50 protein-coding genes and 1 tRNA gene (1 of these 51 only partly in view) are annotated in these 56,763 nt (G+C 63.3%); 16 read left to right on the forward strand and 35 right to left on the reverse strand.

The features are described from left to right. Nucleotides 1-127 precede the first annotated feature (127 nt). The 4 genes from Q4I12_RS03680 to truB form a co-directional block, all read right to left on the reverse strand. Complete coding sequence (locus Q4I12_RS03680; protein ID WP_168935828.1) at nucleotides 128-1,117, reverse strand: hypothetical protein; 990 nt, start codon at nucleotides 1,115-1,117, stop codon at nucleotides 128-130. A 15-nt stretch (nucleotides 1,118-1,132) separates the two neighbouring features. Continuing rightward, nucleotides 1,133-3,385, reverse strand: coding sequence for a polyribonucleotide nucleotidyltransferase (gene pnp, locus Q4I12_RS03685; protein WP_204626447.1), 2,253 nt, complete (start codon nucleotides 3,383-3,385; stop codon nucleotides 1,133-1,135). A 171-nt stretch (nucleotides 3,386-3,556) separates the two neighbouring features. Continuing rightward, complete coding sequence (gene rpsO / locus Q4I12_RS03690) at nucleotides 3,557-3,826, reverse strand: 30S ribosomal protein S15 (protein WP_040369636.1); 270 nt, start codon at nucleotides 3,824-3,826, stop codon at nucleotides 3,557-3,559. Nucleotides 3,827-3,851: 25 nt separating this feature from the next. Continuing rightward, nucleotides 3,852-4,778 (reverse strand): tRNA pseudouridine(55) synthase TruB, encoded by a 927-nt coding sequence (truB, locus tag Q4I12_RS03695; protein ID WP_006006655.1) that lies wholly within the window; start codon nucleotides 4,776-4,778, stop codon nucleotides 3,852-3,854. A gap of 224 nt (nucleotides 4,779-5,002) precedes the next feature. Between truB and Q4I12_RS03700 the strand changes: the two genes are divergently transcribed. Beyond that, nucleotides 5,003-5,887, forward strand: coding sequence for a LysR family transcriptional regulator (locus Q4I12_RS03700; RefSeq protein ID WP_302260610.1), 885 nt, complete (start codon nucleotides 5,003-5,005; stop codon nucleotides 5,885-5,887). A 48-nt stretch (nucleotides 5,888-5,935) separates the two neighbouring features. Here the strand turns inward: Q4I12_RS03700 and Q4I12_RS03705 are convergent, their stop codons facing one another. The 8 genes from Q4I12_RS03705 to rpmE all read right to left on the reverse strand — a co-directional run bounded on the left by Q4I12_RS03705 (nucleotide 5,936) and on the right by rpmE (nucleotide 16,485). After that, nucleotides 5,936-7,459, reverse strand: a complete 1,524-nt coding sequence (locus tag Q4I12_RS03705) for an outer membrane homotrimeric porin (RefSeq protein WP_302260613.1) — start codon at nucleotides 7,457-7,459, stop codon at nucleotides 5,936-5,938. A gap of 118 nt (nucleotides 7,460-7,577) precedes the next feature. Then, nucleotides 7,578-8,876, reverse strand: coding sequence for an SLC13 family permease (locus Q4I12_RS03710; protein ID WP_302260615.1), 1,299 nt, complete (start codon nucleotides 8,874-8,876; stop codon nucleotides 7,578-7,580). 469 nt (nucleotides 8,877-9,345) lie between these two features. Then, nucleotides 9,346-11,031 (reverse strand): FAD-dependent oxidoreductase, encoded by a 1,686-nt coding sequence (locus tag Q4I12_RS03715; RefSeq protein WP_302260617.1) that lies wholly within the window; start codon nucleotides 11,029-11,031, stop codon nucleotides 9,346-9,348. Between the two features lie 47 nt (nucleotides 11,032-11,078). Continuing rightward, nucleotides 11,079-12,719, reverse strand: a complete 1,641-nt coding sequence (locus Q4I12_RS03720; protein WP_302260620.1) for an FAD-binding protein — start codon at nucleotides 12,717-12,719, stop codon at nucleotides 11,079-11,081. 155 nt (nucleotides 12,720-12,874) lie between these two features. Continuing rightward, nucleotides 12,875-13,569 (reverse strand): IS1 family transposase gene (locus Q4I12_RS03725; protein WP_302259955.1). Its coding sequence is split into 2 segments (ribosomal slippage): nucleotides 12,875-13,251 and nucleotides 13,251-13,569, totalling 696 coding nucleotides; the frame shifts between segments, so codons are not numbered across the junction. Between the two features lie 480 nt (nucleotides 13,570-14,049). After that, on the reverse strand, nucleotides 14,050-15,120 hold the full coding sequence (prfA, locus tag Q4I12_RS03730) for a peptide chain release factor 1 (protein WP_302260622.1): 1,071 nt from the start codon (nucleotides 15,118-15,120) through the stop codon (nucleotides 14,050-14,052). A 36-nt stretch (nucleotides 15,121-15,156) separates the two neighbouring features. Further along, nucleotides 15,157-16,143: a DUF1385 domain-containing protein gene (locus tag Q4I12_RS03735; RefSeq protein WP_302260624.1), complete on the reverse strand. Its 987-nt coding sequence runs from the start codon at nucleotides 16,141-16,143 to the stop codon at nucleotides 15,157-15,159. A 129-nt stretch (nucleotides 16,144-16,272) separates the two neighbouring features. After that, the gene (rpmE, locus tag Q4I12_RS03740) at nucleotides 16,273-16,485 is read right to left on the reverse strand and encodes a 50S ribosomal protein L31 (protein ID WP_040369638.1); all 213 of its coding nucleotides are present in this window, start codon (nucleotides 16,483-16,485) and stop codon (nucleotides 16,273-16,275) included. Between the two features lie 459 nt (nucleotides 16,486-16,944). Between rpmE and Q4I12_RS03745 the strand changes: the two genes are divergently transcribed. Further along, nucleotides 16,945-17,715 carry a TlyA family RNA methyltransferase gene (locus Q4I12_RS03745; protein WP_168935833.1) on the forward strand — a complete coding sequence of 257 codons (771 nt, stop codon included), beginning with the start codon at nucleotides 16,945-16,947 and terminating at the stop codon, nucleotides 17,713-17,715. Between the two features lie 271 nt (nucleotides 17,716-17,986). On the opposite strand, the gene sppA is transcribed toward Q4I12_RS03745, so the two are convergent. Next, entirely contained in the window at nucleotides 17,987-19,075 is a 1,089-nt protein-coding gene (sppA, locus tag Q4I12_RS03750) for a signal peptide peptidase SppA (RefSeq protein WP_204675116.1), read from the reverse strand. Between the two features lie 169 nt (nucleotides 19,076-19,244). Between sppA and Q4I12_RS03755 the strand changes: the two genes are divergently transcribed. From Q4I12_RS03755 to Q4I12_RS03765, 3 genes are read left to right on the forward strand one after another with little or no spacing between them, the layout of a single operon-like run. After that, on the forward strand, nucleotides 19,245-19,667 hold the full coding sequence (locus Q4I12_RS03755; protein ID WP_297159036.1) for a secondary thiamine-phosphate synthase enzyme YjbQ: 423 nt from the start codon (nucleotides 19,245-19,247) through the stop codon (nucleotides 19,665-19,667). Next, complete coding sequence (locus tag Q4I12_RS03760) at nucleotides 19,664-21,382, forward strand: cation:proton antiporter (RefSeq protein ID WP_204626442.1); 1,719 nt, start codon at nucleotides 19,664-19,666, stop codon at nucleotides 21,380-21,382. The genes Q4I12_RS03755 and Q4I12_RS03760 overlap by 4 nt, the downstream gene beginning before the upstream one ends. 44 nt (nucleotides 21,383-21,426) lie before the next feature. After that, the gene (locus Q4I12_RS03765; protein WP_302260632.1) at nucleotides 21,427-22,650 is read left to right on the forward strand and encodes a DNA polymerase IV; all 1,224 of its coding nucleotides are present in this window, start codon (nucleotides 21,427-21,429) and stop codon (nucleotides 22,648-22,650) included. A gap of 576 nt (nucleotides 22,651-23,226) precedes the next feature. Here the strand turns inward: Q4I12_RS03765 and Q4I12_RS03770 are convergent. From Q4I12_RS03770 to Q4I12_RS03780, 3 genes are all read right to left on the reverse strand, one after another. Further along, entirely contained in the window at nucleotides 23,227-24,171 is a 945-nt protein-coding gene (locus tag Q4I12_RS03770; protein WP_302260633.1) for a HesA/MoeB/ThiF family protein, read from the reverse strand. Nucleotides 24,172-24,184: 13 nt separating this feature from the next. Further along, the gene (locus tag Q4I12_RS03775; RefSeq protein WP_006006681.1) at nucleotides 24,185-24,424 is read right to left on the reverse strand and encodes a MoaD/ThiS family protein; all 240 of its coding nucleotides are present in this window, start codon (nucleotides 24,422-24,424) and stop codon (nucleotides 24,185-24,187) included. Nucleotides 24,425-24,510: 86 nt separating this feature from the next. Further along, a complete protein-coding gene (locus Q4I12_RS03780; RefSeq protein ID WP_168935837.1) occupies nucleotides 24,511-26,253 on the reverse strand; it encodes an aldehyde ferredoxin oxidoreductase C-terminal domain-containing protein in 1,743 nt (580 codons plus the stop codon). 433 nt (nucleotides 26,254-26,686) lie between these two features. Between Q4I12_RS03780 and Q4I12_RS03785 the strand changes: the two genes are divergently transcribed. Next, nucleotides 26,687-27,292, forward strand: a complete 606-nt coding sequence (locus Q4I12_RS03785; protein ID WP_302260634.1) for a recombinase family protein — start codon at nucleotides 26,687-26,689, stop codon at nucleotides 27,290-27,292. 1,194 nt (nucleotides 27,293-28,486) lie between these two features. Here the strand turns inward: Q4I12_RS03785 and Q4I12_RS03790 are convergent. Then, on the reverse strand, nucleotides 28,487-28,885 hold the full coding sequence (locus Q4I12_RS03790; protein ID WP_302260635.1) for a hypothetical protein: 399 nt from the start codon (nucleotides 28,883-28,885) through the stop codon (nucleotides 28,487-28,489). A 16-nt stretch (nucleotides 28,886-28,901) separates the two neighbouring features. Between Q4I12_RS03790 and Q4I12_RS03795 the strand changes: the two genes are divergently transcribed. Beyond that, nucleotides 28,902-30,257 carry an autotransporter outer membrane beta-barrel domain-containing protein gene (locus tag Q4I12_RS03795; protein ID WP_302260636.1) on the forward strand — a complete coding sequence of 452 codons (1,356 nt, stop codon included), beginning with the start codon at nucleotides 28,902-28,904 and terminating at the stop codon, nucleotides 30,255-30,257. Nucleotides 30,258-30,422: 165 nt separating this feature from the next. Here the strand turns inward: Q4I12_RS03795 and Q4I12_RS03800 are convergent, their stop codons facing one another. The 4 genes from Q4I12_RS03800 to Q4I12_RS03815 form a co-directional block, all read right to left on the reverse strand. Beyond that, nucleotides 30,423-31,073 carry an ATP-binding cassette domain-containing protein gene (locus Q4I12_RS03800; RefSeq protein WP_289616792.1) on the reverse strand — a complete coding sequence of 217 codons (651 nt, stop codon included), beginning with the start codon at nucleotides 31,071-31,073 and terminating at the stop codon, nucleotides 30,423-30,425. Further along, the gene (locus tag Q4I12_RS03805; protein WP_204626542.1) at nucleotides 31,070-31,765 is read right to left on the reverse strand and encodes an ABC transporter permease; all 696 of its coding nucleotides are present in this window, start codon (nucleotides 31,763-31,765) and stop codon (nucleotides 31,070-31,072) included. Before Q4I12_RS03805 ends, Q4I12_RS03800 begins: the two co-directional genes overlap by 4 nt. Nucleotides 31,766-31,863: 98 nt before the next feature. Continuing rightward, nucleotides 31,864-32,685 carry an ABC transporter substrate-binding protein gene (locus Q4I12_RS03810; protein ID WP_302260637.1) on the reverse strand — a complete coding sequence of 274 codons (822 nt, stop codon included), beginning with the start codon at nucleotides 32,683-32,685 and terminating at the stop codon, nucleotides 31,864-31,866. A gap of 66 nt (nucleotides 32,686-32,751) precedes the next feature. Further along, a complete protein-coding gene (locus Q4I12_RS03815; RefSeq protein WP_302260638.1) occupies nucleotides 32,752-33,738 on the reverse strand; it encodes a TOBE domain-containing protein in 987 nt (328 codons plus the stop codon). A 329-nt stretch (nucleotides 33,739-34,067) separates the two neighbouring features. Here Q4I12_RS03815 and Q4I12_RS03820 point away from each other — a divergent pair, with 329 nt between their 5' ends. The 4 genes from Q4I12_RS03820 (at nucleotide 34,068) to Q4I12_RS03835 (ending at nucleotide 39,912) form a co-directional block, all read left to right on the forward strand. Further along, a complete protein-coding gene (locus Q4I12_RS03820; protein ID WP_302260639.1) occupies nucleotides 34,068-35,048 on the forward strand; it encodes an ABC transporter permease in 981 nt (326 codons plus the stop codon). Beyond that, entirely contained in the window at nucleotides 35,048-35,998 is a 951-nt protein-coding gene (locus tag Q4I12_RS03825; protein WP_302260640.1) for an ABC transporter permease, read from the forward strand. Before Q4I12_RS03820 ends, Q4I12_RS03825 begins: the two co-directional genes overlap by 1 nt. 117 nt (nucleotides 35,999-36,115) lie before the next feature. Beyond that, on the forward strand, nucleotides 36,116-37,657 hold the full coding sequence (locus Q4I12_RS03830) for an ABC transporter substrate-binding protein (RefSeq protein WP_302260641.1): 1,542 nt from the start codon (nucleotides 36,116-36,118) through the stop codon (nucleotides 37,655-37,657). Between the two features lie 209 nt (nucleotides 37,658-37,866). Next, nucleotides 37,867-39,912, forward strand: a complete 2,046-nt coding sequence (locus Q4I12_RS03835; protein WP_302260643.1) for a dipeptide ABC transporter ATP-binding protein — start codon at nucleotides 37,867-37,869, stop codon at nucleotides 39,910-39,912. 356 nt (nucleotides 39,913-40,268) lie between these two features. Here the strand turns inward: Q4I12_RS03835 and Q4I12_RS13935 are convergent, their stop codons facing one another. From Q4I12_RS13935 to Q4I12_RS03880, 10 genes are all read right to left on the reverse strand, one after another. Then, nucleotides 40,269-40,811, reverse strand: coding sequence for an IS5 family transposase (locus Q4I12_RS13935; protein WP_367891464.1), 543 nt, complete (start codon nucleotides 40,809-40,811; stop codon nucleotides 40,269-40,271). Further along, nucleotides 40,720-41,082 carry a transposase gene (locus Q4I12_RS03840; RefSeq protein WP_302259935.1) on the reverse strand — a complete coding sequence of 121 codons (363 nt, stop codon included), beginning with the start codon at nucleotides 41,080-41,082 and terminating at the stop codon, nucleotides 40,720-40,722. The genes Q4I12_RS13935 and Q4I12_RS03840 overlap by 92 nt, the downstream gene beginning before the upstream one ends. A 384-nt stretch (nucleotides 41,083-41,466) precedes the next feature. After that, complete coding sequence (locus tag Q4I12_RS03845; protein WP_168935086.1) at nucleotides 41,467-42,021, reverse strand: tetratricopeptide repeat protein; 555 nt, start codon at nucleotides 42,019-42,021, stop codon at nucleotides 41,467-41,469. Beyond that, the gene (locus Q4I12_RS03850; protein WP_006006716.1) at nucleotides 42,014-42,151 is read right to left on the reverse strand and encodes a CcmD family protein; all 138 of its coding nucleotides are present in this window, start codon (nucleotides 42,149-42,151) and stop codon (nucleotides 42,014-42,016) included. Before Q4I12_RS03850 ends, Q4I12_RS03845 begins: the two co-directional genes overlap by 8 nt. Before the next feature lie 161 nt (nucleotides 42,152-42,312). Further along, entirely contained in the window at nucleotides 42,313-42,999 is a 687-nt protein-coding gene (gene ccsA, locus Q4I12_RS03855; protein WP_302260644.1) for a cytochrome c biogenesis protein CcsA, read from the reverse strand. Then, nucleotides 42,996-43,673: a heme exporter protein CcmB gene (locus Q4I12_RS03860; RefSeq protein WP_006006720.1), complete on the reverse strand. Its 678-nt coding sequence runs from the start codon at nucleotides 43,671-43,673 to the stop codon at nucleotides 42,996-42,998. The genes ccsA and Q4I12_RS03860 overlap by 4 nt, the downstream gene beginning before the upstream one ends. Then, on the reverse strand, nucleotides 43,670-44,395 hold the full coding sequence (gene ccmA, locus Q4I12_RS03865; protein WP_302260645.1) for a heme ABC exporter ATP-binding protein CcmA: 726 nt from the start codon (nucleotides 44,393-44,395) through the stop codon (nucleotides 43,670-43,672). Before ccmA ends, Q4I12_RS03860 begins: the two co-directional genes overlap by 4 nt. 10 nt (nucleotides 44,396-44,405) lie before the next feature. Further along, the gene (locus tag Q4I12_RS03870; protein WP_204626549.1) at nucleotides 44,406-46,340 is read right to left on the reverse strand and encodes a heme lyase CcmF/NrfE family subunit; all 1,935 of its coding nucleotides are present in this window, start codon (nucleotides 46,338-46,340) and stop codon (nucleotides 44,406-44,408) included. A gap of 110 nt (nucleotides 46,341-46,450) precedes the next feature. Further along, a complete protein-coding gene (locus tag Q4I12_RS03875; RefSeq protein WP_168935077.1) occupies nucleotides 46,451-46,864 on the reverse strand; it encodes a cytochrome c maturation protein CcmE in 414 nt (137 codons plus the stop codon). Between the two features lie 161 nt (nucleotides 46,865-47,025). Continuing rightward, nucleotides 47,026-47,958, reverse strand: a complete 933-nt coding sequence (locus tag Q4I12_RS03880) for a LysR family transcriptional regulator (RefSeq protein WP_204626550.1) — start codon at nucleotides 47,956-47,958, stop codon at nucleotides 47,026-47,028. A gap of 179 nt (nucleotides 47,959-48,137) precedes the next feature. Between Q4I12_RS03880 and Q4I12_RS03885 the strand changes: the two genes are divergently transcribed. From Q4I12_RS03885 to Q4I12_RS03895, 3 genes are read left to right on the forward strand one after another with little or no spacing between them, the layout of a single operon-like run. Continuing rightward, the gene (locus tag Q4I12_RS03885) at nucleotides 48,138-48,662 is read left to right on the forward strand and encodes an MFS transporter (RefSeq protein ID WP_302260650.1); all 525 of its coding nucleotides are present in this window, start codon (nucleotides 48,138-48,140) and stop codon (nucleotides 48,660-48,662) included. After that, complete coding sequence (locus Q4I12_RS03890) at nucleotides 48,587-49,408, forward strand: MFS transporter (protein ID WP_302260651.1); 822 nt, start codon at nucleotides 48,587-48,589, stop codon at nucleotides 49,406-49,408. Before Q4I12_RS03885 ends, Q4I12_RS03890 begins: the two co-directional genes overlap by 76 nt. 37 nt (nucleotides 49,409-49,445) lie before the next feature. Next, nucleotides 49,446-50,636: a mandelate racemase/muconate lactonizing enzyme family protein gene (locus Q4I12_RS03895; protein WP_204626552.1), complete on the forward strand. Its 1,191-nt coding sequence runs from the start codon at nucleotides 49,446-49,448 to the stop codon at nucleotides 50,634-50,636. Between the two features lie 147 nt (nucleotides 50,637-50,783). Here Q4I12_RS03895 and Q4I12_RS03900 read toward each other — a convergent pair. Then, nucleotides 50,784-50,859: transfer RNA gene (locus tag Q4I12_RS03900), tRNA-Ala, on the reverse strand. A 162-nt stretch (nucleotides 50,860-51,021) separates the two neighbouring features. Here Q4I12_RS03900 and Q4I12_RS03905 point away from each other — a divergent pair. Beyond that, on the forward strand, nucleotides 51,022-51,735 hold the full coding sequence (locus Q4I12_RS03905; RefSeq protein WP_302260652.1) for a DsbA family protein: 714 nt from the start codon (nucleotides 51,022-51,024) through the stop codon (nucleotides 51,733-51,735). A gap of 305 nt (nucleotides 51,736-52,040) precedes the next feature. Here the strand turns inward: Q4I12_RS03905 and purE are convergent, their stop codons facing one another. The 3 genes from purE to Q4I12_RS03920 form a co-directional block, all read right to left on the reverse strand. Beyond that, on the reverse strand, nucleotides 52,041-52,541 hold the full coding sequence (purE, locus tag Q4I12_RS03910; protein ID WP_006006731.1) for a 5-(carboxyamino)imidazole ribonucleotide mutase: 501 nt from the start codon (nucleotides 52,539-52,541) through the stop codon (nucleotides 52,041-52,043). Between the two features lie 36 nt (nucleotides 52,542-52,577). Next, nucleotides 52,578-53,879 carry a phosphoribosylamine--glycine ligase gene (gene purD / locus Q4I12_RS03915; RefSeq protein WP_204626600.1) on the reverse strand — a complete coding sequence of 434 codons (1,302 nt, stop codon included), beginning with the start codon at nucleotides 53,877-53,879 and terminating at the stop codon, nucleotides 52,578-52,580. A 114-nt stretch (nucleotides 53,880-53,993) separates the two neighbouring features. Further along, nucleotides 53,994-55,622 (reverse strand): FG-GAP repeat domain-containing protein, encoded by a 1,629-nt coding sequence (locus tag Q4I12_RS03920; RefSeq protein WP_168935071.1) that lies wholly within the window; start codon nucleotides 55,620-55,622, stop codon nucleotides 53,994-53,996. Nucleotides 55,623-55,866: 244 nt separating this feature from the next. Between Q4I12_RS03920 and Q4I12_RS03925 the strand changes: the two genes are divergently transcribed. Further along, nucleotides 55,867-56,763, forward strand: partial view of an NOL1/NOP2/SUN domain family protein gene (locus Q4I12_RS03925; RefSeq protein WP_204675325.1) — the 5' portion only. It continues 447 nt past the right edge of the window; only the first 897 of its 1,344 coding nucleotides appear in the window; it begins with the start codon at nucleotides 55,867-55,869; its stop codon lies off the right edge, out of view.

The following is a 56,763-nucleotide window of genomic DNA, read 5'->3' on the forward strand; positions in this document are numbered from 1 at the left end:
ACCCCAGGACCACTGGAATATATGGATTTTTCTGACCATATCACAGTTTCCAGGAACCTCACGAAGCATATAAAAAAGGCGCCCTGCCTTGCAGCAGGGCGCCTTCATCAGTTCCTGGGGTGCAGGATTATTGCGCAGGGCTTTCATCCATGTCGATGACACGGCCCTGCAGCCAGACATAGGCATCCACTTCATCGCCTTCCTGGGGATCGTAATCCCGCAGGACCATCTTGCTGGCGTAGATGGGCAGCACCATGTCCGGACGCTGGTCGAAGGGGAAGCGCACGTACAGGACCTTGATGTCCATTTTTTCCAGCTTCACGTCGTCCACGCGCTCCACCTTGGTGCGCACCTGGTATTCGGCAAAGCGGCGGCCGGGCATGATGAGCTGACGGCCGGTCATGGAGATCTTCAGGGGCGGCACGTCCAGGCGGGTCTTGCCGGGGTTCTCGGCCAGCCACTGGGCGGCCCAGGCTTCGTACTGGGGGCCCTGGGTGATGTTCACGTCATCCAGCAGGGCCTTGCGCAGGGCGATGGCCAGACCGGACAGCAGGAAGGTCTGGGTGACGCCGGGGGTCAGGTCATCCTTGTCGCGCAGATACAGGGGATCATAGAACCACATGGGGTTCTTGCCCTCGATCATGCTCACGGCCACGTTGGCACCGCCCCCCTGGCTCCAGGGATGGATGTCTTCCACGGTCAGGTCATTGGGCAGGCCTTCCAGGAAAGGCACGGCGGACAGGGGCTTGAACTTTTCCCCTTCGTCAGCCTGCATGAGCACGGCAGCACGCGACGGCTGGTCCTTGGGCCAGGCCATGAGCACGTAATCCTTGCCGCTGCGCTTCCACTGCCAGGCGGGGCGGGTGCCGCCATCGTGCAGCACCGTGCCCACCACCTGCGGCATGACGGCCATGGGGTTCTGGCCCAGCAGCACGGCCCAGGCATCGCCCAGGGCCTCGTCATGCTGGCGGTTCTCGCCGCGCAGCATGGCCTTCAGCTCTTCTTCCGAGGGCTGACGGGCAGCGTCGGCGCCTTCCATCTGTTCCGCCTGTTCGGCAGCGGGAGCAGCGTCCTGCACTTTTTCTTCGACCTGTTCGGCCTTGCTCTTCTTGGTCATGGCTCGTGCCTCCGATTAACGACGGTCGCCCCTGCCGCCACGGTCGCCACGGTCGCCGCGTTCACGACGGCCGCCACGATCGCCACGGTCACCACGATTGCCGCGGTCACCGCGATCGCGCTGGGGACGGGCGGTCTCTTCGGGGTTCCAGGGATGGCCCTGTTCTTCCAGCAGCACAGCCTTGCGGCTGGCGCGGATGCGGTCACCGTTGATCTCGATGACCTTGACCACCATGTCTTCGCCCAGACGGGCCACATCGCCGGGCTGTTCCACGCGGTTCACGTCCAGCTGGGAGACATGCACCAGGGCTTCCACGTTGGGCAGCACTTCGACGATGGCACCGATCTCCATGATCTTCTTGACCTTGGCGGTGTAGTTCTTGCCCAGTTCGGGACGCTGGTCATAGTAGGTGACCATCTCGCGGGCCTTTTCCAGGGCGTCGGCCGTGGGGGCGAAGATGGACACGCGGCCGGAATCTTCGATGTCCACGGAGGCGCCGGTGGCGGTGGTGATGGCCTTGATGTTCTTGCCGCCGGGGCCGATGATCAGACGGATGATGTCAGGATTGACGAAGATCTCGGCATGCTGGGGAGCGTAGCGCGACAGTTCCTTGCGCGGCTCGGGCAGGGCCTTGGCCATCTCGGCCAGGATGTGCAGGCGGCCTTCGTGGGCCTGCTGCATGGCCTGGCGCATGATGTCGGTGGTCAGGCCGGTGATCTTGATGTCCATCTGCACGCCGGTGACGCCTTCGGCGGTACCGGCGATCTTGAAGTCCATATCGCCCAGGGCGTCTTCATCGCCCAGGATGTCGGTGAGCACGATGAACTTGTCGCCTTCCTTGATCAGGCCCATGGCCACACCGGCCACAGGGGCGCTGATGGGGATACCGGCATCCATGAGGGAGAGGCAGCCGCCGCACACGGCAGCCATGGAAGAGGAGCCGTTGGATTCCACGGTCTCGGAGACCACGCGCACGGTGAAGGGGAAGTCGGCGTCGGCCGGCATGACGGGACGCAGGGACTTCTCGGCCAGGGCGCCGTGGCCGATCTCGCGACGGGAGACGCGCACGGGCTTCACTTCGCCCACGCTGAAGGGCGGGAAGTTGTAATGCAGCATGAAGCGCTTGGTCACGTCGCCGCTCAGGCTGTCCATGCGCTGTTCATCGGTGGAGGAGCCCAGGGTGGTCACCACCAGGGACTTGGTCTCGCCGCGGCGGAAGATGGCCGAACCGTGGGCGCGGGGCAGCACGCTGGTCTGAATCTGGATGGGGCGCACGGTCTTGGTATCGCGGCCGTCGATGCGCACGCCTTCGTTGACGATGCGGGCACGCACGATCTTCTTTTCCAGGTCGCCGATGATCTCGCCCACTTCCTTCAGGGCTTCGCTCTCGGCCCAGGCGGGGTCATTGAGCAGGGCTTCCATGACCTTGTCCTTGACGGCCTTGCGGGCGTCCTTGCGGGCCAGCTTTTCGGGCACGCGCAGGGCTTCTTCGATGCCGGCCTCGCGGGCCAGTTCCTGCACGCGGGCCACCAGTACCGGATCGTCCTGATGGGGGGTGAAGGGCATCTTTTCCTTGCCGGCCAGTTCGCGCAGCTTGAGCTGGGCGTCGATGAGCGGCTGGATCTCCTTGCGGCCCCATTCCAGCGCGTCGATGATGACGTCTTCGGGCACGAAGGTGGCTTCGCCTTCCACCATGGTCAGGGCATCGCGGGAAGCGGCAAACACGATGTTCAGGTCGCTGCGCTCCTGCTCTTCAAAGGTGGGGTTGAGCACGAACTGGCCGTCGATGCGACCGATGCGGCCACCGGCCACAGGGCCTTCGAACGGCAGGGGCGAGAGCATGACGGCGGCGGAAGCGCCGGTCAGGGCCAGCACGTCGGACTCGTTCTCCTGGTCGGCGGAGATGACGCTGGCCAGCACCTGCACGTCTTCGTTCAGGCCCTTGGGGAACAGGGGACGGATGGGACGGTCGATGAGGCGGGAGACCAGGGTCTCACGCTCGGAGGGACGGCCGATCTCGCGGCGGAAGAAGCTGCCGGGGATACGGCCGGCGGCGTACATCTTTTCGGAATATTCCACGGTGAGGGGGAAGAAGCCCTTGTCGAACTCCAGAGCCTGGGAGCAGACGGTCACCAGCACCACCGTGCCGCCGCACTGCACCCAGACGGCGCCGTGGGCCTGGTTGGCCAGACGGCCGGTCTCGAAAATGATTTCCTTGCCGCCCACGGTAGCCGTGACGCGGGTAGGATTGAAGATATCCTGGTTCATGTGGACCTCGTATGAAGGGGATTCCGGCAAAAGCGGGCAACAGCGCCCCGCTGTGCGGCCCTGGGCCACGGGTGCTGCCCGGTCTTCCCGGACCCCCCTTCCTGCTAAATGTTGTCGTGAGGCGAGATTGCAAAAAGGGGGGGCTTGGCCCCCCCTCTCAAACCATCGTAATTACTTGCGCAGGCCGAGCTTGGCGATCAGCGCACGGTAACGCTGAATGTCCTTCTTCTTCAGGTAGTTCAGCAGCTTGCGGCGCTGGCCAACCAGCTTCAGCAGACCGGTGCGGGAGTGGAAGTCCTTCTTGTGCACCTTGAAGTGACCGGTCAGGCCTTCGATGCGGGCGGTCAGCAGGGCCACCTGCACTTCCGGGGAGCCGGTGTCGCCTTCGTGTTTGGCGTGAGCGTCGATAACCACTTTCTTCTGTTCAGCGTCCATAGCCACAGCAGTTCTCCTTTACGGATGTAAGTTAATTCCAGAGGCCCCTCAGCACGGTCCAGCAGGGACCCTGGGGCGTTTCGGAACGGCGGGCCAGAGCCAGGGGCATGCCCTGACGCTGCAAAAGCGCCTTGTCGCCCACATCGTCGCGGCAGGGGATGGCCATGCCGTTACGGATGCGGGCCTCGGCGGCTTCGTCCAGCTCCAGCACCGGCCAGTGGGGCAGCGCCTCGGCAAGGGGGCGCAGGTGCTTCACCAGCAGGCCCGGATCGGCCGACAGTTCGTCCAGTCCGCAGGCCACTTCGAGACCGAAGGGGTGACTGTACTCCCGGGTCAGTTCCGTGAGCACGGCTCCGCATCCCAGTCGCATCCCCAAGCTGTGGGCCAGGGAGCGTATATAGGTGCCGGAACTGCATGCGACCCGAAAGCGTACAAACGGCAGCTCGACCTCGAGCACGTCCGCTTGCGAAATTTCCATGCTTTTGACCTTTTTGGGCACTTCCTTGCCCTTGCGCGCCAGCTTGTAGAGGGACTGGCCCTCGTGCTTGGCCGCGGAATAGGCGGGCACTTCCTGCTCGTGCAGGGTCAGCCAGTGGGCCACCTCGGCGCGCACATCGGCTTCGGTCACCTGCTGCCACGGGGATTCCGTCAGCACCTCGCCCTGGATGTCCCAGGTATCGGTGGTGAGGCCCAGGCGCAACTGGCCGCTGTAGACCTTGCCGCCGTCGGCCAGAAGATGCGAGGCGATCTTGGTGCCCTGTCCCAGCAGCACCAGCAGCACGCCGGAAGCCATGGGGTCCAGGGTGCCCGCGTGGCCGATCTTGCGCTGGCCCAGGCGCTTGAGCGCCGAGAGGCAGCGGGCCGACGTGGGGCCGGAAGGCTTGTTGAGCACCAGGACGCCGTCCAGCTGGGGCAGCGGTGCCGGTTTGCGTGCGGCGGTGGAAGTCTGTTCGGTCATACGCAAAAAATAATGATAGCAAGCCTGCGGCATGAAGTCAAAAGCGCAGGCATATGGCGGCAGGCAATAGCCTGTTGCGGGCCAAAGGTCAAGCGATTTCCCCAGATTCTTGCCGGCCAGACAGACGTTCCCGTGCCGTTTGCATCGTTCCCATTGCCTGTCTATAGTCACCGGGAGCAAGAGCATCCATCTGCCCGTGGCGGCAGTACGGCAAGGAGACCTACATGGACCTGAAGCGTCTGGAATATTTCTGTGCCATCATCGAAAAAGGGCAGATAAGCAAGGCGGCCCAGTCTCTCCACATCTCACAGCCGCCCCTCAGCATGCGTCTTAAAGAGCTGGAAGACGAGCTGGGCGTGACCCTCATCCACCGGCAAGGCAAAGCCTGGCAGGTGACGCCGGAAGGCAGGATGCTCTACCGCAAGGCCCAGTTCATCCTTTCCTACATGGAAGGGGTAAAAAACGATATAGCCAGCATCGCAGGCGAGCTCCACGGCCGGATCAAACTGGGAGTCTGCCCACCCTGCCGCCAGATGGCCGCCCATGTCATCTCCGACCTCGGCAAAAGCCATCCCCGCCTGCAATTCCGCGTCTGGATCATGGACAACCAGTCCCTGGAACGCCATCTGCAGGAAAGCCATCTGGATTTTGCTCTCGTCCTCCTTCCGGTCAAGGGAAGGAACTATGCTATCCGCAGCCTGCAGGCAAAACCCTACTATGCGGTTTTCGGCAAGGGCATGCCCCGGCCCCGAGCCGGGATCATAGGTGTTGAAGACCTGGCCGGGCTGCCGCTGATCGTACAGCACCGCCGGGACAGTGCAGGCATTAACGCCGTTCTCATGAAGGCCTTCCAGAGGCAGAACAGACAGGCCCATGTCGTATTGGAGACTCAGGATTCCAGCTTCCTGCAGGCTCTTCTGCAGGAAGGCTTCCCTGCCGTGGCCATCCTTAATGAATACGAACTCGAGCGGCTCCCGCCCAATGAGTTCCCTGCAGCCAGGCTAGATGTGGCAGACCTTACTCTGGCCCCTGCCCTGATCAGCCTTGAGAATGCTTATACAAGCCTTCTGGCCCAAAAGGTCATGGACTGTTTTGCGGCCCGTTTCTGACCGCCTGCGGCCGGTCGCTCCGACAGCAGACGGCAGAAACGGTCAAACTCAGAAGCTATAGCCAAAATAGAGCGTGGCGTGCCAGGCGTCCTGACGGCTCATGGAAGGCCCCAGCCAGTCACGTCCGTCCTTCTGCCAGGTATCCTTGTCGAACCCGTTGACGATATAGCCCAGCTCCAGGCCCGCCGTCAGGTTCTCGTACACTTTCCAGTAGCTGTCGAGATTGAATTCCAGCAGGTGGTCAGCCGTGGTCAGGTACATGCCTGCCTTGTTGGGATTGCTGTCGAATCCGTAGTTCCAGGCATCACGGGCTTGTGCATACTTGACCATTCCGGTGCTGTTGGTGCCGTTCCAGTAGGCCACTCGCAGGATATGCTTGAGGTCGGGCAAAAACGATATGTCTTTCAGGCGTACGCCGATGCCCCAGGTGCCGGCATAGTTGCTGCCCAGATCGTTGTACCCTGTAGGATAGGGATTGGCCGCGCCCATGAAGCTGGTGAACTTGCTCCAGGGATCGATGGACGGCATGCGTTCGGAACCGTTCTTCAGGCTGCCGTCATCCCCCGAAGCATACCAGCCGAAAATGCCGGGAGTGCCCCAGTCCAGCCGGTATTCTGCCAAAGCCATGGCCAGCCATCCCTCGCGCCGGGTACTGGCCCTGTCCATGCGTTGCCCGCCGCGCACGGGTATGTCATAGCGGCCCATGGCCTCCACATAGCCATAGTTGATGTCCAGCTCGAAATTCCAAGGTGCAAAGGCGCTGATCCCCACAGGCAGACCGGCCCAGAACATGCTGCCCCACGCCTTGTCCGTATCCCCCACCAGATGAGCTCCCCCAAAAGGATCGCTGCTTAGCGTATAGTGGGGCATGCCGTCCTTCCATATCTTCACGGCACGGCCGTCGGCGGTACTGGGGAACGTATTTTTGCCCCGCAGGCCGAACATGACCCACGGCGACATATCCCACCCATCCTGCCTCACCGGCAGAATCAGGGCGAACAAGTCCATGTTGTCCAGATAGGAGCTCGTACCGTCACCGTTGGCGGCAGTGGCATTGTCATTAAAGGGACGGACCCACAGACCGGTCAGGGACACAGCATCATTGAAACACCAGGAGGCTGTCACGGCGGCAGCGTCCATATTGTCCATGACCATACCACCACCAGCTTTTTTGGGCAGATTGATGTTCTGGATACCCATGCGAACCCGTAACGGCATGCCCGGTACGGCCCAGTCCGTATAGGCCTGGCGCACCTTGACCACTGTCTGGTCTGCGCCCAGGGCAGCACCACTGCTGTCGTTGCCCCACATGAGCTGGCCTATCTCAAAAAAAACCGTTCCTGAAAGAGCCGGTGAAGCCACCGCATCCATCTGCAGACGCAGACGCTGCCGTGCATGGAAGGTATCTTCACTGTCAGCCTTGCGGTCACCGACAGTATCTACCAGATTGTTGTCACCTGCGCTAAAGGCAAACTGCCACTGTCCCTTCACCTTGAAGTCCACGGCCTGGGCCGTAAAGGGATGACAGAGCGCCAGGGTCAGCAGGCACAGCAAAGACAGTATCCTGTTCATGGCGGTCCCTCATGAGGCCCCCTGCATCTGCAGGGGACCTGTCGTGTAAAAGTCATCGGGAAGCTTTTTCCACCGGAGGGCAGCATTGTTGCGTGATATCCTCCGGCACGGGGCCTGATTATCCGATCCAGTTCCGCAACAGTCCCGTATACAGACAGAATTCCAGCCATACGAGCCCAGCCACAGGCAGAAACAGCAATTTCTTAAACAGGACATCAGCCTCGCGCTGGTCCTCAAGCCCTGCAAGGGCCATCGCGCCACAGGTAGAGAAGGGGGAAGAGCCAGTGTAGAACCCACCTACCGAGATCAGCGAGAACAGGATGATGGGCGCGACCCCCGTACTGGAGGCAAGGGGAGCGACCAGCAGGGCCAGCGTGGGAATAACCACACCAAGCGTGGCAACAAAGAAGCTCATGGTGCAGGCCGCCGCCAGCAGGATATAGGGGGCCGCGGCACTGGTCACATTGACCTGCACCCACGAGGAAAGACTGCTGACAAGGCCGCCAGAAACAGCCGTACCGATCAGCGTGCCCATGGCACAGATCATGATTATGATAGAAAATGGCACCTTGCCTATGGCATCTTTTTCCTTGGCCACCCTGCAAATGCTGCACAGTATGATGCCTATGGTGCAGATGACGGTGATGTCGCAAAAGGAGGCGACTTTTTTGACTGCCGCGACATCAGGCATGGTAACCTTGAGCATGGCGGGGATAACAGTGCAGAGAAAGACCAGGCCAACTATCCACAGTGTCTTTTTCTGGACTTCAGTAAAAGGCTCAGGCTTGTCGATCTCCACTTTCTTTGTTCTGTGGCCACCTGTAACAAAGTAAGCGATGACAAAAAATATGGACATGGTTACCAGGGAATTCATGAGCACGTTCATGCACATGGCCATGCCTTCATTATGGAAACCGCTATTCTCAGCTACCTGCTGGATGATTATGCCGCCGACACTGAAGGGAAACTGGGAGCCGATGGTCGAGCCACAGAAGATAAGTACCGTAGCCAGCACCCTGGAAATCTTCGATTTTATACAGATCGTCATCACCAGGGGAGACAGGAATGCAAATGTTGCAGGTGCCCCTGCGCCAGTACCGGCAAACATCATGCAGATGAAAAACAGAACAATGGGCAACAATGCCGGTCTGTTTCGACTACTGTAAATGATTTTCTCCGCCAGCTTAACGAGAGTCCCGTTCGATATGGCGAAGCCATAAAATGCCGTGACGATGAACAGCATCAAAAATAGATATATCGGCCATAGTCCAGCAACTTTTTTTACCGACATATCATAGATGAATACACCGTTCACGAATGCAAACGTCAAAGCAAAGTAGCCGATATTCGTTTTGAACAGGAACCCAAGGACAAGGGCCAGTACAAGGGATATCAAAAACAGCATTTCTGCGCTCATCGCTCTACTCCAGATTGAACAGGCACTTTTATTTTTGCAGTATCATGCCGCTGTTTCCCTATGACGGAATCGATCACGGGAAGCACGGCTAATGCACTCTTTCCTGGAACAGCTTTCAATCCATCCGGTGCAAGAGTGACGGTCTGGAATGTATTCTTGAGCAGGGGCGTAAACGGGAAGTCTCCCCTTCAAGGGGATCCTCAGATATGTTTCTGCCTGGCCATGTGGAAAAAACCAGAAGGACATGCAGATGGCTGTGTCCGAGACTTCACCGTCAACAGGGATATGCAGGCAGGGCGATCAGAACCAGCCACAGCCGGGACGATCTTTCACCATCGTTTTTTAATGCGGCAAATCCGGACACGGCTGCCCATCGCAGTATCCGTGGTCTTGCTCCATGCTTCTCCGACCCGCGATCCCTGCATTTTCTGTCCCCGTACCGTGCTCAGGGTACGGGGACAGGCAATTGCTACAGCATCATGGTCAACGGGAAGCGATAGGCCACGGAACCGGTGCTGCAGGCGATGCGGCAGCAACCGCAATGCCAACACTGTTCGGGATAGGCCACAGCAGGCCCATCCTCCGTCATGGTCAGGATATGGCCGGGGCAGCTCTCCACACACGAACCGCAGGAGATGCAGTGCCCGCAATGGAGGCAACGTCCGGCTTCGCTACGGGCTGCCTTGTCCGGCAGGCCGCCTTCCAGCTCGGCAAAGGCCAGACGGGGCCGGGCTTCACTGGCCGGGACCACAGCCCGGGGCGCATGCGGGTGGTAATCCACATGCATGATCTCTTCCAGCTCCACCACATGGGCAGCATCTAGGGCCGGACGCACAGCCAGAGCCATGCTGCCGTCATCCTCGAACCAGGCATCGATATTGCTATCGGCAGGAAGGCCGGTAAGATAGGCATGCAGGCCCAGCGCCACGTTCCGGCCGCTGCCGATGGCCGACGAGACGAGACCAGGCCCGGTGGCCACGTCACCAGCGGCAAACAGCCCGCGGATGCTCGTCATGCCCGCAGCATCGACAGCCACGCAGCCACGGGGCGTCAGGGTGACGTCCAGACCGGCCAGAGCCGTCAGGTCAGCCTGCAGACCACTGGCGCAAATGACCAAATGGGCGGTAAATGTCGCTTCTGCCCCGGCAGCAACTTCCGTATGGAGCTCACCGGCGGCATCGAAGGAAAATGACGATATGGGTCTGGCCGTGACCTGGAGCATGCCGTCGGCCAAACAGGTGACCGCAGTGCTCTGCATGCTGTTGGCAATGCTGATGCCTTCATCGCGGGCCTGGAGCACTTCCGCTTCAGGGGCATGCATGGCTCCTTCGGCCTCCAGGCAAACCATGCGTACACTGGCAGCCCCCAGGCGACGGGCCGTGAAGGCACAGTCGAAAGCAACCCCGCCGCCACCCAGGATGACCACATCCTGACCTTCCAGGCTGCGGCGCTCCAGCGTGGAGCGCTTCATCCAGCTTACAGCAGGCTGCAGATGTTCCTTGCCCGGGATATCCAGCAAGCGTTCCTTCCACAGGCCTACGGCCAGCACACAGGCATCATGGCTGTCCAGCAGATCCTGCAGGGAGATGTCGCGCCCCACCTGCACATTGGTATGCACGCGCACGCCAAGATCCGCCACGGCCCCGGTCTCGCGGTCCACTACATCCTTAGGCAGACGGAAATCCGGGATGGAGTGTCGCATCAGACCGCCCATGACGGCCGAGCCTTCGTAGACGCTGACCTCATGGCCCAACAGGCGGGCAAAACAAGCCGCGGTCAGACCGGCAGGTCCGGCACCAATGACGGCCACCCGCTTGCCCGAATCGGGCAGAGGACGCAGTCTGGGGGCATGACCATTATCCGCTGCGTAACGCTCCAGACTGTGGATGGCCACGGCCTCATCGTAGCCGCAGCGGTTGCACTTGCCTTCGCAGGGATGCGGGCAGACCCGACCGGTGATGCCGGGAAAAGGATTCTTGGCATGCAGGGACAGCAGGGCCTCATCCACGCGGCCTTCGGCCAGAAGGCTGTGCATGCGCTGGATGTTGTTGCCAGCAGGGCAGGTGATCTCACAGGGGGACGTACGATTCTGCCGGATGCTGCCGCGCATGTTGACGACGGCTTTTTTCCATTCCTTGCTATAAATGGGAGGCATGACTTTTCCTTGTTGTTGGCTGTGAATGCAACTCCGTCCGTGGCCTGCTACTGCAGCCAGAACACCTCAGGCCCTGCCGTGCCCTTGCGGACGGCAAGGATCTTTTCGTAGGCGGGATCCTTTTCAGGGTAGTCGCTACGACGGTAGATACTGCGCCCGCTCTCTTTCCGTTCCCGGGTACAGAGCGTGGACAGACGACAGCTTTCCAACAAATGCAGTGCCTCGTGGGCCATCATGAGCTCATGCATGTTGCCCGCACGGACCTTGTCCGCATAGCCGGACAGGAAGGCCAGGCGCTCCAAAGCTACGTCAATCCCCTTCTCGTTGCGCACGAATCCCATGTAGTACGACATGACCTGGCGTACCGAAGATTCGAACATGGCCTGGGGCACAGCATCTTCCAGCGGTGTCAGGGGCGTGAAGATCCGTTCGCATTCATGCTCAATCTCGTCCTCCAGCCCCTTCAGCCCTGGAGCCGTGCCTAAGTTTGCGGCGGCCGATTCGCCAGCCAGATAACCGCTGCACATGGAACCGGAGAACGTATAGAACACACAGCCGTTGTAGAGACCGGGCAGACTGCTCATGAACGCATCGTCCGTGGCCAGCATGCCGCTGAACTCGATCTCGCCGATCTCCACTTCCATGGGCGCCTTGGCAAAATCCACACCACGCTGCTCGCAATAATCCAGGAACGTCGCCTTGTCGCCGGGCATGAGCACATACTGCAGGTGGTGCAGAGTCTCGGCGTCGATATGGCGCATCTCCATAACGAATGGCGGGCCATTCCCCTCGATCTGTTCCTGATACGTGCCGCCGATCTGGAACTGGCGAGGACAGTTTTCCATCTGGGGGTGATACTTGGGCATGAAGCGCTCGCCCAGGGCGTTGAGTTCGTGAGCGCCGGCGCCGTTGATGCCGTTCATGCCCGCACAGCCGAAGCCCTTGGGTACCAGGGTGGCCTGCTGCTTGAGATCCATGTTGATGATGGTGGCACCGGCCTCGTAGGCCAGCACGTACTGGCTGCCAGTGTTGAAGGGACTGTGCCAGGTATTGTAGGGATTGCCTGTAGAGTTGGCGGTAGCGCGGTTGCAGCTGTTGCCCAGCGCCATGATCACCGCTGCCGCCGAGATGACGTAACAGGTACCATCCAGCACATTGTACCCAACGGCCCCGGCTGCCCGGCCATCACGGACCAGCAGGCGGGTGATCATCACATGGTCCAGTACATCCGTCCCAAGGGAACGAAGGTGCCCGGCCACAAGACGCTTAATACGCTGGCCTTCTGCAATGTTGATGTGCCAGGCCGGTTCACCGCGACCGGCCGTACGCAGATAGCCGCCATCAGCACGATGCAGCAGCTTTACGCCCAGCCCTTCGAGAAAGTTCACCATCAGAGGCATGGTCCTGCCCCAGCCCCGCAACATGCTCTCGCTGAAACCGCTGCACGGTTTGAGATAGAAACGGACCAGGTCATCCACAGTGTCATCCGGGTCGTTTGTCCCCAACACTGCCAGAAAATGGTCGTTGCCGCCGCCCAGACAGCCGGAGCTTTCCAACTTGCCCTTGTCCACCATCAGTGTGCGGATGCCCGCCCGACGGGCGGCCAGAGCCGCTCCGCAGCCGGCTGCACCGGTACCAAGGACGAGCAGGTCGGTTTCCAGGGTCACGATCTTGCGTTCGCTATCCATCCACTTCTCCTATGGCGGTTGCCCGCAAAGAATATCTTTCTCCGGAGGGGTCGCCCCGCTTCCGGTCACTTCGTATTTTTTTTCACTAGTAGTTTTTATCCATTCTATAAAATACTTTAAAAATCTATTTTGCATATCAAAAAAGGAGAGTATTGCTAAAAGAATGATAAAATATCTTCTCTTTGCCCGTTCACATGAAATCTGGCAAAGAGAGATATTGTGAGATCAACCATTCGCAAGGACCTTGAAACCACCTGAGATTTACGTTTGAAACGGGCAAACCAGTGTCTTTGGCGGGCATTATTTCGTTCAATTCGCACGGTTCCCCGTTTTCCTTGAATGAGGTCGTCCTCGGGTATTTCCCGTGGATATACTTTCCAGTTGTCGGTACAGAAGAACCAGACAGACCAACGGCGAAGCCTTGCCATCAATCTTGCAAGAGTGCTTTGGTCACGATTGCCACATTCCCAGTCAATGAGTTGACCGGTATCGCGACAATAAGCTTTCCAGAGCCATAGTTTGTTTTTTTTGAATGCAAATAGTGCCACATCTCATCAAGTTCTATGATGACAGCTTCCCCAGGAGAAGGCTTTTCATAAGTTTTTTCAGCGAAATCCCGGACCCAACGCATGACGGTCGATGTTGCAACTCCATAAATACGTGCTATGGCATTAAACGAAAGGCCCAAAGTATAAAGCAGGATGGCCATTGCCTTTTCCGTTGCCGGTCGTCCTCTGGGAGTGTCACGGGTAAATTGAAAACCGCAGTCTTTGCAGCGAAATCTCTGACGCTCCAAGTGTCTTCCATTCTTCACAATCCGCTCTGACGCACATTTTGGACAGTATTGCATAAAGAACTCCTTAACTGGAGTATACCATTATAACATTCTTTATGCAATACTCTCCAAAAAAGAATATATTAGCTGGCAAAAAAGCACGGTCCGGCACAGGGGCGACCGGCCGGAAACTAGCGACAATGCATGCTTTAGGGTGGAGCATACATCCGCCATACGGAGAAAGGTCCAATGTGTCCGCGGGATGACCAAAAGGCTCGTGCAGGAAAAGACAGAGAGGATGTGGCGACGGGAAAGTTCCCGCTGCCGTCAGGTACAAAAAAGACGGGCCGGGGATTCTCCCGACCCGTCTTGCGGTGCTGTAAAAAAACTATGGGCTTCGGCCTCGGTATCTGCCGCTAGACCGGACATTCGCAGCAGCCATCCGGCATCCCGATACGCCGGGACAGCCCCGGCACGCTGTCTGCCTAAAAAAAAACGGCCCGCCGGAAAGCATCCGACGGGCCGTCCTCTCTTTTCGGAAAATCGTCTGCGGGCCTAGGCTTCGGCCTCGGCCTTGAGGGCCTCGGTCTGGGCGGCGGTGGCCAGAGCCTCGAACAGGGGCTCGACTTCGCCTTCCATGATGCGGTCCAGAGAGTACAGGGTCAGGTTGATGCGGTGGTCGGTGCAGCGGCCCTGGGGGAAGTTGTAGGTACGGATGCGCTCGGAGCGGTCACCGGAGCCCACCTGGGCCTTGCGGTCGGCGGAAAGCTCGTTGTTCTGGCGCTCGCGCTCGGCGGCCAGGATACGGGAGGCCAGCACCTTCATGGCGCGGGCCTTGTTCTTGTGCTGCGAACGTTCGTCCTGGCAGGTCACCACGGTACCGGTGGGGATGTGGGTGATGCGCACGGCGGACTCGGTCTTGTTGACGTGCTGGCCGCCGGCACCGGAGGCGCGGTAGATGTCGATGCGCAGGTCTTCGGGGCGGATCTCCACGTCCACTTCCTCGGCTTCGGGCATCACGGCCACGGTGGCGGCGGAAGTATGGATGCGGCCCTGGGTCTCGGTGGCGGGCACGCGCTGCACGCGGTGGGTACCGGCCTCGAACTTGAGGTGGCTGTACACGCGGTCACCGGAGATGAGGCAGATGATTTCCTTGTAGCCGCCGCTGTCGGAAGGGGATTCGCTCATGATCTCCACCTTCCAGCCCTTGATCTCGGCATAGCGGGTGTACATGCGGAAAAGGTCGGCGGCGAACAGGGCCGCTTCTTCACCGCCGGTACCGGCGCGGATTTCAAGGATGGTGTTCTTTTCGTCCAGCGGGTCCTTGGGCAGCAGCAGCACCTTGATCTTGTGCTCCAGCTCGGGCAGCTCGGCTTCGGCGGCGGCGATCTCTTCCTGCGCCATGGCCTTGATGTCCAGATCGCTGTCGTGCAGGAGCTGCTTGTTCTCTTCCAGTTCCTGCGTGAGGCTGCGATGACGGCGGAACAGCTCCACCACGTCGCGCAGGTCCGCATGCGCCTTGGTCAGCTTGCGGTACTGATCCTGGTCGTTGTAGACGTCAGGCTGGGCAAGCGCCTGTTCAAGCTCCATATACTTTTTTTCAAGACCTTCCAGCTTGGCAAACATGCGAACTCCAGAAAATGTATGGCCCCGCCGGGGCGACTAGGCGTCGCGCCGGTAGGGAGCCGTGATGATATTGTCGCCCGCCTGGGCGCCCAGGGCTTCGCGCAGGGCCACCACCGCCACGTCGAGCTGGCGCTCGTCGGGCTCGGCCGTGGTCATGCGCTGCAGGGTCAGGCCGGGGGCCCGCAGCAGCGTGGCCATGAAGCCGTCGGGCATGCGGGCAGCGTAACGGATAAGCTCATAGGCCAGCGCGCTGATGGGCACCATGAGCAGCAGTTTGAACACGATGGTCAATGCCTGCTTGGCCACCGCCCCTTCCGGGCAGTAGATGAACAGCAGCAGGGGCACCAGCACCGCATGCAGGATGATGGAGATGCTGATGACGAACAGCAGGAACGTGGTGCCGCAGCGGGGATGCAGTCGGCTCATGCGGGCCGCCGTGGCGGCGTCCACATCGCCCCCGGCTTCGAAGGCATGGATGACCTTGTGCTCCGCGCCATGGTACTGGAACACGCGCCGGATATCGGGCACGAAGGAGATGGCCCAGATATAGCCCATGAAGATCAGGCACTTGAACAGGCCGTCCCACAGATGGAAGGTGAGCCCTTCCACCCCGCCGCCCAGCTCCAGCCACTGCATGAGCAGCGACAGCAGGTGCGGCACGACCACGAACAGGCCCACGGCCATGGCCAGGGAAAGCAGCAGGGTCAGCACCAGATGCCAGCCCTTGAGCTCTTCCTCGGTGCCTTCGGCCTGATGTTCCGCGGAACGGTTGAGCGCCTTGATGCCGTTGACCAGGGTCTCGATGAGCACGGGAAAGCCGCGCACGAAAGGCTTTTTCAGCCAGGGATGCCGTGTCAGCGAGAACCAGGGCATGCGCCGGGCCACGATCTCGCCGTTGGGACGGCGCAGGGCCAGCGCGTAGGCGTCACCATTGCGCATCATGACGCCTTCCAGAACGGCCTGTCCGCCCACGGTGGGGCAGCCGGCCGTCAGCATCAGGGAAACAAGACGGGACAGGCGCATAGACTCCCTCAAAAAAACGCCAAGCCTCCGGCGGGAGCGTGAAACCAAAGATTCCAACGCCTCCGCCAGAGGTGGGATAACGTTCGCGTCCAGCAGACGCGGGGCAGCACACCGCTTGCGCGGCAGCGCCTACTTCTTTTCAAATTTGGCGTACTTCTTGCGGAAGCGGTCGATACGGCCGGCCGTATCCAGGAAGCGCTGCTTGCCGGTGAAGAAGGGATGGCAGGCGGAGCACACTTCGACGTGCACTTCTTCGCCCTTCGTGGAGAGCACCTGTTCCTGATTACCGCAAGCGCAGGTAATGGTGGCGTTGAACACCTTGGGATGGATATCTTTCTTCATGATCCTTACCTCGTATGGCAACGGCATATGCCGTCAATAGTCGTCTTCTGCGCGGCTTTTGCGCATCAGGGCCCAAATCAATAGCCCATAAACGCAGCTTTGGCAAGTCCCCTGCCCCGGCGGAAGGACGTTTTCCCGGAGTTTTTTCCCGCTCCGGGCAAGGCCGGGCCGCCCGTCACGGCAGGGGCCCGAAGATAAGGACGTTTGCTGCGGACAGCGGACAGCAGGCGAAGGCCGTGCCCCGGCAGGCGCATCCGGGAGGGCATCCGGGGCAAGATGGCCGGCCATCCGGACGAAGATACGGGGCAGGGACCTCCACCGCCGATCCCGTCACACGGGGCCCACGCCGGTAATCTCCACCGAAAAACGGATACGCCCCGCCCATGTCGGCGGGCCCCGGTCTGCCCCCTCCGCCCGGGGCCGGTTGCCAGCGCCGGGCCGACAGGCTACAGTGCGGCCATGTGTGCAAAAATCGCCCGCCAGCGCGCGGATCAACTGGTCTTCATGCAGGGCCTGGCCGAAAGCCGTGAACAGGCCCGCCGTCTCATCATGGCCGGCAAGGTGGCGCTCTCCTCCGAAGGACTGCCCCCCGGCGCCCCGCCCCAAAAGGTGGACAAGCCCGGGCATCCCTATCCCGAGGGCACGGTCTTCGAGCTGCTGGGGCAGGAGCGCTTCGTCAGTCGCGGCGCCTACAAGCTGCTGACCATCCTGGACAATTTCAAGCTCGACGTGAGCGGCATGGTCTGTCTTGATGCCGGTGCCTCCACCGGCGGTTTCACGGACTGTCTGCTCCAGCACGGCGCCACGCGCGTCTACGCCGTGGACGTGGGCAAGAACCAGCTGCACGAGAAGCTGCGTGCCGACGAGCGCGTCATCAATCTGGAAGGCGTCAACCTGCGCGCCGCCGCGCCCGAGCTCATCCCCGAGCCCGTGGACCTGGTGGTGGCCGACGTGTCCTTCATCTCCCTGACGCTCATCCTGCCGCCCTGCATGACCTGGCTCAAGCCCGGCGGTCTGGCCGCCGTGCTCATCAAGCCGCAGTTCGAACTGGGCCCCGGCGAGACCGTCAAGGGCGTCGTGCGCGACGAGGCCGCCCGCCAGCGCGCCGTGGACAAGATCGTCCGCTTCTGCACCGAGAACCTGCACCTGGAGAGCCGGGGCGTGCTGCCCGCCGCCATCAAGGGCCCCAAGGGCAACCAGGAATATATGGCCCTCTTCGCCCGGCCCTGACCGGAGCCGTGAGGGGGGGTGAGGGGAGGGGGAACCCCTCTCGCGCTAGCAGAGGGGTTCCCCCTCCCCTCAAGCTCCCCTCCTCTTCCCCAGCGCGTTTTATTGGAGAATGGGGAAAGCAGGGGCCGCCCTCCGGCATCAGCAAGGCTCCATGACGACCGCTACAAACGATAAAAAGCCCTGCCTTCGTTGAAGACAGGGCTTTTTATATTTACCGGGCTACCGGCGGCAGGCATCAATCCTGTAAGACCGTCCCACCGGCATGGCTTTCCTAAAAGCTGTACAGGAAGGCCGGAGTCTCGCGCCCCAGCAGGGCATCGGCATCAAGGCCGAACCAGGTCTTGAGGCTCTTTTCCCACCATTCGTCTTCGCTGGGGGGCGTCAGCAGGGGCTGGTCCACGGGCACCTTGCAGACATCGGCCAGCCAGCGGTGCGCGGCCTGCTGGCCGCCCAGCTCGTCCACAAGGCCCAGCTCCACGGCTTCGCGGCCGGTGAAGATCTTGCCCGTGGCCAGACGCGCGGCGCGGGCGCGATCCATATGACGGCCCTGGGCCACGATGTCCACGAACTGCTCGTGCATGTCCTTGAGCACGCCCTGGAAATAGGCCTTTTCTTCCGCGGTAAGCGGCTCCAGCATGGAACCGGCGTCCTTGTAGGGGGCGGTGGTCAGGGTCTGGCGGCCAAGGCCCAGCTTGTCCAGCAGGCCCCGGATCTGGGGGATGTCCATGCGCACGCCGATGGAGCCGGTCACGGTGGAGGCATTGGCGAAGACGCGCTTGCCCGCCATGCTGACCATCAGGCCGCCGGAGGCCGCCGTGCTGCCCATGCTGACGGCGATGGGCTTGTCCTTGCCCAGACGGGCCAGGGCCTCATACAGTTCCTGCGAGGCGGCGGCACCGCCGCCGGGGGAATCCACGCGCACCAGCACGCCCTTGACGCCGGGCATGCGGCCCAGTTTGTCGATCCAGCGCAGCTGGGCGTCGATGTCCATGATGGGGCCGGTCACGCGCACCAGGGCGATGCGCTCGCTGCCCAGACCGGTGGCCTGGGAGACCATGAAGGCCGCGATGCCGCCCAGCAGCAGGATCAGCAGGCCCCAGAAGATCACGGGATGACGTTTGCGGAAAGGCACCCGGAAAAGGTGCAGCCAGGCCTTTTGCGGCACATGCGAAAGCGGGCAGGACGTGGAGCAGGAGAAGGAAGGAGCCGCCGGGGCGCCCTTGCCGTTGCGGACGCTTTTGCCGGCCGGGGCCTCGCCGTTCATGCTCAGGGGATGTTCCGTGAAGTCGTCGGCTCCGGGAGCATCCAGACGCAGCTCGGGCGCAGCCTGCCGGGTACGTTCGGGATCATTGATTTGCATGGGAGTGTTCGGGTAAAAGATGCCGGGATGGCCGCCAAAGTGCGGCCCCTGCCCCAGCGGGACAGGCTCCAAGGACACGCCGCCCGCGACGCACCGGAACGTGCCGTGCGGCAGGCGGGGAATGCGTCCCGACCCTAAGCCCATCCAACAGGAAAAACAAGGAGCCATCATGGAGACATTGTCCGTGGCCACGCGCAGCCGCTGCGAAATGCGCGACATCACCGCCCAGGTCCGGGAACTGGTGGCCCGCGGCCGCCAGCAGGGCCGCCGCAACGGTGCCCTGCTGCTTTTCTCGCCGCACACCACCTGCGGCCTGACCATCAACGAAGGGGCGGACCCCGACGTCCGCCGCGACATGGTGCGCTTTTTCAGCGCCATGGTGCCGCAGGACGCTGATTTCGACCATGCCGAAGGCAACAGCGACGCCCACATCAAGACCACCCTGCACGGCCCCAGCCTGATGCTCATCGTGGAGGACGGCCAGCTGCAGCTGGGCCGCTGGCAGTCCATCTATCTGTGCGAAGGCGACGGCCCACGGCAGCGCACGCTCTGGGCCCAGTGGCTCCCCGGTGAGGACAGCACGCGCCCATGAGCATGCCGCACGACATTTCCCTGATCCTGACCCTCACCGGAGGTCTGGGGGCAGCCCTCGTCCTGGGCTTCGTGACCCAGAAGCTCCGTTTGTCGCCCCTGGTAGGCTACCTGCTGGCGGGCATCCTGGTGGGGCCGCATTCGCCGGGCTTCGTGGCCGATGCGGGGCTGGCCTCGCAACTGGCCGAGATCGGCATCATCCTGCTCATGTTCGGCGTGGGCCTGCATTTCCATCTCAAGGACCTGCTGGCCGTACGCGGCATCGCTCTGGGCGGGGCCGCAGTGCAGATCACGCTCACGACACTGTCCTGCATGTTCCTGCTCCAGTTCTGGGGCTTTTCCCTCTGGGCGGGCGCGGTCTTCGGCATGTCGGTCTCCGTGGCCAGCACGGTGGTGCTCACCCGCGTCCTGGCCGACAACCATGTGCTGCATACCCCTACCGGCCATGTGGCCCTGGGCTGGCTGGTGGTGGAGGATCTGTTCACCATCCTGCTGCTGGTGCTCCTGCCCGTTGTCCTGGGCGCCGGAGAAGGCAATATCTGGTGGATACTGGGCAAAACCCTGCTCAAGCTGGGCGCGCTCACGGTCTTCACCCTCGTGGCCGGGCAGCGCCTGATCCCCGCCCTGCTGGGCTATGTGGCGCGTACGGGCACCCGCGACCTGTTCACGCTGGCGGTCATCGTACTGGCATTGGGCATCGCCGTGGGGTCGGCCCTGTTCTTCGACGCTTCCATGGCCTTCGGGGCCTTCCTGGCGGGCATGGTGGTGGGCCAGTCCGATTTCAGCGCCCGCGCCACCGCCGAGGCCCTGCCCCTGCGTGATGCTTTCGCGGTGCTGTTCTTCGTATCCGTGGGCATGCTCTTCGACCCCGCCGCCCTGCTGGAACAATGGCCCCTTTTCCTGCTGGCCCTGGGCGTCATCGTGCTGCTCAAGCCCCTGCTGGCCTTCCTGGTCTGCCTCGCGGCCCGCAAGCCGCTGCGTCTGGCCGTTTCCGTTGGCCTTTCGCTGGGGCAGATAGGCGAGTTCACCTTCATCCTCATAGCCATGGGGGTCAGCTTCGGCCTGTTCGACAGCAGCATCAGCAACGCCGTCATCCCGGCGGCCCTGCTCTCCATCACGCTCAATCCGCTGCTCTTCCGGCGCGTGGGGGCCCTGGCCCGCCTGCTGGCACGCCTGGGCCTGGGCGCCCGTCTGCCCCGCATGGAGCACGGGCAGACCGATGCCGACGGGCTGCCGCGTGTGGTGGTCGTGGGCTTTGGCCCCGTGGGCCGCAGCCTGTGCCGTATCGTCCGGGCGCACGGCATGCTGCCGGTGGTGGTGGAAGCCAATATCGACACGGTCCGTCGCCTGCGCGGGCTGGGGCGTCCGGCCGTCCACGGCGACGCCACCCAGGCCGAAGTGCTGCGCGAAGCCGGTCTGGCACAGGCGCAGGCCCTGCTGCTTTCGGCCCCGGCCATCCCGGCCAGGGAAGTGGTGCCCATCGCCCGTGCCATCAACCCGGATCTGCGCATCTTCGTCAACACGCCCTTTGCCAGCGAGGCCGACAGCCTGCGCAGCATGGGCGTAGAGGGCGCCTTCAGCGGCGAACGCGAGGTGGCCCTGAGCATGTCCCGTTTCCTGCTGGACGATCTGGGTGTGGGGCGTACCGGCCTGGAGGCGGAACTGGAACGTGTACGCGAAGTCTTCGCCGAGAGCCCCTCGACGCAAAAAAGCTGATCGACGCCGGGCCGTCTTGACCGCGGCCCGGCAAAGGATGCCTCATGCGGTCTTTGTCCGATCCTTTTCCCCGCATCATCCTGCATCTGGACATGGATGCCTTCTTTGCCTCCGTGGAGCAGATGGATCACCCGGAGTGGCGCGGCAAGCCTGTCATCATCGGCGGCGAGACGCGCGGGGTGGTCTCCACCGCGTCCTATGAGGCGCGGCGCTTCGGCGTGCATTCGGCCATGCCCATGACCACGGCCCGGCGGCTGTGCCCGCAGGCCATCTTCGTGCGCGGCAACCGCCGGCGTTATGTGGAGATATCCGGCCGCATCATGGCCGCCCTGCAGGACTTTTCCCCGCTGGTGGAACCGGCCAGCATCGACGAGGCCTATCTGGACGCCACCGGGCTGGAGCGTCTGTTCGGCCCGGTGGAGCAGCTCATCCCGGCCATCAAGGCCCGGGTACGCGAGGTCACCGGCGGCCTGACCTGTTCCGTGGGCGCGGCGCCGGTCAAGTTCCTGGCCAAGATCTGTTCGGACATCAACAAGCCCGACGGCATCTACATCCTGCGCCCGGACGACATGGACAGCTTTCTGGGCGGGCTGGATGTGCGCCGTCTGCCCGGCGTGGGCAGGCGCATGGTGGCCGAACTGGAGGCCCTGGGCATCCGCCGCGTGGAGCAGCTGCGCCGCTACGGCCCGGAGCTTCTGGAACAGCGTTTCGGCAAATGGGGACGGGAGCTGCACGCCCGGGCCCGGGGCATCGATCCCCGGCCGGTGGTGCCCGAACACGAGGCCAAGAGCGAGAGCGCCGAGACCACCTTTGCCCGCGATACCCGCGACCGGGAATTCCTCAAGACCATGCTCCTCGGCCATGCCGAGCGCGTGGGGGCCTCGCTGCGCCGTCACGGCCTGCGCGGCCGTACCGTGACCCTCAAGGTCAAATTCGCGGATTTCCGTCAGATCACCCGATCCCGCACCCTGCCCGAAGCCACGGACAGCACCGAGACCATCTACGAGACCGGTACCGCCCTGCTGGAGGCCGAAGCCCTGCCCCAGCCGGTGCGGCTCATCGGCCTGGGCGTGTCCGGTTTCGGCAACGCCCCCACCCAGGAGCTGCTGCCCGGCGTGTTCCGCGGCGTACAGGGCCGCGACCCCGAGCAGGAGGCCCGGCGCCGCCGTCTGGACGCCGCCCTGGACAACCTGCGGGGCAAATTCGGCAAACAGGCCGTCCAGCGCGGCCGCCTGTTCCGCCCACGCGATGATGGCGAGGATGATTAGGATGATGTTTTGAGGCGAGGGGTTCCCCCTCCCCTTCCCCAGCGCGCTTTACCAGACAGGCCGCCCCTGACGAGACGGCCTGTCATGCGTCGTTCTCTGGGGCATTCCTATAAGACGCAGAGTGCCTGCAGGATCTCACAGCGGCCCAGAATCCAGTAACTGTTGCTCCACGCATATGGACTGTCTGGCCCCTGTGCACTGCGATCCTTGCCGCCTACAGGCTGTCGTCCCGTGTATTGAGCGCGCCGCTTGGGCGGCGTGCGCCGAAGGCGCTGTGCTGCCCCGCCTACGGCGCGCCGTCACAGCACTGGGGACCAAGGCGGGGCACGGGGGTGCAGGGGGCCTGGGGGCGCCGAGCCCCCGGCCCCTTGCCGCCCGCCGCGCAGGCGACCCGCCCCTTCCCCCACAAAAACAAAAAAGGCCGGAAGAAGGAGAATTCTTCCGGCCGGGCCGCCCCCAAGGCAGCCCCGCACTGCCTGCCCGCCTGTGCGTCGGGCGCAGGTAGTCGGCTGTGGAGAAATATGGTGTGCGCTGTCAGACCATCTCCGCAAAAAGATGCCCGGCAGGGCGCAATGGCTAAAATTCAAAGCGTTCCAGTTCCGGCACGGAAAGATCGGCATGGAACAGGGCCGAATCCCCGGCATCGGGCCGCAGCAGCAGGCGCAGGCACAGGGAGACCATCAGGCAGGCCACCCCGGCCGGGGCCGTGGCGATGACGCCTTCGTGGCGGGCACTGCCCGCTTCCTCGCCGGTCAGCCCGGAAGCGTAGAGTTCCCGCAGATGCAGGCGCCCGGAACGGGCCGCACGTGCGAAACCCTCGGCCCGCAGCACGGAGCCGTGCACGAACGGCACCCCCGCCGCGGCGGAACGTTCTTCCAATAGCATTTTCAGCGCAAGGTCGTCCAGACAATCCAGGGCCACATCCACATCTTGCAGCATGTCCGGCAAATTTTTTTCATCCGCTTCCACATGCCGCACATCCAGGGCCAGATAGCCTGCCATGTCGCGCAAACCGCGCGCCGTGGCCACGGCCTTGGGCTGGCCCAGCGTGCTTTCCGTGCAGAAATACTGACGATTGAGGTTGCTCTCCTCAAAGATGTCGCTGTCGCACAGGCGCAGGCCCCCCACACCCAGCCGCGCCAGCAGGGAGGCCACATGCCCGCCCAGACCGCCGCAGCCCAGCACGAAGACACGAGTTTGCAACAGACGAACCATTGCATCAGCGGAAAAAACACCGTAGTTTCTACGGAAGCGTTCCGGCCAGATGCCGTCTTGCAGGAGCGCGACCATCACCTCCCGTTCGGGAAGGACGGCCCCTGCGGCCAGCTGCCGGATGGCAGTGCCGCCGACGAAGGGCGTACCGTCCGCAGCCCGGCGCAGCACATGCGGCCCGGCCCATGAGGCCAGCGAGCCGTCGTGCAGGAACGCGCCGAGGCGCTCCCGTATCCCGGACGCAGTCCAGGGCGGGAACGCCGCGGAACATGCCCCTTCCCCAGGGGATGGCGATGTGATGGGTGTCATGATCAACGGGCGTCTAACCTCCTCCGACAGCAGGAAAAAAGGCCACACGAGCACCGTCGCATATCTTGCTCTGGACCTCTTTTTGACGCCCGTTGATCATGACGATTTTTATCTCTTCCAGCGGCAGTCCCACCATCCTTGCCACATCGGCAGCCGTGGCGTCTTCGGGCGCATCAAGCGTTATCCCCGCTTCTGGGTCATATCCCGGTACATAGTCCCGCAGGGTCGTGCTCAGTTTGACGAGTATGCTCATGCTGCCTCCGATGATGGCGTCCGCCGGTCAAGAAAAAGTGTGACGATCCGGGCCCGCCCCAAAGGCGGGCCCGGTCTCAGTCTATGCTACTTCTTGATCCAGTTGAAGACCGTCTTCAGCTCTTCGTGCGAGATGTCGAAGGTCGTGTTGTGCGGGGCCACGGGCTCGTCCACGAAGAAATCGGGCAGGTGGTCGGCGGATTCGGTGATGCCGGCACGACGGTTGAAGTCGATTTCGGTGGAGAGGATGCGCTGGCCCAGGGTGACCACGTCGTCACCGGTCAGCTGCCAGCCGTACTTGGCGTTGAGCATGTCCACGATGGCGGCCAGGGCATCCGGGATGTCCAGGATGGCGAAGGCGGTGAACAGGCACAGGCCCACGGAGTCCACGGAGGCCGTGGCGATCTGCAGGTTGCGGGACAGTTCGATCTGGCCTTCGGGCTTCAACGGATCGACCTTGCCGCCGCAGCTCAGGATGTTGGCGGTCACGGCGTAACCGGCGGTGTGGTCGGCGCCCATGGGGGTGGTGGCGTAGGTCACGCCCACGCCCTTGACGGCGCGAGGATCGTACGCGGGCAGGCTCTGGCCCTTGACGCAGGGCACGCGGCGCACGCCGAACACGCGGCCGGTGGTGGCGGTACCGCAGCCGATGATGCGGCCCAGGGGGGTACCGTCGCTGATGCCCTGCATGGCGGCCTTCACGGCCTCGGCATCACCGTAGGGGATGCCGCCGCCGGCCATGGCAACGCCCACGGCCACGCCCACGTCGATGGTGTCCACACCGATGTCGTCGCACATGTAGTCGAAGCGGCTCACGGCGTCGATGTCGCTGATGCCGCTGTGGGGACCGAAGGACCACAGGGTCTCGTATTCAGGCCACTTGCTCTGGAACTTGCCCTGCTTGTCGGGGAACAGGCCGGAGCAGCGGATGATGCAGCCGCTCATGCAGCCGTGGGCCACGGCACCTTCGCCGCCGCGTTCCTTGGTCAGGCGGTTCATGGTCTCGCCGGACACGCCTTCGTGCTTGTCGAACTGGCCCACGGTGAAGTTGGCGGTGGGCAGACCGCCGGCTTCGTGCAGGATGTTCACCAGCACGCCGGTGCCGTATTCGGCCAGGCCCTTGCCGGTGATGGGATGCTCGGTCAGAGCCTTGGCGAAGCGCTTGGAAGCTTCGCGGAAGGCCTTTTCATCCGCCAGAGGATGGTTCTTGCCGCCCTCGGGGTTGATGATGATGGCCTTGAGGCCCTTGGAACCCATGACGGCGCCCACGCCGCCGCGGCCGGCGTGACGCATGGGACGCAGCTCGCGGTCGGTGAAAGCGATACTGGCGGCGGTCAGCTTGAACTCACCGGCGCGGCCGATGGTCACATAGCTGCACTTGTCGCCGTAGGTCTCCACCAGTTTGGCGACGGCGTCGAAGTTGTTGAGGCCGGCCACGGTGGAGGGCACCAGCTTGGCGGAGTCCTTGCTCAGTTCCAGCTGCCACCATTCGCCTTCGGTGGCCATGTCTTCAACGATGATGGCCATGATGCCCAGCTTGGCCAGATGGCCGCCGGGCTGACCGCCGGAGTTGGATTCCTTGATGCCTTCGGTGAGGGGGCTCTTGCAGCCCACGGAAATACGGTTGCCGTTGGGGCTGTTGGTGGCGCCCAGCAGGCCGGGAGCGAACACCAGCTTGTTGTGGGGGCCCAGCGGCGTACAGATGGGGTTGACTTCGCGCGCCACGATGGTGGAGGTCAGGGCACGACCGCCCAGACCGGCGTATTCTTCGGGGATATCTTCAAACACACAGGTCTTGGCGGCCATGTTGACCCGCAGGAAACGGAACATGAGACTCTCCTTTGATTGATGCAAAACAAGGCAGTTCAGCAGTACATCCATCCAGTTTGACCCACCTTAGTCCCGCAAAAAAAATTTGGTCAAGAAAACGGAAAAACAGACACGCTTCCGGCCCTGCCCCTCCCCAAAACGGACACGCTTCCGGCCACAGGCCACATTTTCCCGGCGACCCAGCCGGGATTTTTCATATGACATGACAAAAAACACGCTTTTTCCATCTGTCGGCAAAAAAGATGGAAAAAGCGTGTTTTTTGCATCCGGTTCCGGCGCCCCTCCCCATCTCCGGCAACACGCCCGCATGGCTGCCTCCCCCGCGGCGGATGGCGTATCCCCTCCGCAGTGTCCCGGAAAAAGGACAGGCCCCGGCCGGGCGGGGCACCACCGGCTGGCTGCCCGGCCGGCCAGCCATACCAAGGAGCATGCCATGAACAGCGTGTACGGTTACGCCCGTGTATCCAGCACCGACCAGAACGCAGAGCGCCAGCATCTGTCCCTGCAACGGCAGGGCATCCCCAGGCACAGGATCTTCACCGACCGGATGTCGGGCAAGGACTTCCGCCGTCCCCGGTACGAAGACCTGCTGGCACGGCTCCGGCCCGGCGACCAGCTCTGCGTCACGAGCATCGATCGTCTGGGCCGCAATTATGAGGAAATACAGCGGCAATGGCGGCTGCTCACGCAGGAACGGCATGTGGACATCCTTGTACTGGACATGCCGCTGCTGGATACCCGGAGGGACAGGGACCTGCTGGGGACCTTCATTGCCGACCTCGTGCTGCAGGTGCTCTCGTTCGTGGCCCAGAACGAGCGGGAAAACATCCGGCGACGCCAGGCCGAAGGCATCGCCGCTGCACGGCTGCGGGGCATTCGCCTGGGACGGGAACCAAGGCCCCTGCCTCCCAATTTTTCCGAAATGTACGAACTGTGGAAGACAGGAAAAATCTCCGCTGTCAAAGCCGCGGAACAGTGCGGCATGGCACGGTCAACATTCCGTTACCGTGCAGAATCCATAAAAAAGTCTGAAGATTGAACATGGCAAAAAGGTGTACTTTTTCGCCAGTCATATGATTCCACAAATATTACTGTAGAAATAACCACCTGTAAATAGCAAGTGCATTCCACACAACAGTACATGCCGCATGGCGAAAAAGTACGCTTTTTCGTCACTGCCAACGCCAGCGCGGGATGTCCGGCCTGGCAGCAAAATGTAGGAGGAGCATGTGAAACTGTCGCGCAATGCCTTGCGGAACCTGGCTAACCGTTATCGCGCCGTACTGAAAAAATGCCGTCTTGTTAATACGTTCGGTTCACTGGCTGTGGCCGCCATGCTGGTGATGGGCGTGGGGGAAAACGTTTTGGCTTATGGCCCCGGCGAAGCAAGCGATAAGAATATCACATATAATAGTACGTCAGGCCCCTTGCCTGATATTGTTTATGGTGGAGAGGCAACAGGGGATTGGGGGAACGGGGCTGTTGATGCAAGCAGAAATAGCCTGATCATAGAGGGACGCAATGATGACGTTAATGGCATATATGGCGGAAAGGCTGACACTAGATATCCAGATAGCGCAAAAAGATCTCAAGCATTAAATAATAATGTAAGTATAAAACAAAGTACTATTACAGTAAAGGGGAATAAAATTGGCTTCGATCAGGGGGAGATTGATATTTCCGTGATAGGCGGATATGCAGGAAAAGAAGCGAATAATAATAGCGTAAACATAGACAGCGGCACGTTTTCTGGTGTCGTCATCGGTGGCATGGCAACCGGAAAGAATGGTAAAGCCGTAGGCAATAGTGTTAATCTTTCTGGAGGTATACTTACAGGGGGAGCCTTTAATGACGAACAAATAGCCGTTGTCGGTGGCTATGCGAATGCCGGTAGCTTACAAAATAACACTGTACAGATATCAGGTACTGCTAAAGTAACCGGAAATGTCTATGCCATTTACTGTCAAAGCTCCCCCGACAAGACAGCTACGACGATATCAGGGGAAGTGATCATCACAGGACAGGAAGAGCATTCCTCACCAGATCTTTCCCAATCTTCTCTTTACGGATATAATAAAACTCATCCACTTTATGGCATGAAAGATAGAATAGATCTTGTCGCGAAGATAGAAAATTTTGACGGAACCATAAAAAATATAGGCCAGTTTACAACAGTGACCGTCACAGGTTCGACATTGAAGGTAGAAAATGTCGATTGTGCTGTCGAGACTAGTTACGGGTCTTTTGAGCGATCCGTATTCACTGGAAATAATTCAAATATCACAATAACTGGTTCTATTAAAAACTTTAACGAATTTAAAATAGATAACACTAAAGATAATACTGTTGAAATACACAGTATAAAAGGTTTTTCAAAATCCATCGCCAACATCCAGAGCGGTACGGTCATCCTCCATAACGGCATCAGCACACCATACCAAGGGAAGTTTACCATCAATGATGCTGAAGGCTCCGCTTCATTCACCACACAAATCACGGGTAACCTTTCGAATGAACAGGAGGGAAGCATTTCCGCCAGCTTCAACACGAAAGAATCCTTCCTGACAGGTACGGCGGACAAAGGCACGGGAACGACCACGCTTGCCTTCGCCAACGGCGCCCGCTGGAACATGACGGGGAACTCCACCTTGTCCGGGCTTAACCTGAATGGCAGTGGCACGGTGGATGGCGAGGGCACGGTCGATCTCACATCCGGCCGGACAGGTTCGGCAACGAATGCCCGTACCCTGACCCTGGATACGCTGGACGGCGACGGCGGCACCTTTGTCGTCGATACGAATATCAACAACGATACCGACCGGATCGTCATCAACGGTGAAGCCAGCGGCGACCACAAGCTGGACGTGAAGGCCAGCGGCGGCGAACCATCACAGGCAGCCATGAATAACTTCATCGTCCGGCAGAATGGCGGTACCGCCTCCTTCTCGCTGGCCAACGAAGGCGGCAAGGTGGATGCGGGCCTCTACCTGTACGAGCTTGCCAGCAGGGATCTGGGCAGCTCGGGGAACCCCGACGGCAGGGAATGGTACCTGCAACGTTCCGCCGGCGGTGAAAAATCCCCCACCGGCGAGACCGTGCTGGGCCTGTCGGGCATGGCCTCGGCCTACGCCATGTACATGGGCCAGCTCTCCGACCTGCGCGAGCGCCTGGGCGAGATCCGTCACGGCACCGGCACGGACGGCCTGTGGGTGCGCGGCTTCACGCAGGAGAACACACTCTCCGGTCTGGCGGGCATCGACTTCAGCCAGAACTTTTACGGCACGTCCTTCGGCTATGACCGCCTTGTGGAGCAAAACGAAAACAACAAGTGGCTGTTCGGCGTGCGCGGCCAGCTCACCAAGGCCGACCAGCGCATCGATGGCCTGCATGACGGTTCCGGCGACAGCCGCTCTTACGGTCTGGCAGCCTATGCCACCTGGCAGCATGGCGACGGCTGGTATTCGGACACCGTCCTGAGCTGGGACTGGTATGACCAGGACCTCAAGACCCGCATGCTGGACGGCACGCGCGTGCACGGCTCCTACAACACCTACGGCGGCGGCATCAGTCAGGAATTTGGCCGCATGTTCCGCTTTGACGACGGCTTTTTCGTGGAGCCGCAGCTGCAGCTTTCCTGGTACTGGATGAAGGGCACGGACTTCACGACCAGCAACGGCATGAAGGTGGAAGAACAGGATGATGCCTACGCCCTTACCGGCCGCGCCGGGCTGGTGCTGGGCAAAAAGTGGGACCTCGACGAAGGCCGCTACTTCCAGCCGTACATCAAGGGCGGCGTGAACCATGAGTTCGCGGGGGACCAGAAAGTCCTGGTCAACGGCATCGAGTTCTCGGACGACCTGCGCGGCACGCGCGGCTACTACGGCGCGGGCTTCGACCTGCAATTCGCAAGCAACGCCCGCCTCTATGCGGAGTTCGAACGCGAGGACGGGCAAAAGGCTTCCACGCCCTGGAGCGTGAGCGCCGGGTTGCGCGTGGAATTCTAGCCCCGGCCGCGAGGCCGCTCGGCGTCTCTTTCAGGCGCGCCGTACAACCGCTCTTTTCATGAGGAGGTTGTACGGTGCGCCGTAACCGGCATTCCTGCCTTTGATCGGGCGTCCGTTGAGCTTCGATAGCCTGCCGCCCGCCTTCCCCGCCCAGAAACCCGCCCTCTAGCCGTCCAGGCTCCAGCCCTGGCCCAGTTTGAGCTGTTCCCCGCCCAGGGCCTGCATGAGCGCGGGATCGTGGGTGGAACAGACGATGGCCGCGCCTTCGGCCCGGCACCGGGCCACGGCGGCGGCGATGGCGCGGGCGCTGCGTACGTCCACGTTGGAGGTGGGCTCGTCCAGCAGCAGGGCGCGCGGACGCAGCACCAGGCGCGAGGCCAGGGCCACGCGCTGGCGTTCCCCGCCGGAAAGGGCATTTGGCCCGCGGCGGCGCATGGCATCGGGATCATCGAAGCCCACCTGCCGCATGGCGGCCTGATAGGCGTCCTCCAGACCGTCCCGGCGGCCGCGCAGCTTCAGGCCCAGCACCACGTTCTCGAACACGGTGGTCTTGAGCAGATAGGGCTCCTGGAGCAGCAGGCTCACCTCGCGGCGCGGGTCCTCGCCGCCATGATAGATGATGCGGCCCTCGTCGGGCTCTTCCAGAAAGGCCAGCAGGCGCAGCAGGGTGGACTTGCCGCTGCCGTTGTAGCCCACCAGGGTCAGCACCTGGCCGCTGTGGATGCGCAGCTCGTCCACGCCCAGGGCGGGCAGGTCCAGCGCGGTCACGCGGCCGTAACGGCGCACCAGGCCGCGGACTTCGTACAAAAGGCTCATATGCGCCCCCGGTGCTTGATGAAGGTCATGAGCACGTTGATGGCAAAGGCCATGAACAGCAGCACCAGGCCCAGCGCGATGCCCTGGGCGAACTCGCCCTTGCTGGTCTCCAGGGCGATGGCCGTGGTCATGGTGCGGGTATGATAGCGCACGTTGCCGCCCAGCATCATGGCGATGCCCACCTCGGTGATGACGCGGCCGAAGGCGGTCAGGCAGACCATGGCGATGGCGAAGCGCACTTCGCACAGGCTCAGCCAGGCCAGCTGCAGGGGCCGGGCGCCCAGGGTCAGGAGGGTCTGGCGGCAGCGGGGGTCAAGGCCCTCCACGGCCTGGGCCACCCACGAGACCACGATGGGCAGGGCCAGCAGGGTCTGGCCGATGGCCATGCCCGGCAGGGTGAAGAGCAGGCCCCATTCGCCCAGCGGGCCGCGATAGGTGATGAAGGCATAGACCAGCAGGCCGATGAGCACGGTGGGGAAGGCCAGCAGGGTGTCGGAGATGAGGCGCAAGACCTTTTTGCCGGGAAAATCACAATAGCCCAGGGCAAAGCCCATGGGCAGGCCCATGAGCAGCGATGCCGCCATGGCGTAGGACGTGGACACCAGCGTGGCCGTGATGGCCGAGAAGGTGGCGTCGTCCATATTGGCCAGCAGGGCGAAGGCCGCCCAGAAGCCGTTGACCAGATAGTCCATAGATCACCAGGAATGCGACGGAGGGAATCCGTGGAGGGAGGTCGAAAAACAAAACGGGGACGGCCCGGAGACCGTCCCCGCCAACGGACGGAAAAACGCTACTTGCCGGCGTTGGGGAAGAAGAGCTGCTTGCCTTCCAGCTTGAACTCGGCGATGCGCTTCTGGGTGGAGGGGGCCACCCACCAGTCTTCAAACTTCTTGCCCAGGTCGGCCTTGGTCTTGGGGCACTGCTTGGGGTTCACGGTGATGACGCTGTACTGGTTGAACAGGGCCTTGTCACCTTCCACCACGATGGCCAGGGGGTTCTTGGCGCCCTGCCGGGCGTTGAACTTGATCCAGGTGCCGCGGTCGGTCAGGGTGTAGGCGCTCTTTTCAGCGGCCATGTTCAGGGTGGCCATCATGCCCTGGCCGGCGGAGATGTAGAAGGCTTCCTTGTCGGGATTGAGGCCGGACTGCTTCCACAGCTTGAGTTCGGCCTTGTGGGTGCCGGACTGGTCGCCGCGGCTCACGAAAGAGGCCTTCTTGTCGGCGATGGTCTTGAGGGCGGCGGCGGTGTCCTTGCCCTTGACGCCCGCGGGGTCGGCCTTGGGGCCCACCACCACGAAGTCGTTGTACATCACCTGACGGCGGTCGATACCGTGACCGGCCTTGACGAATTCCTTTTCAGCGGCGGGGGCGTGCACCAGCAGCACGTCGGCGTCACAGTTCTTGGCGATCTCCAGGGCCTTGCCGGTGCCCACGGCCACCCATTTCAGCTCGATGCCGGTCTCTTTCTGGAAGGTGGGGGCCAGGAATTCCAGCAGGCCGGTATCCTGGGTGCTGGTGGTGGTGGCCATCATCAGCGTGTCGGCAGCCTGGGCCGGAGCGGCCAGGAAGGCGGCGGCCAGCACGGGCAGGAACAGTTTTTTCAGGTTTTTCATGATACGACTCCTTGATTGGTTGATGATGCGCCGCCGGTTCGGAACGGCGGCCCCTTGCGGGAAATATCAGTCCAGACACAGGCGCGCGGCCCGTGACGGGAAATGGGCGTAGACTTTCTGGCCCTCGTGGATGCCCACCCGGAGCAGGCCCGGCGTCTCCACCGTGGCGCACAGACGCGAGCCGTCGCCCAGTTCCAGCGAGACGAAGGACTCCACCTGGTCCTGGTGGATGCTCTGCACCGTGCAGGGCAGGCAGTTGCCCATGCTGAGCGTGGCACGGCTGCGCGAGAGCACGATCTGTTCCGGGTCCACCAGCACGGTGACCACCTGGTTGGCGTGGATCTCCATATGCACGAACTGGCGCGTGCTGCACTGCACGCCAAGGCGCATGTCGCCGAAGGTGCGCACGCTCACCGAGGCCATGCGCATGCCCACGGAGATGTCCTCCACGATGCCCAGAAAGGAATTGCAGAGCGGGTCCGTGCCGGACGAGGGCCCCAGGGTCTTGTTCTGGACCATGCGCCGCGCGGCGCCGTCGGAGAAGTTGAGGAAGGCCGCGATCTGCGAAGGCTTTTGCTGGCCCAGGAATTTCTGCACCAGGTTGACCGGCACATGCAGGTCCAGAAGCTCCAGCCCGCGGGCGTAGCGGATGGCGCGCGGCCCCACCATGGCCCTGTCCAGCCCCAGCGGCCGGGCCACGGCATAAAAGCTCTTGCGGATGAAGCCCTGGTCGAAGTGCAAAAAGTCCCTGCCCATGCTCTCGGCCTCGGGCAGGCTCAGGATGCGGCGCACATGGCGCATGGCGCTCAGGGGCAGCAGTACGTCCCGGCTGTTGGGACCCGGAACATGCACCATACCGGTCACGGTGTCCACATCCTTGCGGGCGTCCAGCTCCAGCGCCTCGCCAAGGCGCAGGCCGCCGTAGCGCAGCAGCAGGAACAACAGATGCAGCCGGGCACGCGCCACCTTGCGCTGGGGCGTGGCGGCCTCGGCTTCCCACTGCTCCCAGCAGCGGGAAAGGGCTTCCAGTTTTTCTCGGGTCAGATGGGACACTGCGGCGGCTCTCTTTAGGGGCTGAACGTCTCGCGAAGACTGCGCAAGGCATACGACATTTCCCGGCTCTTGTCACGTTTTCGGCAGAATCAGGAATGATTTTTCCATGTTTTGGTGACCATCCCCTCAGGCGGCGGGCAGCGGCAACAGACAGCCGGACGCGCACGCGCCGCTCCTGTCCGCATGATGGCGCAAAAGCACGCCATGTCCGCTTTTTTCCGGCCCCTGCCTTGACACGGCAGCTTTTATGGCCCTAAATAGCCGTGACACGGATTTGCAATTTGTAACACCAAAACCGGATACGACCGTCAGGCCGACCGGAGGATGTCATGCCGACCCTCATAGCCTCCCTGCTGCGCAAGGCAGCGCTGCTGGTGCTGATGCTGCTGGCGCTCTCGCTGGCGGTCTTCTACATCTCGCGCCTGACGCCCGGCGATCCCCTGCAATCCTATTACGGCGATGCCGTGCAATCCATGAGCAGCGCCGAGCTGGACGCCGCCCGCCGGCGCCTGGGCCTGGACGGCCCCATCTGGGAACAGTACCAACGCTGGGCCGGCAACGTGCTGGACGGCGACTTCGGCATGTCGCTCAAATACAAGCGCCCGGTGGTGGACGTGGTCCTGCCCCTGCTGGGCAACACCCTGTTGCTGGGCGGGCTGGCCTACGCGCTGGTCTTCGTGCTGGCCATCGCCCTGGCCCTGCTCTGCGCCCGCTTCGAGCACAGCGCCCTGGACCGCCTCATCTGCCGGGTGGGCACCACGGCCTATTATGTCCCGGCCTTCTGGCTGGGCGTGCTGCTGGTGCTGGTCTTCAGCGTCAATCTGGAATGGCTGCCCAGCAGCGGCGCCTACAGCTACGGCAAGGCCGGCGACATCGCCGACCGCGCCCGTCATCTGGTGCTGCCGCTGGCCGTCATGGTGGCCAGCCACCTGTGGTATTACGCCTACATGATCCGCAACAAGCTGCTGGACGAAGTACGGCGCGATTATGTGCTGCTGGCCCGCTCCAAGGGCCTGGGCCGCACCCGCGTACTCTGGAGCCACTGCCTGCGCAACGTCATGCCCACGGTGGTGGGCATCATGGCCATCTCCATCCCGCATGTGCTCAGCGGCACCTATGTGGCCGAAGCCGTGTTCAACTATCCCGGCATCGGCCTGCTGGCCATCTCCAGCGCCAAGTATCACGATTACAACCTGCTCATGCTCATGGTCCTGTTCACCGGGGCCATGGTCATCAGCAGCAGTCTGCTGGCCCAGAGCATCAACGAGGCCATCGACCCGCGCATCAAGAGCGGTGAGGTGGTCTGCTGATGGACGAGACCCGTACGGCCCCCCACAGCGCCGCGACCCGGCCGGAGGAGGCCCTCCCCGACGATGCCTTCGAGCTGGTGGGCGCGGGCTGGCGGGAACACCGCCCGGCCCTGCGCCGTCCCGGCCGGCGGCAGCGCCTGGCCCGTCTGCCCCTGCTGCCCCTGTGCCTGCTGCTCCTGCTGGTGCTGGGCTGCCTGTGCGCGCCCTGGCTGGCCAACCACGACCCCGCCGAATTCTACCTTGCCGACCGCAACACCCCGCCCGGCAGCCGGTTCTTTTTCGGTACAGACTCCCTGGGCCGGGACATCTATTCCATCATCTGGTTCGGCGGCCGGGCCTCCCTGCTCATCGGCCTGCTGAGCGCCGCGGTCATCACCGTGCTGGGCGTGGCCTACGGCTGCCTGTCCGGCATCGCCCCGGCCCGTACCGACGCCCTGCTCATGCGCCTTGTGGAGCTCGTCCAGAGCATCCCCGTGCTGCTGGTGCTGCTGCTGGCCGTCTCCCTTCTGGGCCCCCAGAACGCCCTGAGCATCGCCCTGCTCATCGGCGTCACGGGCTGGTTCGCCCTGGCCCGCATCGTGCGCGGCGAGGTGCGCCAGATACGCCACAGCGAATACATCCTGGCCTCACGCTGCATGGGCGGCAGCTTTGGCTGGATCATGCGCCGCCATCTGGTGCCCAATGTGGTCTCGGCCATCCTCTTCGTGGTCATCTCGGCCGTCAGCACCAGCATCGCCATGGAATCCACCCTCAGCTTCCTGGGCCTTGGCCTGCCTGTGGACGAACTTTCCTGGGGCAGCATGCTGGCCCTGGCCGACAAGGCCCTGCTGCTCAATACCTGGTGGGTGATCCTCATCCCCGGCCTGTTCCTGGTGACGGCCCTGCTCTGCATCACGAGCCTGGGCCACCACTTCCGCCGCAACAGCGTCCGGGGCCCCAGCAATCTCTGAACACCGGCAGGCCCCGCCTGCCCCGGATACATGCCGCCCGCCCGGGGGCATCTTTGTCCCCCCGTCCGCCGAGAACCTTCAACCCGGGCCCCGGGCCCGCCGCCGAGGAACCCCGCCGTGAAACGATCCCTGCTGTCCTGCTGCCTGCTGGCTCTGGCCCTGCTGACCGCCCATCCGGCCCCGGCCGCCGACATGGCCAACACCCTGGTCTATGCCGGCGAGAACGAGGACACCATCAACCCCGTGCTCAGCCCCCATCAGGAACTGCCCACCATCATCTTTTCCGGGCTCATGAAGTTCGACGCCAAGGGCCTGCCCGTGCCCGACCTGGCCCAAAGCGTGGACTATGATCCCAAGACCCTGACCTATACCTTCCACCTGCGCGACGGGGTCAAATGGCACGACGGCGCGCCCTTCAGCGCCCGGGACGTGGTCTACACCTACACGGCCCTGACCAGCGACAAGACCCTGACCTCCACCATCACCAGCAACTATCAGGACATCAGCCGGATCTCGGCCCCGGACGAGCGCACCGTGGTCATCCGGCTGGCGCGGGTCAATGCGGCCATGCTGGACAATTTCTGCATGGGCATCCTGCCCGCCCACCTCTATGAGGGCCACGACATCAACACCGTACCCGCCAACCACGCTCCCGTGGGCACCGGCCGCTTCAAGTTCGTCTCCTGGGACACGGCCGGCGGCATGATCGTGCTGGAGCGCAACACGGACTATTACGGCAAGGTGCCGTCCATCGAGCGTATCGTCTACAAGACCGTGGCCGTGGAGAGCACCAAGGCCCTCATGCTGCGTTCCGGCGAGGCCGACCTGGCCTGGCTCAACGCCAAGTATGCCCGCACCTTCCGCGGCAAGGACGGCTTCACCACCGTGGACTTCACCACCGCCGACCTGCGCACGGTGGCCATGGACTTCCACACGCCCTTCTGGCAGCGCAACAAGGACTCCATCGCGGTGCTCAACTACGCCGTGGACAAGCAGGCCATCGTGGACGGCGTGCTGGCGGGCCAGGGCTTCCCGGCCTTCAGCCCCATCCAGACCAGCCCTCTGGGCGGCAACCCCACTGCCGACGTCTATCCCTATGACCTGAAAAAGTTCGCGGCCGAGATGGAGCGCCTGGGCTGGAAAAAGGGCCCGGACGGCATCTACGCCCGCAACGGCGAGCGCTTCTCCTTCACCATCCAGGTGCGCGACTACGAAGAAGAGCGCGTGGACATCATCAACGTCCTGTCCCGCCAGTTCAAGAAAGCCGGGGTGGAAATGAACATCGCCCTGGTCACGCGCTTCGACTGGAAGGCCGGTTACAACGGCTATCTGGCCGGTTTTGCCGCCGAGTTCGACCCCGACGGCGTGTTCAAGAGCTTCGTCACCGGCGCCAGCGACAACAACATGGCCTATTCCAGCCCCAAGGTGGACGAGCTGCTGCGTGAGGGCCGCGCCACCGAGGACCCCGCCAAGCGCAAGGCCGCCTATCAGGCCTTTGAAGTGGCCTATGCCGCCATGCCCGCGCAGCTGCCCCTGGTCTACCTGCACGGCAACTATGTGAGCGTGGCCGGTCTCAAGGGGCTGGATACCACCCGCGTCCTGGGGCATCATGCCGTGGGCGTCATGTGGAACATCGAAGACTGGACCCTGCAACGCTAGACGCCGCGGGAAGATGTTTCTGACGGGGGTGCCGTCGTCCGCAGGCCGGACGCGGTGCCCCCGTCGTCTGCCGTCCTGCGGCCCCCTGTCCCGAACCTGACGCGCCGCACCGGCCGGATGGCCCGCCGGGAAAAGACGCGGGCGCGGCTGCCGTCCCCGCGCCGTACAATGTCCGGCCGCCCTTCTCCAACCTCAACCCCGCTCCTGCCATGACGCCCCTGCTGCAACTGGAAGACCTGCACATCACCTTCGCTACCCCCGCCGGACAGGTACAGGCCGTGCGCGGCGTCGATCTGGAACTGCACGCCGGGGAGACCCTGGCCATCGTGGGCGAATCGGGCTGCGGCAAGTCCGTGCTTTGCCGCTCCATCCTGCGCCTGCTGCCGGACAATGCCCGCATCTCGGGCCGCATCCTGCTGGAAGGCCGCGACATCGTGCCCTGCAGCGAGCGGCAGATGCGCGCCGTGCGCGGCCCGCAGGCCGCCATGCTCTTCCAGGATCCCATGGCCAGCCTCAACCCCACCCTGCCCGTGGGCGACCAGATCATGGAGGCCCTGCGCCGCCATCGCCGCATGCGCCCGGAGCAGGCCCGGCAGCGGGCCCTCGAACTGCTGGAACTGGTGGGCATCGACGATCCCGAGGCGCGCATGCGCCTGCAACCGCACTATTTTTCCGGCGGCATGCGGCAGCGCTGCGTGCTGGCCATCGCCCTGGCCCTGGGCCCGCGCATCCTGCTGGCCGACGAGCCCACCACCGCGCTGGACGTGACCGTGCAGGCCCGCATGCTGGATCTGCTGCGCGACGTGCAGCGCAAGACCGGCGTGGGCATCATCCTCGTCTCGCACGATCTGGGCGTGGTGGCCCGCGTGGCCGACAGGGTGGCCGTCATGTACGCGGGGCGTCTGGTGGAGACCGGCAGCGCCGCCGATGTCTTCTACGATCCCCGGCATCCCTACACCTGGGGCCTGCTGGGGGCCCTGCCCGCGCTGGCCGTGCGCAGCGGGCAGTTGCGGGGCATCCCCGGCATGCCGCCCAGCCTGCTGGACCCGCCGCCGGGCGATGCCTTTGCGGAGCGCAACGCCTGGGCCATGAAGGTGGACTACCAGCGCATGCCGCCCTTTTTCGAGGTCAGCCCCGGGCACAAGGCCGCCACCTGGCTGCTGCACCCGCAGGCCCCCAAAGTGGAGCCTCCCCTGCACATCACGCCGGGCCGGGGCAGTGCCAGCCTGTGCTGGACCGACAGCGCCCATGCGCTGGAGATGTCCGACAGCCGCTATGCCTTCGGAGAGGGGCACCAGCGCCTGCATGACCGTCTGGCCGCCCAGCAGGGAACAGCCGCGGCAACCACAAAGGACCATGCGCACGGCCACGCCCCCGACGATGACGGCCGCCCCCTGCTGGAATTGCAGGATCTGCGTCTGCACTTCCGTCCCGGCAGGGGCCTGACCGTCCGGGCCGTGGACGGGCTCGACCTTGCCGTCCGCCGGGGCGAGATGTTCGGTCTGGTGGGGGAATCCGGCTGCGGCAAGTCCACGCTGGCCCGCGCCGTCATGGGCCTGTATCCGCCCACCACGGGCCGCATCCTCTTCGACGGGCACGACATCCACGACCAGGCCCCGCACCTGCGGCAGGAACGCCGGCGCCAGATGCAGATCATCTTCCAGGATTCCTCCGCGGCCCTGAACCCGCACATGCGCGTGGAAGACATCATCGCCGAGCCCTTCGTCATCCAGAACGTCTTCCGCGATGCCCGCCAGCGCCGGGAAGAAGTCGTCCGCCTGCTGGGGCATGTGGGTCTCGATGCCGGTTTCCTGGACCGCTATCCGGCCGAGATCTCCGGCGGCCAGCGCCAGCGCGTGGCCATCGCCCGCAGCGTGGCCCTGGAGCCGCGCTTCATCGTGGCCGACGAGCCCGTGGCCTCGCTGGATGTCTCCATCCAGGCCCAGATCATGGCCCTGTTCCGCCATCTGCGGCAGGGGCACGATTTCACTTTTTTGTTCATCGCCCACGATCTGGCCATGGTGCGCTACCTCTGCGACCGCGTGGGCGTCATGCGTCACGGCCGCCTGGTGGAGCTGGCCCCCACGGAAGAGCTGTTCGCCCGGCCCCTGCATGCCTACACCCGGGCCCTGCTCTCGGCCATGCCCGTGCCGGATCCCCTGTTCGAGCAACGCAAGGAGATCCTGCCCTGTCCTGATGACGAAAGCGACGGCACGTGGCGCGAGGTCCATCCCGGCCACTGGCTGCGTGGCTGAGTGTCGGGCGGGGAGGAAGGTGTTTGGGAGAGTTGTGGGGGAAGGGGCGTTTTTTGGTAAAAACTGCCCCTTCCCCCACGCCCCCATCCCCGAAAAAACTTTTGCTCTGGTGATGTTGCCTGTCCCCGTCGCTGTCCGGAGGGCAGGGATGGCGCTGTGTTCCCGGCATGGGCACGAAAGGGAACAAGAGAGGAAAAGCTGGAAGGCCGCTCCATGGTGAGCGGCTTTTTTCGTGGTGGACACCGGGAAAGGGCAAGACCTGATGTTTCAATCCACAGTCGCCCCATCCGCCGGCTGAGCTTTAGCCGTTGCGACGCAGGAAGCTACGGATAAGAGAATGTCCGGCATACATCTTGCTATACCAGTTTTCTCCAAAGGATACAGGCCAAAGCAAGGTAAAGTAGCCCCATAAAATTGACGAGGTAACAACAGTAGCGAGTGCGCAAGCTCCGAAAACCCTTCAACCAGGCGAATGTCCGCTCTACTACCCAACGGCGGGCAGGAGTCCTCCAGCGGTCCCGAACTTCTTCCCCCCGGCTGCGGATATGCTCCTCAAATCCGTTTACGTAGACTTCTTCGCTGACTCGCGGGTAGTCATAGCCCTTGTCCAGACAGAGATGGCGTACGGCAGACCCCAGAAACCAGCCGCCCATTTCCCGGGAGTTCTTCAGCGTCGCTTCTATCAGGCGGCTGTCATGAACATTGGCACCTGTGACTGTCACTCCCAGAGGAATACCCTGACCATCCACATGGAGATGTATCTTGCCGCCGCTTCGGCCCCTGTCCGTCGGGTTGCGTCCAAGGCCCTCAGTCGCTGATTTTTTGAGAGCGCGTCGGGGCTTGCAGCAAGGTGCCGTCCATAGCCTGCCATTGGGCGTCGACGCCGACCTTTTCCCCATATTCAGCAAGAAGGATGCGAAAAATCTCCGCCATGATGCCAGCTTTGTTCCATCGCTGGAAGTGCTCGTGGACAGTGCTTTTTGATCCATAGCAGGCGGGAAGCATGGCCCATTGGCATCCAGTCCGGCATTTGTAGAGGATTCCTGCCAGAACCGTGCGCTGCGCAAGCGGTTTGCTGCCGCCGCTTCTTTTTCGTTTGAACGGGGCAAGGAGAGGCTCGATACGTTCCCACAGCTCATCAGGCACATCACGAAAATCTGTTTGTTTCATGGGACGAGATTACCACACCTTTTAAAATCAAAAAACATGCCGGACATCCTCTAAAGACAGCAATGTGTTACGCGGCAAGACAGCCCATGAAAGCGCTGTCTCTATCTGTAAGCCCGCTGGTGCGGGCAACGGCTACCGCCTCCGCAGCCGACGGACAGGGGGCGTGCGGACTGTCTCCCTGAGGGGAGAGGTCTCAAGTCACAAAGGAATTTTTAATAAAGAAGGCAGGTTGCCTGCCCCGGAACGGGCCGGAAGGAGAGGATGCCGGGCAAAGGCTGGTGACGGTGAAGAGGGGGCCTCAATGTAGCCTCCATCTCCTGTCGGCCACAGGGCATGAAAAAAGGGCGCCCGAGGGCGCCCTTTTTGTCTTTGATGGGGAGGGGGTTATTTTTTCAGCTCTTCTTCGATGGCTTGCCGCATCTCGGGCGAGATCTTCGGATCCTTAAGGCCGGCCTCCCAATGGGCGCGCCCCTTGTCCTTCTGCTGCAGGAAGTAGCTGTAGAGCACGCCCAGGCTGTAACGCACCGTGGCGTCGTCCCGCAGGGCCACCACCTTTTCCAGGGTCGCGGCCGCTTCCTGCGGCTTGCCCTGATTGTGCAGGATGACGCCCAGCATGTAGAGGGGCTGGGGATCGTTGACGTCCAGAGCCACGGCGCGCTGGGCAAAGGTGGCTGCGGCGTCCCATTCCTGGGTGGCCATCAGGTGTTCGGCCAGATGCATCAGGGCATCCTTGTTGGTGGGCTCGGCGGCCACCTTCTGCATCAGGCTGGCCAGCAGGTTCTGTTCCTGTCCCATGCCCTGCGGGGCCGTGGGACGTTCGGTCACCAGATGCGGATTGCTGACACGTTCCTTGATGGTGACGCCCAGCATGACCAGCAGGCTCAGGCCCAGCAGCAGGATGATGGCGCGGGCGGTGAAGGAAAGACGGCTATCAGTCATGCAGGATCTCCATCTGGCGCAGACGGGCATCCAGACGACGCTGGGCACAGCCCATGAAGACCAGGTACGCGGCCAGACCCAGCCAGACGGCGGCACCGGCCGCCACCAGCCACAGGAAATTGCTGTCCATAGGGCACTCCTTGAAAGCGGGGATCCCGCTTGTATCCGTTGAAAACAGGGCTCACCGAGCCCGGACGGAGCACGGCTCCGTCTGTCCGCTCCCCGGGAGCGGCGCATCCGCGGCCGTCATCCCGCCGCATGCGGCGGGCAGGACAGACCGGGGACCGAAAATCAGTCTTCCGCCTGCAGGCGCAGGCTGTCCAGCCGGTCGCGCAGGCCCAGCTGGCGGGTGCGCAGCCACACCAGGCCCGCCCAGAACAGGCCCATGGCCGCCACACAGGCGATGGCGGTCAGCTTCATCTCAGGTTCCAGCCCGCCGCCCTTGGAGGCGAACACCGCCGGGTGGATGGAGCGCCACAGCCGGGCCGAAAGGAAGACCAGCGGCACGTCCAGAAAGGCCACCACGCCCACCACGGCGCAGATCATGCGCTTGCGCTGGGGCGGCAGGTCCAGGCCGCGCAGCACCAGATAGCCCGCATAGATGAACCACATGACCAGCGTGGTGGTCAGGCGGGGATCCCACATCCACCAGACGCCCCAGGAGCGGCGGGCCCAGATCATGCCCGTGACCAGGGCCAGACCGGCCAGCAGCACGCCCACTTCGGCAGCGGCCGCGCAGACGCGGTCAGCGGCCGGGGAACGCCGGATCAGGTAGACGATGGACGCCACGAAGACCACCAGAAAGCTGATGAGCGCCCACCAGGCCAGCGGCAGATGGGTATAGAAGACCTTCTGCATCAGGCCCAGCTGGGCTTCCACAGGGGCATAGAAAAAGATCAGCCACTGGCACACGGCCAGGGCCGCACCGCCCAGCAACACCAGCAGCAGGGGCCACACGGAAAAGGCGCGTTGCATCATTCGTCTCCCGAATACATGAAGCCGAACAGCAGCAGTCCGGCAGCCAGAAAGACACCGTCGAAGGCGGCGGCCAGCCCTATCCACGAGGCCGGGCCGTCAGGCGCGGGCGCACCGAACACCTGGGCCGCCACGCCGATCCCCGCCAGCAGCAGGGGCACCAGCAGGGGGAAGAGCACGATGCTCAGCAGGGACTCGCGCGCCGCGCCGCCCTGCGAGAGCGCGCCCAGCAGCGAACCCAGGGCGCACATGCCCACGTCCACCAGCAGCAGCGTGCCGAGGCCCACGGGCCAGAGCGCGCCTATCTCCTGCGACAGGAAGACCACGGCGGCGGGCAAAAAGAACATCTGGGCCACCAGCAAGAGCAGCAGCCCGGCCAGGGCCTTGCCCAGCCACACGGCCTGTATGGGGGCCGGGGCCAGCAACAGGCCCAGACGCGCGCCGTTGGCCTCTTCCAGCGCATAGAGCGTATTGAAGATGAGCACCTGACAGAAGGCCGAGCCCAGCCAGAACACGGCGCCCGCGCCCTGCGGGCTCATGCGTTCGCCCACGCCCTGCGACAGGCTGAACACGAACAGCAGCAACAGGCCCAGCAGCAGGCCCTGCACCAGCCCGCTGCCGCGGGTGAAGGTCAGCAGCAGGTCCTTGCGGGCCACGGTCAAGGCAAAGGATATCATGCGGGAACCTCCCCGGCAGTGGGCGCCGCCACATTCCCCGTGGCCGCGTTGAGCACGGAATCCACGGCGGCAAGGCCCTGCGGCGGCCCGTCATAGGCCAGGCGGCGGTTCTCCAGCAGCAGCAGGCGGTCGGCCAGGGGGCTGTCGCCCGCCAGATCGTGGCTGACCACGATGACGCAGGCCCCGCGCTCCCGGGCGGCCAGCATCTCGCGCCGCACCAGGGCCATGGAATTGACGTCCAGGCCGGTGCCGGGCTCGTCCAGCAGCACAAGGTCCGCGTCCAGCAGCAGCACCCGCGCCAGGTTCAGGCGCTGGGCCATGCCGCGCGAGAACACCCCGGCCCGCTCTTCGGCATGGGCGGCCAGCCCCACATGCTCCAGCAGGGCCAGGAGCTCCGCCCGCGAGGGGCGCAGGCCGTGGGCCCGGGCCCAGAACTGCAGGTTCTCCAGCGCGCTCAGGCCCGGATAGACGAAGGTGGCGTGCCCCAGATAGGCCAGGCGCGGCCCGTCTTCACGGGCGACGCCGCCCGCCCCCGTGCCGTCGAAGATGACCTCGCCCGCCGAGGGACGGGACAGGCCGGCGATGATGCGCAGCAGCGTGCTCTTGCCCGCGCCGTTGCCCCCGGCCAGCAGGGTGATGCTGCCCGCCGTGAAGCGGCAGCTCACCCCTTTGAAGACCACCTTGAGGCCGTAGAGCTTGGCCAGGTTCTCAAGACGCAGCATGATGGCGGCCTCAGGCCTGCGGCCCGTTGTCGGCGGGAGCGTCGCTCCCCGCTTCGGGCGTCTGCTTTTTGCGGCCGCGGGCCAGCATGAGGAAGGGGAACAGGCACATGAGCGTGCCGCCGATCCACATCCAGTTGACCAGGGGCTCCACGCTGAAGCGGATCAGCACCGAGGCGTTCTCATCCAGGCCCAGGAAGGAGGCATACAGCTCGTTGCCCAGACCGGGGACCACGTCCACTTCGGAGAACTGCATGGTACCGAACTTGTCGTACATGCGGCGCTGCGGCTTGAGCTCGCCCAGCAGCGTGTCGCCTTCATAGATCTTGAGGCGCGCTTCCAGATAGTCATGGTCCACAGCGCGGCCCTGCTGGGCCTCCAGCAGCTCCACGCGGTAGGCACCGGCCTGCTGCACGCCCTTGCCGTTCTGGAAGAGCAGGTCGTATTCCTGCTTGTAGGGGCCGGAGAAGGCCATGCCCAGCACCAGCACCGCCAGGCCCACATGCAGGCCCGCGGCGCCGACGGCACGCCAGCCGCCCTTGCCCGGCAGGGAAGGCAGGCTGGCCAGCAGCCCGGCCAGACAGGCCACGGAGCCCGCCGCGGCCAGCAGGGCCACGGGCTGGCGGTAGCCCAGGAAGAAGAAAGCGGCGCCCGAGGCCACGAAGGCCCCCAGAGCGAGCCAGAAGCGCGGCGCGTCACGCAGGCCGCCGTCCCAGCGCAGCCAGGGACAGACCATGAGCAGCAGCATGATGAGCATGCCCAGGGGCACGCAGACACGGTTGTAGAAATTGGCGTCCAGGCCGTGGGGCTCCGGCGTCCAGAGCAGGCTGATGACCGGCCACATGGTGCCCACGAGGATGATGACCGAAAGAGCCAGCAGCAGCCAGCAGACCATCACCAAAAAACCTTCGCGGCTGACGATGCCCGCCAGCTCGCGCCCGCGCGCGGGCACGGAGAAGGCCGCCCAGAAGGAGATCAGCAGGCCCCCCAGCACGAAGACCGTCAGGGGCGTGCCCACGCTGCCGTCACCGAAGGCGTGCACGGACTGCACCACGCCGCTGCGCACCAGATAGGTGGCGAAAAAGGCGGAGATGGTGGTCAGGCACATCAGGGCCACGTTCACGCGATGCAGCTTGTTGCGGCGCTCCTGCACGATGAGGGTGTGCAGGGCCGCCGTGCTGATGAGCCAGGGGATGAGGGAGGCGTTCTCCACCGGGTCCCAGGCCCAGTAGCCGCCCCAGCCCAGTTCCATATAGGCCCACCACATGCCCAGGATGATGCCCGCGGTCAGGAAGGCCCAGGCCAGCAGGGTCACGGGGCGGGTCACACGGTGCCAGCCGTCCTCGCCCTCACCGCCGGAAAGGCTCTGGGCCAGGGCAAGACAGGCGGGCACGGTGAAGCCGCCGTAGCCCAGGAAGAGCAGCGGCGGGTGGAAGATCATGCCGGGGTTCTGCAGCAGGGGATTGAGGCCGTTGCCGTCCGGCGGCACGGGCGACTGCATCTCGAAGGGATTGCTCCAGCAGGAGAGGATCAGGGCGAAGAAGGCCATGATGGCGTAGAAGAAGCCCCAGTACCAGAGCCGCGTGGCGGGCGTCAGGCGCTTGTAGGCGGGCGTCAGGGCAAAGATGCTGCCGCTGATGGCCACGGAAAAGGCCCAGAACAGCATGGAGCCCGGCTGCCCGGCCCAGAAGGCCGTCAGGCGGTAGAAGGCGGGCAGCACACGGTCCGTGTAGCTGGCCACATAGACCAGGCTGAAGTCGTTCCAGAACAGGGCGTGCAGCAGCAGGGCCGCCGCCAGGGAAAGGGCGCCGGTGATGGCCCAGTGGACCTTTTCGATCAGCGCCAGGGCGTCGCCGCGCTGCTGCCAGAGCTGCAGAAGCGCCAGCGCACTGCCGCCCAGAGCACAGATCAGGGTCAGCAGCTGCATGGCATAGGCAATGAAATACATGGGGCTCCTTTGGGCACGCCACGACCAGCCATGGCGGCACATTTCCGGTGAGGACGCGACCGGCCCCCGAGGCCCGGCCGTGCGTCAGGAAGGGTACGGCCTGCGCCGCCCTAGCTCTTGCGGTTTTCCTTCTGGTACTTGGAAGGACACTTGGTCATGAGGGTCTTGGCCATGAAACGGCCGTCGGGCTGCAGGCCCCCTTCCACGATGACCTCGGCGCCCGCCTTGAAGGTATCCGGCACGGCGCCCTTGTAAACCACGGGCAGGGTCAGGCCCGCATCGTCCTTGTCCTGCAGCAAAAAGCTGGCCCCGGGGCCGTCCACGTTCTTGAGCAGGTTGTCGGGGGCCACGGTGCCGAACAGGCGGGCCGCCTGCAACTTGTCGGCCGTGGCGGCCCTGGCTTCGGAGACGTTGAGGAAATAGACGGTATTCTCCGACAGGCCGGAAAAGACCAGATAGCCCAGACCACCCAGGAACAGCAGGGCGGCCACGAGATACATACAGGTGTTTTTCTTGCGGGGCATGGGGTCTCCTTGCATGAAAGAACGTGCCTTTCCCGGCACGAAGCTGCTGCATACCCTAGCACAACCCTGCCCTTTTGACAAGTAAGAATCACTCCTGATAGGGCAGCAAAGCCGCATGAATCCAGTGTGCGCGCACGCACACTCCGGCCGGTATCACCGGGCTAGCCTGCCGTATTGGCGAGAGCCGTCAGGGAATCGTCGGGCAGGGAATCCAGGCAGTGGCGGCGGGCATACTCCTGCGTGAAGCTGACGAAGAGCTCCGCCGGGGACGAGAGCTCCTGCTGTGCCGGCCGGTACAGGAGCATGGCGCGCCGGAGCACCGGATAGACAGGGGTGGCCACAAGGCCGAAGCCCCGGGCCAGCAGGATGGAAAAACGCCCGGCCAGCGCGATGCCCGCGCCGGTGGCCGCCAGAGCGAACGCCGTTGCCATGTGGTGCACCGTATGCGCCACATGGAAGTCTTCCTCACCGCCCACATCCGCCGAGATGTAGTGGATGGACTCCCGGCCGACGGCGATGACGTCCGCCTTGCGCACCTGCTCCCAGGAGACGGCCTCCCCTGCCAGCGGGTGCTGGGGCAGCGAGAGCATGTGGACCGACGTTTCAAAAAACAGCTCGCCCGTCACGCCCGCTTCCAGATCACGGGCAGGGCCGTAGCCGAGGTCGGCGCTGCCGTCCACCACGGCCTGCTGGACCCTGGACATGGGCAGGTCCACGAGCTCGACCCGCATCTCCGGATACCGGCGCATGAAGCGGTAGGCCAGCAGCGGGATCAGCGTACAGCCCAAAAGCGGCGCCGCCGCGATGCGTACCCGGTGGATGCGGGCATCGTGCAGTTCCGTGGCGCATTGCTCCATGCTGCGGAACACGTCCTGGGCCCTGCTGGCCTTTTCGAAAAATATCTTGCCCGCCGCCGTCAATTTGACGACTCGCCTCCCTCTGTCAAAAAGCTGGACGCCTATCTGGTCTTCCAGATCCTTGACCAGGTTGCTGACCGCGCTTTGCGTGATGTGCAGCGCCGCACCGGCCGCCGTGAAGCTGCGGAGCTCCGCGACCATCAAAAAGGCATCTACCTGACGAATGGTGATATTCATAGTTCATCCCGGGCTGCTGGCGGATTCGTGACGGATGCATAAGCAGAAGTGATGCATCGATCAACAAAAAAAATTGTACATCCCCTGTTTTTTCATGGATACTCCCAAATAAGATCTGATGAATCGTATTTGCTCTAGAGCGTACAGGAAAATCAAAATCATAACAATTGGAGATGCATATGGAAAATGCAAATTCTATACAGCAAAATCCAACAAAGAAGCGTTTTATAATCGTTATATGCCTTTTTATAGGTATTTTTATAGCCTATCTCGACAGAGTGAACGTATCTGTACTTGCGGCTAACGATCCTTTCCTCCTTGAAATGGGCATCAAGGATACGCCCGTGCGCATAGGCATGATGATGTCCGTTTTCCTTGCGGCATACGGGATATCCAATGTCGTCCTTTCGCCTATCGGGGACTATCTTGGACCGCGTAAAAGCATGATGCTCTGCATCGTACTGTGGACGATATCCCTCTTCATTGGTGGTATCGCCACATCCTTCATGCTGATCATCGTCAGCAGAATCATACTGGGCATCGGTGAGGGTACTATCCCCTGCAAAGTGTCTTTATCAAAAACTGGTTCCCCAAACAGGAACGGGGACGGGCCAATGCAGCCTGGGTCGTGGGGCAGTCCGTTGCGCCTGCCATCGCCATGCCCTTCTTTGCCTGGCTCATCGGGACCCACGGCTGGCGCATGAACTTCCATGTCTGCCTCGTGCTGGGCCTCATCCCCCTGTACCTGCTCTGGCGCCATGTGGCGGACACCCCCCGTCAGGCCAAGGGCATCAACGCCGCGGAACTGGCCCACATCGAAGCCGGTCAGGAGCAGGCCCCTGCCTCCGCCGAAGAAAAGATCCCCGTCGCCGTGCGCTTCAAGGCCTTTGCGGGCAACTACCGCTACTGGCTGCTGGTGTTCTGGTACCTGTGCCTGCAGTGCATGTACTGGGGCCTCATCACCTGGCTGCCCAGCTATCTGAAGACCGCCCGCGGCTTCTCCTGGAGCGAGATGGGCTGGCTGGCCTCCCTGCCCTTCGTCCTTTCCATCTTCTGCAAGGCTTCCAGCGGCATCCTGGCCGACAAGGTCGGCCGCAGTGCGCCCATCCTCATGTGCGCCATGCTGTTCGCCGGTCTGTGCGTCTACTTCGGCGCCTCGGTGGACAACAAGTACGCTTCCGCCGTCCTGCTCTCCTGCTCCGTGGCTTTCTGCACCATGGGTACCCCTGTCGCCTGGACCCTCCTGCAGAGCCTCGTGCCCGGCTCGTCCATGTCCACGGCCTCCGGCATCATGAACGGTTTCGCCAATGGTCTGGCCGCGCTGGCCCCGGCCCTGATCGGCCTGTTCATCACCCTGACGGGCCAGTTCAGCGGCGGCCTGCTGTGCCTGGTCTTCACCGGTGCGGCCGCGACGCTGGCGGCAGCCATCCTCGTTATCCAGAAATATTAAATAAAATCAAATCAATCCAGACTTCAAGGAGCCTGTAATGAAAATCACCAGTATCGATATCATCGATGTCGCCAACGATTTTTCTTCCGCCACCAGCAAATGGCGCCCCACCGTCGTCCGGGTCAACACGGATGAAGGCATCAGCGGCTTCGGTGAAGTGGGCCTCGCCTACGGCGTCGGCGCCTCCGGCGGCATCGGCGTGGCCAAGGATCTGTCCGCCCTGCTGATCGGCATGAACCCCATGGATACGGAAGCCATCTGGGAAAAGATGCTGCGCAAGACCTTCTGGGGCCAGGGCGGCGGCGGTATCTTCTCCGCAGCCATGAGCGGCCTCGACATCGCCATGTGGGACATCAAGGGCAAGGCCCTCAACGTGCCCCTGTATGTCCTGCTGGGCGGCAAGAGCCGTGACAGCATCCGGGCCTACGCCAGCCAGCTCCAGTTCGGCTGGGGCGGCGGTACCGACAAGGCCATGCTCGTGTCGCCGGAACAGTACGCCGACGTGGCGCGTGTCGCCGTCAGCGAAGGCTATGACGCCATCAAGGTGGACGTGCTGGCCATGGACGAACACGGCAACTGGAACCAGCGTGACCTCAAGGGCCTGCTGCCGGACAACATCCTGCGCCTGGGCTATGACCGCCTGAAAGCCATGCGCGACGCCATCGGTCCCGATGTGGACATCATCGTGGAGATGCACTCCTTCACCTCGGCGGCACCGGCCATCCAGTTCGGCCGCATGATCGAGGAGCTGGGCGTCCTGTACTACGAAGAGCCCGTCATGCCCCTGAACCCCAAGATGATGAAGCAGGTGGCCGACCATGTGAACATCCCGCTGGCCTCCGGTGAACGCATCTACTGGCGCTGGGGCTACCGCCCCTTCCTGGAAGACGGCAGCCTGAGCGTCATCCAGCCGGACATCTGCACCTGCGGCGGCATCTCCGAAGTCAAGAAGATCTGCGACATGGCCCACGTCTATGACGTCACCGTCCAGATCCATGTCTGCGGCGGCCCCATCTCCACCGCAGCCGCCCTGCACATGGAAGCGGCCATCCCCAACTTCATGATCCACGAACTGCACCGCTATGCCCTGCTGGAACCCAACACCAGGACCTGCATCCACAACTACATGCCCAGCAAGGGCCGCTACACCGTTCCCGAACTGCCCGGCCTTGGCCAGGAACTGACGCCCGAGACCATCGCCGCCTCGGACATCATCACCGTCAAGTAAGGCTGCCGCAGGGCGGGGACACGGCCCGCCTCCAGCCGGATACAAAAAAGCCGGGGCTCATCAGAGCCCCGGCTTTTTTGCTGTCTGTGTTTCTGTGGCCAGAAACGAAAAAAGGGTCTGCGTTTCCGCAAACCCTGATTTCCTTTTTGGTGGAGCTGAGGAGAATTGAACTCCTGACCTCTTGAATGCCATTCAAGCGCTCTCCCAACTGAGCTACAGCCCCTCGGCAAGAAGGTACATTGCCAAAAAGCAGCCCCTCTGTCAACAAAAAAATCAAAAAAGTTTTTCCATCTCCCCACCACGGCAAAGGGCCGCCCCTCCTTCCCCGCCCGCACGGCTCCCGGCCGGGCCTTTCCTTCCCCGGCCAAAAGCGTATGCTGCGGCCATGAACCTCCTCTATCTCACCGACGTATTTTGTCCCTGGTGCTACGGCTTCGCGCCGGTCATGCGCCGCCTGGCTGCGGAACATCCCGAACTGCCCGTGCGCGTGCTGGGCGGCAACCTCATGGACGAGCCCCAGACCCTCACCGGCATGCTGGAAGAATACCCCACCATCCGGGAATTCTTCGCCCGCCTGCAGGAGACCACCGGCCAGTCCACGGAACATTTCCGCCAGGCCCCGGAACAGGCCGTGGCCGGTACGGGCCCGGACCTGCTCATGCATTCCCCGGCCATGAACCTGCCCCTGGCCGCCCTGCGCCATCTGGCCCCCGGTCACGAGCTGGAACAGATGGAGGCCTTCCAGATGGCCTTCTATGCCCAGGGCCGTGATGTCATGGCCGCCGGGGAACAGGCTGCCATCGCGGCCGCCTGGCTGCCTGCGGGGACGCCCGCCGAAGCCCTGACCGCCGCCATGGCGGACCCCGCCATCCGGAGCGCCGCCCGGCATGACGCCGCCGAAGCCGAGAAGGTCATGGGCGAATTCCTCCTTTATCCGACCCTGTATCTGGAGCACGACGGCCAGCGCACCCTGCTGGCCCGCGGTTACAGCGACTACGCCAGCGTCCGGGCCAAGCTGGACGATGCCCTGCGCGGTGTCCGCGAAAGCCCCGTCGCCCAGGGCGCTGCCTGCGGTCTGGACGGCAAATGCTGTTTTTAGGGCAATGATGCTTCGTTGAGAGGGAGAAGGGCGTTTTTTGGGCAAAAACTGCCCACCCCCTCTCAAACTCTCCCCCGCCCCGAAAAAACCTTTCTCCGGTCTGACCGGCCGGTCCCCGTCATTGGCCGGAGGAGCCGCCATCCGGGCATGGACCGGGACGATCCGCATGACGGACAGGTGTGGGAAGCGGGCAGCTCCCCGTCTCCGGGATTTTCTGTTTCAGGATATGTGATGCAGCCAGGCCGCTGCCAAACAAAAAGCCCTCCGCGAACGGAGGGCTTTTTGTTTGCTGGTGTACCGGCCGGCTAGCAGCCGTACTTGGCTTCGATCTCGGCGGCGGCTTCTTCCACACCGGCCTGCATCTTGGCGCGGGCGGCGCGGATCTTTTCATCCAGCGCGGGATCGGCCACGGCCAGGATCTGGGCGGCCAGCCAGGCGGCGTTGCGGGCACCGGCCTTGTCCATGGCCACGGTGGCCACGGGGAATCCGGGAGGCATCTGCACAGTGGCGAGCATGGCGTCCATGCCGCCCATCAGGCCGCCGGAGACCGGGATGCCGATGACGGGACGGGTGGTGCGGGCGGCCACGGCACCGGCCAGGTGCGCGGCCATGCCGGCGGCGCAGATGAAGACCTTGGCGCCGGCGGCTTCCTGTTCGCGCAGGATCTTTTCCGTGCGCTCGGGGGTACGGTGGGCGGAGCTAACCGTGAAGAGATAGGAGATGCCCAGCGAACGCAGCACGTCCACGCAGGGGCTGACCTTTTCTTCATCGGACTTGGAGCCCATCATGATGACGACTTGAGCCATAGATGTTCCTTTATGGCGGCATAAGGCCGCGGTTGCTTACTTTTCTTCCTGCGCCAGCTGTTCCAGACGGCGGATGCCCTTCTGGCCGATATCGCTGCGGTGGAAGCTCTTGTCCATGCGGATGGCCTTCACGCCCTCATAGGCACGGGCCTGGGCGTCGGCCAGGGTATCGCCCAGCGCGGTCACGCAAAGCACGCGGCCGCCGCTGGAAAGGGTCTTGTCGCCGTCCATGCTGGTGCCGCTGTGGAAGACCTTGACGCCGGGCAGGGCGTCGGCTTCGTCCAGACCTTCGATGACCATGCCCTTGGGATAGGCGTGCGGATAGCCTTCGGCGGCCACCACCACGCCCAGAGCGGTCTGGGAGGTGTGGGTGAGGCTCTCGGGACGGAGCTTGCCCTCGATGCAGTCCAGCATGATCTGCACCAGATCGCCTTCCAGACGCATCAGCAGGGGCTGGCATTCGGGGTCACCGAAACGGGTGTTGTATTCCAGCACCTTGGGGCCGTTCTCGGTCATCATCAGACCGGCATAGAGCACGCCCACGAAGGGATGGCCGTCCTTGGCCAGCGCGGCCAGGATGGGACGGATGACCGTATCGGCCATGGCTTCGGCCTCGTTGTAGGGCAGGATGGGGGCGGGGCTGTAGGCGCCCATGCCGCCGGTATTGGGGCCCTGGTCGCCGTCATAGGCGGCCTTGTGGTCCTGGGCGGAAGGCAGGGGCACGGCGGTCTTGCCGTCGCACAGGCACAGGAAGGAGGCTTCCTCGCCCACGAGGAACTCCTCGATGACGAGCTTGGCACCGGCGGCACCGTGCGCACGCTTGCACATGATGTCGTCCACGGCATCCAGGGCTTCCTGGGTGGTCATGGCCACCACCACGCCCTTGCCGGCAGCCAGGCCGTCGGCCTTGACCACCAGGGGGGCGCCCAGTTTGACCACGGCGTTCTTGGCTTTGTCGGGATCGGTGAAGACCTGGCTGTGGGCCGTGGGCACACCGGCGCGGTTCATGACGTCCTTGGCGAAGGCCTTGCTGCCTTCCAGACGGGCACAGTAGGCATCCGGGCCGAAACAGGGGATGCCGGCCTCACGCATGCGGTCGGTGATGCCCTTGGTCAGGGGCAGTTCGGGACCGGGCACCACCAGGTCGATCTTTTCCTTGCGGGCCAGTTCCACCAGACCGTCCAGGTCTCCGGCGTCCACGGCCACGTTGATGGCGCCCTCACGGGCCGTACCACCGTTGCCGGGGGCCACAAAAACTTCACTTACCCGAGGGCTCTGCTTGAGCTTCCACACCAGGGCGTGCTCACGCCCGCCAGAACCGATAACCAGGATGCGCACAACCTCTCCTCCCTGAAAAATAGACATACGGAAAACTTTCCGGCAGCCGGAGCTGCTGAAAAAGCCCCGTCCCGTGCCGCTGCGACACGGAACGGGGCTGCATCCTCTTACGTGTTAGTAGTTGGGGGTCACTTCAAAATCGCTGAGGTCGGCAGGAGCGTTGGGGTTCATCTGCGACACGTCCAGCGGATAGGCGGTGACGATGCACTGACGGCTGCCCACACCCAGATCGGGCGAGGTGTTCAGGCCCACCACCAAGTCCAGGATGCCGTCGTTGTTGAAGTCGGCCAGGTCCACAGCCGCCACGGAACCGCGGATGCGGCGGGTCTTCCACTTCAGGCCCAGGCCCACGCCATCCCAGAACAGGGCGTGCACTTCGCCCTGGGGGAAGTAGCGGTAGCGGTCGAAGATCTGGGCCGCCGTGGAGATGGGCTTGTTGACCAGCAGGGTGTATTCGCCGGTATGACCGATGTCGGCCACGATGAGGCGCATGGGAGCAAAGTACTTGCTGGGCATCTGGTAGTTGCGGTCCACGCCCAGGCCCGGCATGCCCTTGTAGTGTTCCATGCCGGTGGCGGAACCGGAGAAACGTTCCATGGTGGTATGGATCAGGGTCTGGTTGGCGCCCTGGAAGATCTTCAGGCGTTCGTCGTCGGTCAGCATGACCAGCTGGTCACCGTTCTTGCCGGGGAGCCAGGCCACGTTGAAGACGTTGGCCCCGCTGGGCAGGTTGATGCGCTGGCCCAGCCCATAGGAGCCGTTCTGCTTGACCATGATGTGCACGCCGGGGGCGAACAGCTTGATGGAGTCCCAGCCCTGGCCCACCAGCGTGGGCTGGTAGGAAGGCGGCAGGTTGATGACGCTGGCGAAGTAGGAGCAGCGCTTGGCCACTTCCGTGAACTTGTTGCCGCGGAAGCCGTAGAAGTAGGTGTAGGGGCGGTTGTTCTCTTCTTCGAAGGTGGCCACCACCAGATCCTTGGCGCCGTCGCGGTTGAGGTCGATGGCACGCATGGAGAAGTTCAGGTTGCTGCGGGAGATGGTGATCTCGCCCAGCTTGCCCAGACGGCCGTCGTTGCCCCACTTGTAGATGACCAGGCGATGGTCGTGCAGGATAGCGATCTCGTTGCGGCCGTCACCGTTGAAGTCGGCCACGGCCATGTCCACCATCTCGTCCTTGAGGCGCTGGCTGCGGATGCGGGAACCGTCGGCGGAGTTGCCCTGATAGCGGAACTGGGGGTTCAGGTAGGATTCCGTCTGGCCGGTCTCGTTGCGGATGATGTCCGAACGGCCGCCGCGGCTGGCAGCGGCGGCACCGGCGACGCCCAGCACCTCGGAGGAGAAGGCGCCCGCGAGGCGCTGCACCGTGGCGTTCAGGGCGCTCATGGGGCCCTGGGCCGTATTGGTCCAGGTGGAGCCCTTCTTGTCCACGCTGTTGAGGACGATGGTGCAGTCATTGCCCATGACGCTCACCGTGCCCCACAGGGCATAGTCGGCACCGCCGATGAACTTGCGGGCTTCGGCGGCGGAGCCGGCCGCACGGGGGCCCATGGTGCCCGTAGCGCCCGTGGCACTGAGACGACCCATCAGCGTGGAAGGCACGGCCTTGGACAGGTAGCTGTAGTTCTGGGGCGCGTGCACCTCAAAAGGCAGCAGCACGAAAGACTTTGCCTGGGCAGCCTGGGCCTGGAGGCCCATCACCAGCATCAGGCAGGCGGCAAACGCCAGCTTCATGGCAAATTTCATTCAAAATCTCCTTGCAGTTCTCTGCGTACGTCGACCGCCCTCGCACAGGAGGGCTCACCCGGCCGGGGTCTCTGCCGCTGTCGCGGCAGGTGCCGTACGGCCTGCGGCACCGGAACTATAGCGACACTTGGCCTGCCGCGCAACTTGAAAGCCGTATCCGCTGTTCCGGCGCGGCCCTGCGCTCCTTGGGGCCCCTGCCGCGGACGCTCTTGCCCCCTCCAGACGGAACAGATAAGAAAGGCCCATGAGTACCGCCAATCCTTCCCGCCCCACGGGGCGTTCCTTTCGTCTGGTCTGCCCTCCGGAGCAGATGCCGCAGGTGGAGAGCCTGCTGCGCGCCCAGGGCTATGAGTTCGAACCCGAGCCGTTCTCGCCCTTCTGCCGCCGCCTGCTGTGCGAACCGCGGCCGCTGGGCTCCTCGCTGGCCGCCTTTTTCGGCTACATCTATATCCAGGACAGGTCTTCCATGCTGCCGCCCCTGGCCCTGGCGCCGCGGCAGGGCGAAGCCGTGCTGGACATGTGCGCGAGCCCGGGCAGCAAGACGGGCTTCCTGGGCCAGCTCACCGGCCCCGACGGCTTCGTGCTGGGCAACGAGCTTTCCCGCGCCCGCCTGGCCACCCTGCGGGCCAACCTGCACGCCTGCAACCTGCCGCATGTGGGCACCTGCTCCTTCGAGGGCCAGGCCCTGCCCCTGACGCCCGGCACCTGGGACGCCATCCAGCTGGATCCCCCCTGCTCCGGCTGGGGCACGGTGGAAAAGAACCCCCAGGTCCTCAAGCTCTGGCAGGGCGACAAGCTCAAGGGCCTGGTGGGCCTGCAACAGCTGCTGCTGGCCCATGCCGCGCGCCTGCTGCGCCCCGGCGGCCGCGTGGTCTTCTCCACCTGCACCACCAACGATGACGAGAACGAAGCGCAGGTGCGCTTTGCCGAAGAAGAGCTGGGACTGGTGCGCGAACACCTGACGCCCTTCGAGGGCTTCGTCTGGGAACAGCGCCCCGGCGGCGAGGGCACCCTGCGCGTGGACGGCGAACGCTCGGCGGCCCAGGGCTTCTATGTGGCCCTGCTGCGCAAGCCCGCGGACGCCCCCCTGCCCGAACTGCCGCCCCTCTCCGCCGAGCCCGATGCCCGCACGGCCGCCCGT

The sequence above is a fragment of the Desulfovibrio piger genome (genome assembly GCF_951793255.1).
Lineage (GTDB): Bacteria > Desulfobacterota > Desulfovibrionia > Desulfovibrionales > Desulfovibrionaceae > Desulfovibrio.

Coding starts and splice junctions, on each gene's coding strand:
- Q4I12_RS03680 (WP_168935828.1), bottom strand. CDS start 1,117: ATGACCAAGAAGAGCAAGGCCGAACAGGTCGAAGAAAAAGTGCAGGAC.
- pnp (WP_204626447.1), bottom strand. CDS start 3,385: ATGAACCAGGATATCTTCAATCCTACCCGCGTCACGGCTACCGTGGGC.
- truB (WP_006006655.1), bottom strand. CDS start 4,778: ATGACCGAACAGACTTCCACCGCCGCACGCAAACCGGCACCGCTGCCC.
- Q4I12_RS03700 (WP_302260610.1), top strand. CDS start 5,003: ATGGACCTGAAGCGTCTGGAATATTTCTGTGCCATCATCGAAAAAGGG.
- Q4I12_RS03705 (WP_302260613.1), bottom strand. CDS start 7,459: ATGAACAGGATACTGTCTTTGCTGTGCCTGCTGACCCTGGCGCTCTGT.
- Q4I12_RS03710 (WP_302260615.1), bottom strand. CDS start 8,876: ATGAGCGCAGAAATGCTGTTTTTGATATCCCTTGTACTGGCCCTTGTC.
- Q4I12_RS03715 (WP_302260617.1), bottom strand. CDS start 11,031: ATGCCTCCCATTTATAGCAAGGAATGGAAAAAAGCCGTCGTCAACATG.
- Q4I12_RS03720 (WP_302260620.1), bottom strand. CDS start 12,719: ATGGATAGCGAACGCAAGATCGTGACCCTGGAAACCGACCTGCTCGTC.
- prfA (WP_302260622.1), bottom strand. CDS start 15,120: ATGTTTGCCAAGCTGGAAGGTCTTGAAAAAAAGTATATGGAGCTTGAA.
- Q4I12_RS03735 (WP_302260624.1), bottom strand. CDS start 16,143: ATGCGCCTGTCCCGTCTTGTTTCCCTGATGCTGACGGCCGGCTGCCCC.
- rpmE (WP_040369638.1), bottom strand. CDS start 16,485: ATGAAGAAAGATATCCATCCCAAGGTGTTCAACGCCACCATTACCTGC.
- Q4I12_RS03745 (WP_168935833.1), top strand. CDS start 16,945: ATGTGTGCAAAAATCGCCCGCCAGCGCGCGGATCAACTGGTCTTCATG.
- sppA (WP_204675116.1), bottom strand. CDS start 19,075: ATGCAAATCAATGATCCCGAACGTACCCGGCAGGCTGCGCCCGAGCTG.
- Q4I12_RS03755 (WP_297159036.1), top strand. CDS start 19,245: ATGGAGACATTGTCCGTGGCCACGCGCAGCCGCTGCGAAATGCGCGAC.
- Q4I12_RS03760 (WP_204626442.1), top strand. CDS start 19,664: ATGAGCATGCCGCACGACATTTCCCTGATCCTGACCCTCACCGGAGGT.
- Q4I12_RS03765 (WP_302260632.1), top strand. CDS start 21,427: ATGCGGTCTTTGTCCGATCCTTTTCCCCGCATCATCCTGCATCTGGAC.
- Q4I12_RS03770 (WP_302260633.1), bottom strand. CDS start 24,171: ATGACACCCATCACATCGCCATCCCCTGGGGAAGGGGCATGTTCCGCG.
- Q4I12_RS03775 (WP_006006681.1), bottom strand. CDS start 24,424: ATGAGCATACTCGTCAAACTGAGCACGACCCTGCGGGACTATGTACCG.
- Q4I12_RS03780 (WP_168935837.1), bottom strand. CDS start 26,253: ATGTTCCGTTTCCTGCGGGTCAACATGGCCGCCAAGACCTGTGTGTTT.
- Q4I12_RS03785 (WP_302260634.1), top strand. CDS start 26,687: ATGAACAGCGTGTACGGTTACGCCCGTGTATCCAGCACCGACCAGAAC.
- Q4I12_RS03790 (WP_302260635.1), bottom strand. CDS start 28,885: ATGTTCCAGCGGGCGCCGTTGGCGAAGGCAAGCGTGGTCGTTCCCGTG.
- Q4I12_RS03800 (WP_289616792.1), bottom strand. CDS start 31,073: ATGAGCCTTTTGTACGAAGTCCGCGGCCTGGTGCGCCGTTACGGCCGC.
- Q4I12_RS03805 (WP_204626542.1), bottom strand. CDS start 31,765: ATGGACTATCTGGTCAACGGCTTCTGGGCGGCCTTCGCCCTGCTGGCC.
- Q4I12_RS03810 (WP_302260637.1), bottom strand. CDS start 32,685: ATGAAAAACCTGAAAAAACTGTTCCTGCCCGTGCTGGCCGCCGCCTTC.
- Q4I12_RS03820 (WP_302260639.1), top strand. CDS start 34,068: ATGCCGACCCTCATAGCCTCCCTGCTGCGCAAGGCAGCGCTGCTGGTG.
- Q4I12_RS03825 (WP_302260640.1), top strand. CDS start 35,048: ATGGACGAGACCCGTACGGCCCCCCACAGCGCCGCGACCCGGCCGGAG.
- Q4I12_RS03835 (WP_302260643.1), top strand. CDS start 37,867: ATGACGCCCCTGCTGCAACTGGAAGACCTGCACATCACCTTCGCTACC.
- Q4I12_RS13935 (WP_367891464.1), bottom strand. CDS start 40,811: ATGGGGAAAAGGTCGGCGTCGACGCCCAATGGCAGGCTATGGACGGCA.
- Q4I12_RS03840 (WP_302259935.1), bottom strand. CDS start 41,082: ATGAAACAAACAGATTTTCGTGATGTGCCTGATGAGCTGTGGGAACGT.
- Q4I12_RS03845 (WP_168935086.1), bottom strand. CDS start 42,021: ATGACTGATAGCCGTCTTTCCTTCACCGCCCGCGCCATCATCCTGCTG.
- Q4I12_RS03850 (WP_006006716.1), bottom strand. CDS start 42,151: ATGGACAGCAATTTCCTGTGGCTGGTGGCGGCCGGTGCCGCCGTCTGG.
- ccsA (WP_302260644.1), bottom strand. CDS start 42,999: ATGATGCAACGCGCCTTTTCCGTGTGGCCCCTGCTGCTGGTGTTGCTG.
- Q4I12_RS03860 (WP_006006720.1), bottom strand. CDS start 43,673: ATGATATCCTTTGCCTTGACCGTGGCCCGCAAGGACCTGCTGCTGACC.
- ccmA (WP_302260645.1), bottom strand. CDS start 44,395: ATGCTGCGTCTTGAGAACCTGGCCAAGCTCTACGGCCTCAAGGTGGTC.
- Q4I12_RS03870 (WP_204626549.1), bottom strand. CDS start 46,340: ATGTATTTCATTGCCTATGCCATGCAGCTGCTGACCCTGATCTGTGCT.
- Q4I12_RS03875 (WP_168935077.1), bottom strand. CDS start 46,864: ATGCCCCGCAAGAAAAACACCTGTATGTATCTCGTGGCCGCCCTGCTG.
- Q4I12_RS03880 (WP_204626550.1), bottom strand. CDS start 47,958: ATGAATATCACCATTCGTCAGGTAGATGCCTTTTTGATGGTCGCGGAG.
- Q4I12_RS03885 (WP_302260650.1), top strand. CDS start 48,138: ATGGAAAATGCAAATTCTATACAGCAAAATCCAACAAAGAAGCGTTTT.
- Q4I12_RS03895 (WP_204626552.1), top strand. CDS start 49,446: ATGAAAATCACCAGTATCGATATCATCGATGTCGCCAACGATTTTTCT.
- Q4I12_RS03905 (WP_302260652.1), top strand. CDS start 51,022: ATGAACCTCCTCTATCTCACCGACGTATTTTGTCCCTGGTGCTACGGC.
- purE (WP_006006731.1), bottom strand. CDS start 52,541: ATGGCTCAAGTCGTCATCATGATGGGCTCCAAGTCCGATGAAGAAAAG.
- Q4I12_RS03920 (WP_168935071.1), bottom strand. CDS start 55,622: ATGAAATTTGCCATGAAGCTGGCGTTTGCCGCCTGCCTGATGCTGGTG.